This is a genomic window from Kitasatospora sp. CB02891 (assembly GCF_002803145.1).
GTDB classification, from domain to species: Bacteria; Actinomycetota; Actinomycetes; order Streptomycetales; family Streptomycetaceae; genus Kitasatospora; species Kitasatospora griseola.
The window spans coordinates 113,546-170,313 of record NZ_NNBO01000013.1 but is presented as its reverse complement, the minus strand read 5'-3'; the positions used below and the strand labels follow the sequence as shown (position 1 = coordinate 170,313).

Genomic DNA, 56,768 nt, shown 5'->3' with positions numbered 1-56,768 from the left:
GGGCGCGACCTTCCACGTGGCGCACGGGCGGACCAACGCGCTGCTGCTGCCGCACGTGATCCGCTGGAACGGCTCGGCGCCGGCCAAGGTGACCGGCTGGCCGAAGTACCGCAGCTACGTGGCCCCGGAGCGGTACCGGCAGATCGCCCGGATGCTGGGCCTGCCCGCCGACACCCCCGAGCAGGGCGTGGAGTCGCTGGCGCTCGCGGTCGAGGAGCTGCGCGAGCAGGTCGGCATTCCGCGCTCGTTCAAGGAGGCCGGGGTGGACGAGGCGGCGTTCCTGGCGGGGCTGGACCGGCAGGCGATGAACGCGTACGAGGACCAGTGCGCGCCGGCCAATCCGCGGCTGCCGATGCTGCGGGACATGCGGCGGCTGATGACCCTGGCGTACTACGGCGACGACCGGGCGGTGTGAGGCCCCGCCTCGGGTTCGGGAGGCGATCCGGGGACCAAGGTCCCCACTGATCAGGACTTTTCGATCCCATGTGAGTTTGTGAATCGTTTCACAATAGTGCGCGTAGGCGAGAGGCGGGAGCGAGGCAATGAGCACGCAGCACGCGGAGCGCATCCACAGCGGTGCCTGGGACGGTTTCAAGGGCGGCCTGTGGCGGGACGCCGTCGACGTCCGCGACTTCATCCAGCAGAACTACACCCCGTACGAGGGCGACGCCGCCTTCCTGGCCGGGCCGACCGCGCGGACCGCGGCGATCTGGCGGCGGATCACCGACCTGTTCCCCGAGGAGCGGGCCAAGGGCGTCCTGGACGTCTCCTGGGACACGCCGTCCACCATCACCGCGCACGCCCCCGGGTACATCGACCGGGACAACGAGCTGATCGTCGGCCTGCAGACCGACGCCCCGCTGAAGCGGGCGATCATGCCGAACGGCGGCTGGCGGATGGTCGCGGGCGCGCTGGAGACGTACGGCTACCCGGTGGACCCGCAGTGGGAGAAGGTCTTCACCGTCCACCGCAAGACCCACAACGCGGGCGTGTTCGACGCCTACACGCCCGAGATCCGGGCCGCCCGCAAGGCCGGCATCGTCACCGGCCTGCCGGACGCGTACGGGCGGGGCCGGATCATCGGCGACTACCGGCGGGTGGCGCTGTACGGCGTGGACCGGCTGATCGCCGCCAAGCGCGAGGAGAAGACCGGCCTGGACGCCGCGCCGCGCGACCCGCGCGCGCTGGAGGACACCATCCGGGAGCGCGAGGAACTGGCCGAGCAGATCCGCGCGCTGGAGGAGCTCAAGGCGATGGCCGCGAGCTACGGCCAGGACATCTCCGGGCCGGCCGCCACCGCCCAACAGGCGATCCAGTGGCTGTACTTCGCCTACCTGGCGGCCGTGAAGGAGCAGAACGGCGCGGCCATGTCGCTCGGCCGCACCTCGACCTTCCTGGACGTCTACCTGGAACGCGACCTGGCCGAGGGCCGGCTGACGGAGAGCCGGGCGCAGGAGCTGATCGACGACTTCATCGTCAAGCTGCGGATCGTCCGCTTCCTGCGCACCCCCGAGTACGACGAGCTGTTCTCCGGCGACCCGACCTGGGTCACCGAGTCGATCGGCGGCATCGGCGCCGACGGCCGCCCGCTGGTCACCCGCACCTCGTTCCGCTACCTGCAGACCCTGTACAACCTGGGCCCGGCCCCCGAGCCCAACATGACGGTGTTCTGGTCGCCGCAACTCCCGCAGGGCTTCAAGGAGTTCTGCGCGCAGGTGTCCATCGACACCTCCAGCGTGCAGTACGAGTCGGACGAGCTGATGCGCCCGCGCTTCGGCGACGACACCGCGATCGCCTGCTGCGTCTCCGCGATGGAGGTCGGCAAGCAGATGCAGTTCTTCGGCGCCCGGGTCAACCTCGCCAAGACGCTGCTCTACGCGATCAACGGCGGGCGGGACGAGATCACCGGCGAGCAGGTCGGCCCCGAGACCGGCCCGATCGAGGCCGAGGTCCTGGACTACGACGAGGTGGTGGAGCGCTTCGACCGGCAGCTGGAGTGGCTGGCCGAGACGTACGTGCACGCGCTGAACGTCATCCACTACATGCACGACAAGTACGCGTACGAGCGCCTGGAGATGGCCCTGCACGACCGCGCCGTGCGGCGCACCATGGCCTGCGGCATCGCCGGGCTCGCGGTGGCGGCGGACTCGCTGTCGGCGATCCGGTACGCCACGGTGCGGCCGGTGCGCGACGCGTCCGGGCTCGCGGTCGACTACACCGTGGAGGGCGAGTACCCGGCGTACGGCAACAACGACGACCGGGCGGACGGGCTCGCGGTGCGGCTGGTCGAGGAGTTCATGCGCAAGATCCGCAAGCACCCCACCTACCGGGGCGCCGAGCACACCCAGTCGGTGCTGACCATCACCTCGAACGTGGTCTACGGCAAGAAGACCGGCTCCACCCCCGACGGCCGCCGGGCCGGCGAACCGTTCTCCCCGGGCGCCAACCCGATGAACGGCCGCGACACCCACGGCTACGTGGCCAGCTCCATGTCGGTGGCGAAGCTCCCCTACGACGCCGCCGAGGACGGCATCTCGCTGACCAACACCGTCACGCCCGACGCGCTCGGCCGCACCCGCGAGGAGCGGGTGCGCAACCTGGCGGGCGTGCTCGACGGGTACACGGCCGTCGGCGGGTTCCACATGAACGTCAACGTGCTGAACCGGGACACCCTGCTGGACGCCATGGAGCACCCCGAGGAGTACCCGCAGCTGACCATCCGGGTCAGCGGCTACGCGGTCAACTTCGTCCGGCTGACCAGGGAACAGCAGCTGGACGTCGTCAACCGCACCTTCCACGGCTCGCTCTGAGCCCTCGTCGACGGATCCCAGGAGGCACCGCCATGCTCACCACCGTTCTGAAGGCAAGCGGCTCGGTGCACTCCTGGGACCTGTCGACCGGCGTGGACGGCCCCGGCACCCGGTTCGTGGTCTTCCTCGCCGGGTGCCCGCTGAACTGCCTGTACTGTCACAACCCCGACACCATGCGGATGGCGAGCGGCCACCGGACCACGGCCGACGAGGTGGTCGCCGAGGCCGCCAAGTACACCGCCTTCATCCACGCCTCCGGCAGCGGCGGCGCCACCCTCTCGGGCGGCGAACCCCTGCTCCAGCCGGCCTTCACCGGCGAGCTGCTCCACCGCTTCAAGCACGAGCTGGGCCTGCACACCGCCCTCGACACCTCGGGCTTCCTCGGCGCCCGGGCGGACGACGCCCTGCTCGCCGACACCGACCTCGTCCTGCTCGACATCAAGTCCTGGGACCGCGCCCTCTACCGCCGCCTGACCGGCCAACGGCTCGAACCCACCCTCGACTTCGCCCGCCGGCTCGCCGACCTCGGCAAGGAGGTCCACCTGCGCTTCGTCCTGGTCCCCGGCCTCACCGACCCGCCCGAGAACATCGCGGGCGTCGCCGCCTTCGCCGCCACCCTCGGCAACGTCTCCCGGGTCGACGTCCTCCCGTTCCACAAGCTCGGCCGGTCCAAGTGGGCCGCGCTGGGCCGGGAGTTCACCCTCGCCGACACGCCCACCCCGACCGCGGAGCAGGTGCAGGCCGCGCGCGACGTCTTCGCCGCGCACGGCCTGCGTGCGGTGTGACGCCGCGTCAGCCGGAGATCGAGGCGGCGCCGGTCTCCAGGTGGCCGGTGAAGCGCTGCGACCAGCTCGGGTCGCCGCTGACCGTCACCGTGAAGTCGTACCAACCGTTGGTGTAGGCCGCTGCGTTGAACCAGTCACTGGTGCTGGCCCCGGCGGCGACCTGGTAGGTCCAGGGGCCGTCGGTGCGGTAGTTGGTGGAGGTGACGGTGAACGTCACGGGGGCGGTGCCGGTGTTGGCGAGCTTGAACCAGAGGGCGAGCTTGCCGGTGTCGGGGGCGGGCGCGTAGGTCGCGGTGACGGCCGCGTTCTTGCCGGCGGCGGTGGCGTCGCCGGTGAAGCGGCGCAGGAAGCGGTTCGGGCCGACCACCGTCAGGTCGTACTTGCCCGCGCCGTAGCCGGTGCCGCAGTTGAAGAAGTCGCTGGTCGCCGCGCCCGGGTCGACGGTGTACTGCCAGGGGCCGCCGGAGCGGTACGCGTTGGCGTACGCCGCGAAGTGGCTGGTGGCGCTGCCCGCGTTGGACATCGCGATCCAGACCTTCATCACCCCGCCGGAGCCGAACTCCAGGTGGTCCAGGTTCGCCACCGGCTGGTACGGCAGCGCCCGGGCCGGACGGGTGCCGGCCTCCTGCGCGGGCAACTGGTTGTTGACGGGCGCCGGGTTCGGCAGCGGGCCGCAGGCGGCCAGACCGATGGTCCCCGAGGTGTCGGGCAGCGCGGGCATCCCGTACACCGGGTTCGCGAAGTCGAACAGTCCGGTCAGGTCGCCGCACACCCGGCGACGCCAGTCCGAGATGTTCACGCACGTCGCGGGCCGGCCCTGGGCGGCCGTCCACTTCTCCAGGAAGCGCAGCACCGAGGTGTGGTCGAAGGTCTCCGAGGACACCCAGCCGCCGCGGCTCCACGGGGAGACGGCGAGCATCGGGACGCGGAAGCCCAGGCCGATGTTGGTGCCGCTGTAGAACTCCCCGGCGGTGCCGGCGGGTGCGGCCGGCGGCGGGACGTGGTCGAAGAAGCCGTCGTTCTCGTCGTAATTGACGAACAGGATCGAGGAGTTGAAGACGTTCGGGTCGGCGTTCAGGGCGTCCATCACGTTGTGCACGAAGTGCGCGCCGTCGGCCGGCGTGGCGTACGGGTGCTCCGAGGACGCCTGGTCCGGCACGATCCACGACACCTGCGGCAGGGTGCCCGCCAGCACGTCCGCCTTGATCGCCGCCACGATGTCGTCCGGCGTCCGGTTGGTGACCTTCGGGACGGAGCCCATGCCCTTCACCGCGAGGGCGCTGCCCGCCGGGGCCGAGGAGAACTGGGCGAAGTACGCCAGCGCGTTGTCGCCGTAGTTGTCCGACGCGTTCTGGTAGACCTTCCAGCTCACCCCCGCGTTCTCCAGCGCCTCCGCGTACGTCTGCCAGCGCAGCCCCGACTCGTCGCCGCCGTCGTACGCCGGGCCGCCCGCCGCGCCGGACGGGTCGATCTGGCCGGACCAGTGGTAGGTGCGGTTCGGGCCCGTCGCGCTCAGCACCGAGCAGTGGTAGGCGTCGCAGACCGTCCAGTTGTCGGCCAGCGCGTAGTGGAACGGGATGTCCGCCCTGGTCAGGTAGCCCATCGTGCGGACGTTGCCCTTGGCCGCCACCCAGGAGTCCAACTTGCCGCCGTTCCACGCCTTGTGCTGATCGGACCAGGCGTGGCTCAGGTCCCCGTTGCACTGCGCCAGCCGCTCCGGGTCCGCACCGCCGGCCGGCTTGGTGGCGCTGAACTGCCACGGGTACTGACGGCCCAGCAGGTTCGGCTGGTTGAAGACGCTGTAGCCGCCGGATATCTGGATCGCCGAGCGGTCCGCAAAGCCGCGCACGCCCTTGAGCATCCCGAAGTAGTGATCGAAACTCCGGTTCTCCTGCATCAGGACGACGATGTGCTTGGCGTCCGTGATGGTCCCCGTGGTCCCCGCCGGCGCCGCGACCGCCGGGACCGTCCCGCCCGCCACGCCCGACCCGGCGACCGCCGCACCGGCCGCCGCACTCGCCGACAGTGCGATGAACTTCCTACGACTCAGCTCTGCCACTTTGACCCGCCCGTCCCTTCGGCTGCTGCTGATGATGTTGTTCAGACACCTCGTGCCGAACGCCGAGCATCCTCACGCAGCCGGGGCGACATGGCCATGACTTTCCCCGAAGGATTGTTGGACTGTTCACCAGATGAACGGCGGGTACCCAAAGGGCCGTTGACGGCGCCCCGGCCCGGGCGGATGATCTCCCCCGTGATCACGCTGGCCGGCCGACAGACCGAACACCCCGGCGCGCTCCTCATCTTCTGGGGCGTGCTCGTGATCCTGTTCGGCGCCTTCCACGTCTCGAAGTGGTTCGGCCGGCTCCAGAAGTTCCTCATGCAGAGCATCCCCGACCCGAAGCCCCGCCGCCCCGGCGACCGCCCCCTCCTGACCCCCACCAGCGCCCGCATCCTGGGCACCATCGCCATCACCATCGGCCTGACCGCCACCACCATCGGCACGATCACCGCCCTCCGGCAGTAGCCCCCCGGGGCAAGACCCACCGCGAAGCCGACCCACCGCGAAGCCGACCCACCGCGAAGCCGACCCACCGCGAAGCCGACCCACCGCGAAGCCGACCCACCGCGAAGCCGACCCACCGCGAAGCGGACCCACCGCGAAGCGGACCCACCGCGAAGCGGACCCACCGCGAAGCGGACCCACCGCGAAGCGGACCCACCTCCTCTACTCCTTGACGGTGATCCCCAACGCCTGTGCGAACTGCGGCGCGAGGTCCAGCAGTTGGTGCGTCGAGATGATCGCGCCACGCAGCCCGTGGTGGCCGTCCGGCAGGTCGAGGCTGGCGGCTCGGCGGAGGTCCACGCCCTTGAGGGTCGCGCCGCGCAGGCGGACCTCGTTCAGGGTGGAGCCGGGGAACGTCACGTCGGTGAGCTTCGCCTCGGCGAGGTCGACGTCGCGCAGGAGGCAGTCCTCGAAGACCACGTTGCGCAGTGTCGCCCCGCGCAGGTTGACCGCTTCGAGCTTGCACTGCCGGAAGACGGTGCGGCGGATCGCGGAGCTGTGCGCGGAGATGCCGGCCAGCACGGTGGAGTCGATCTCGGTGTCCTGCCACTCGCTCTCGGCGAGGTCGACCCCGACCAGTCGCCCGCCGTGCAGCCACACCTCGTTGAAGCCGGCCCGGCGCAGCTTCGCGCTCTCCGCGCGGATGCCGGTGAACGCGCATTCCAGGAAGGTCGCGCCGCCGAGCTGCCCGGTCAGGTCGAGGTCGTCGAAGTGGACGGTGTCGTAGCGGGTGTCGGCCCGCAGCGGCCCGGTGTGGCGTTGCAGCAGGCGGGCGTAGGGGAGGTCTTCCAGGCGCACGGTTTCGTCAGCTCCGTTTCACGGTCTGCGTGGTCAGGGCGATGCCGATGGCGACGGCGAACGCCACCAGGAGGCCGGCGATGGGCACGCCGGCGTCCCCGGCAAGCGTCGCAGCCAGCACCGACAGCGCGGCGAGCGGCAGGATCGGCTGGGCGGCGCCGCGCTTGTGGTGGCGCACGTGCAGGGCCCAGACGGCGAACAGGAACAGCGCGGTCGGGACGGTGACGGCGGCGGCCGCGGCCCGGTCGGTCAGCTGGGTGGCGCCGACCGCGTGCTGGACGGCGACCACCAGTCCGGCGCCGACGGCGGCCGCGGAGGCGAAGACGACGTAGTGGCCGTAGCCCCAGGGCAGCGCCTGGCGGGCGGAGTTCAGGTAGGGGTGGGCGTCGTCGGCGAAGTAGATCCACCAGGCGCCGAAGCAGATCAGCAGTCCGCCGCCGGCGATCGGCAGCAGTTCGGCGACGGCCTTGTGCTCGTCCAGCGCGGTCTGGATGGCGACGGTGGCGGCGGCGACCGTCTCGCCGAGCACGATGATGGTGAACAGGCCGTACCGCTCGGCGATGTGGTGCCGGTGCCACGGGGTCCGGTTGTGGGTCTCGGCCCAGACGGGGACGGCGAGTTCGGCGATCACACCGACCGCGAACAGCACCGGGCGGGCCGTGTCCGGGACGAACAGCAGCACCACCCAGAACGCCTGGACGACCGTGATGCCGAGGGCGTAGCGCAGCGCGGCGGTCCGGGCGGGCCCGCTCTCGCTGCGGGCGGCGCGCAGCCACTGGGTGACCATGGCGAGGCGCATCAGCAGGTAGCCGACCACCACGAGGTCGAGGTTCTGGTCCCCGAAGAGGCGTGGCACGCCCGCGGCGAGCACCAGCACGCCGGTGATCTGGACGAGCGTGGTGAGCCGGTAGGGGACGTCGTCCACGTCGTACGCGGAGGCGAACCAGGTGAAGTTCATCCACGCCCACCAGATGGCGAAGAAGGACATCAGGTATCCCGGCAGGGCGACCGAGAGGTGTCCGGCGGCCAGCGCGTGGGCGAGTTCGTGGCCGGCCTGGGCGATGGCCACCACGAAGCACAGGTCGAAGAACAGCTCCAGCGGGGTGGAGACGCGATGGGACTCGCCCCGGTCGCGGGCCAGCATCCGGCGGACCGGACGGTAGCGGTCGGGGGCGGCGGTCATCGGCCTGCTTTCACGGCGGGGCCGCGCGGCTGGGAGCGCGCGCGGCCGGGGAGTTGCTCTCCCCACGATCCTTGCATCCGGGGCGCGAGGCCGCACGGACCGTCCCCGAACCGCCGATTGGCCCGGTTCGTCCGGTTCGGCCGTCCGTCAGGCAGAGTTGACGCCGCAGTGCGCGATCCGGGTGACAGCTGGGGCCGTCCGGGGCGTGTGATGCGCAGCTTGTCCCGTCCGCCCCGTTTGGCCCGATAGATTCCTCTGCGGATGGACGGGCGGACGGCCGCTTCACGGGCAACGCGGAAGGTCAAGGAGGAAGGCGCGGACTCTGGGGGCGGACATGCCGCCGCGTCCCTGTTTCCGCCCGCCGGCACTCCTCGCGATCACCGCGCTGTCCGGCGGCGACTGACGGCCGGTCGGACCATCCCCGTTCGCCGGGCCCGGCTCCCCCGTGGCCTGATGGCGGTGTCCGCACAGGTGTCCACCGAGGTCAGTGGGGGTCGTCGTGAACTGGGTCGATGGCGCGATCCTGGTCGGCATGCTGGTGGGCACGGCGGCCTGCATGCTCCTGGTGCAGCGCTACGCCTCCGTCCCGGCCCGGGTGAACTGCAACGACGTGGCGGGCTTCATCTTCGCCGCGGTCGGCGCGTTCTACGCGGTGCTGGTGGCCTTCGTGGTGATCGTGGTGTGGGAGAACACCTCGACCGCGCGGGCGACGACCTTCGAGGAGGCGGACGAGCTCGCCGGGGTCTACTGGATGTCCCGGCAGATGCCGCTGCCGGAGGGCGCCCAGCTGGAGGGGCTGACGCTCAGCTACGCGCACGCGGTGGTGAACACCGAGTGGCAGCAGATGACCGGGCACCACAGCGACCCGGCGGCGACCGCGTTGATGTACCAGGTCCGCGACACCGCGCTGGCCTTCCAGCCCAACGACAACCGCGAGTCGACGATCTACCAGAACCTGGTGCAGCACGTGGACGGCCTGGCCAGCAAGCGCCGCGCTCGACTGAACCTGATCGCGGACTGCGTACCGCCGCTGCTGTGGGCGGCGCTGATCGCCGGCGCGGTCGTCACCATCGCCTTCACCTTCCTGTTCGGCCTGTCCAACACCTGGGCGCACCTGATGATGGTGCTGTCGCTGGCCGGTCTGATCGGGCTGTCGCTGATCGCGATCAAGGAGATGAACTATCCGTTCGACGGGGCGAACTCGGTGAAGTCGACCGCGTTCGAGGTGTTCCTGGCCCGGCTCCCGCCCCCGCGCTGAGCCGCGGGCGACACTGCGTGGCGGCGGCGTCACGATTCGGCGGAACGGCGCCGGGCGTGTAATGTTCTCCAGGTCAGCAGGCGCCGCTAGCTCAGTTGGTTAGAGCAGCTGACTCTTAATCAGCGGGTCCGGGGTTCGAGTCCCTGGCGGCGCACAGACAACCGAAGGCCCCTCGCGAAAGCGGGGGGCCTTCGGCGTTCCCGAGGCCCTGGGCGGCCGCGGGGAACCCGGTTTCACCGCAGGTCGGGAAGCGTGTACTGTTCTCTTCGTCAGCAAGCGCCGCTAGCTCAGTTGGTTAGAGCAGCTGACTCTTAATCAGCGGGTCCGGGGTTCGAGTCCCTGGCGGCGCACAGACAGCCGAAGGCCCCTCGCGAGAGCGAGGGGCCTTCGGCGTTTTTCCGTTCGGCCTGCCGCGGCGCGACTCGATCGTGTGATCGGGCCGACCATGTCCCCGCCCGGGGCCCACTCGTTGTGTGTGAGACGAAGGACACGCAACTAAGAGGGATTTAAAGATCGTCTTAGGAGAAATAGGACATAGGTCCCTAACATCTGACAAGTCGATCGATCAAGCTGGCGAGGTTCATGCCATCGCCCGAGCGAGCAGCCCGTCCGGGGCCTGCGGGAAGGTCTCCGTTGCCTCGAAAGCCCCGTGAACGCACGAAACGAACCGGCTGGCGCCGACTGATACCCACCTGGCGGACCGCACTGGTCGGCCTGGCCGCCTCGATGCTGCTCGGGGTCGGCCTGTTCGCGCTGGGCGTCGCCCTGGTCAAGGTGCCGGACGCGCACGCCGCGGCCACCGCCCAGTCCAACACCTGGCTGTACTCCGACGGGTCGCTGCTGGCCCGGACCGGGCAGACCAACCGGCAGAACGTCCCCCTGGACAAGGTCTCCGCGGACGCGCAGCACGCCGCGCTGGCCGCCGAGGACCGCAACTTCTACTCGGAGGGCGCGGTCAACTTCAAGGGCATGGCCCGCGCCGCCTTCAACACCGCCTCCGGCGGCGCCACCCAGGGCGGCTCGACGATCACCCAGCAGTACGTGAAGAACGCGTACCTGAACCAGAAGCAGACCGTCAGCCGCAAGGTCAAGGAAGTCTTCATCGCGTTCAAGGTGGACGCCACCCAGAACAAGGACGAGATCCTCTCCTCCTACCTGAACACCTCGTACTACGGGCGCGGCGCGTACGGCATCCAGGCCGCCTCGCAGGCCTACTTCGGGATCGACGCCAGCCAGTTGAACGCCGCCCAGGGCGCGTACCTGGCGACCCTGCTGAACGCGCCCAGCGCGTTCGACGTGTCCTCGGCGACCGAGGCCGGCAAGGAGAAGGCGGTGGCGCGCTGGAACTACGTGCTCGACGGCATGGTGGCGGAGAAGTGGCTGGGCGCCGACGAGCGCAAGCAGCTGGCCTTCCCCGAGGTGCAGTCGCCGAAGTCCGCGCCGGGCCTGTCCGGGCAGGCCGGCTACCTGGTGGCCGCCGCCACCTCGTACCTGACCGACAACCACATCGTCAGCGACGCCCAGCTCGCCCAGGGCGGCTACACCATCACGCTGACCGTGGACTCCAAGAAGCAGCAGCAGCTCCAGGACGCGGTGCAGACCCAGCTGACCGACAACCTGAAGCCGGACGCCCGCAAGGTGGACGCGGCCGCGCAGGCCGGCGCGGTGTCGGTCGACCCGAAGACCGGCCAGGTGCTGGCGCTGTACGGCGGCGCCGACGCCACCAAGCACTGGATCGACAACGCCACCCGCACCGACTACCAGGCCGGCTCCACCTTCAAGGCGATCGCGCTGGCCGCCGCCCTGGACTCCGGGGCCCGCACCCAGTACGGCGACCGGATCAGCGCCGACACCGTCTACGACGGCACCAACCGGCGGGCCGTGCGCGGCGCCAAGGGCGTCCCCTACGCACCGCCGAACGAGGGCGAGCGCTCGTACGGCCAGATAAGCCTCCAGCAGGCCACCGACTGGTCGGTGAACTCGGTGTTCGCGCAGCTCGCCCAGGACACCGGGCTGGAGAAGGTCCGCTCCACCGCGGTCGCGCTCGGCCTGCCCGCCGACACCCCGGGCCTGAAGGCCGTCCCGTCGATCCCGCTGGGCTCGGCCTCGCCGAGCGTGCTGGAACTCGCCGGCGTGTACGCCGCACTGGACAACGACGGCCAGCAGATCACCCCGTGGCTGGTGAAGTCGCTGGAGTCCGGCGGCGAGCAGGTCGCACTGCCCGAGCACAAGGCCACCCAGGCGGTCTCCAAGGACGCCGCCCGCGCCACCACCTCGATCCTCCGCGGCGTCATCGACGACCAGGGCGGCACCGGCTACCGGGCCGCCTCGCTGAACCGCCCGGCGGCCGGCAAGACCGGCACCACCGACGACTCCAAGTCGGTGTGGTTCGCCGGCTACACCCCCGAACTGGTCACCGTGGTCGGCCTGTTCGGTCAGGATCCGGCCACCGGCAAGCAGGTCACGCTGGACGGCGTCGGCGGCATGGGCAGCGCGGCGGGCGGCAGGTTCCCGGCGCAGATCTGGACGGCCTACATGAAGTCGGCGCTGGCCGGTCAGCCGGTCAGCTCCTTCTCCGGCGCGAGCCGGACGCCGGCCACCACCGTGCCGTCCACGCCCACCGAGCCCGCCGCGCCGACCCAGAGCCCGTCCGCGACGGACGGCGCGACCTCCGCGCCGTCCCCGACCGCCGGCAACGGCGGCCGTCCGAGCTCGCGGCCCACCGGCGGCGCGGGCAACGGCAATGGCAATGGGAACGGCAACGGGAACGGCGGTGACGGCGGGCAGACCCGGCCCACCCGCACCCCGTCGGCCACGCCCACCGGGGGCGCCACCACCACGCCGGCGCCGACCCCCACCGCGGGAACCGGCACCGGCGGCGGGCTGCTCGGCACTCAGGACCAATCAGCGGGATAGCGCCTTACGACGGAGGGGTTCGAGCTGACACAATGCGCCGATGCACAGCAGCTCGGACCCCTCCGCCATGTCGCTCGACCCGCGCCCGGCGCCCGATCTCCCCCTGACGCCCCACCGCTCCTCCCCCACCCCGACCCGCCGCACCGCCAAGCTGGGGCTGCTGCTGGCACTGGCCTCCGCGGTCGCCTTCGGCGGGTCCGGGACGGCCGCGAAACCGCTGATCGAAGCCGGGCTCTCCCCCACCCACACCGTCTGGCTGCGGGTGGCCGGCGCGGCGCTGGTGCTGCTGCCGGTCGCCTGGAAGCACCGCGACGCGGTCCTGCGCCGACCCGGCCTGCTGATCGGCTTCGGACTGCTCGCCGTCGCCGGCGTCCAGGCCTGCTACTTCGCGGCGATCTCCCGCATCCCGGTCGGCGTCGCCCTGCTCATCGAGTACCTCGGCCCGCCGCTGCTGCTCGCCTACGTCCGCCTCGTCCAGCGCCGCCCCGTCTCCCGCCGGGCGATGGCCGGCGCGGGCGTCGCGGTGGCCGGCCTCGCCCTCGTCGTCGAGGTCTGGCACGGCCTGTCCTTCGACCCGATCGGCGTCCTGTTCGCCCTCGGCGCGGCCTGCTGCCAGGTCGGCTACTTCGTCCTCGCCGACGCCGGCCGCGAGGGCGAACGCCCCGTCGACCCGCTGGCGGTCTCCGCGTACGGCCTGCTGATCGGCGCGATCCTGCTCACCACCTTCGCCCGCCCGTGGAACGCCGACTGGTCACTGCTCGCCCACTCCGTCACCATGAACGGCCACCACCTCCCCGCCCTGGTCCCCGCCCTGTGGATGATCCTGGTCGCCACCGTCCTCGCCTACCTCACCGGCGTCGTCTCGGTCCAGTACCTCTCCCCACCGGTCGCCGGCGTCGTCGCCAACCTCGAAGCCGTCGTCGCCACCGTCCTCGCCTGGGTCCTCCTCGGCGAACACCTCGGCACCCCCCAACTCGCCGGCGGAGCCCTCGTCCTCGCCGGCGCCTTTGCGGCCCAGTCGGCCGCTGCCACCAAGCACTGAGCCCGGACCGCGACCCCGCGGGCCCCGCCGACGGCCCCTCAGCCGGGGGGAGTCATGCGATGGGGACCCCCGAATCGCCGGAGGCGACCCGCGGCCGGCCGAGGAGCGCCTCAAGCTCCGCAGGGACGCAGCGATTTGTCAGGCGGGGAGATCTACCGGCGAGGGGCGAGGTCGAGGCCCTCTCACCCCACCCCCGAACCGCCGGAGGCGACCTGCGGGCAGCGAGAGGAACGCTCGGCTCCCGCTATCAACTGCCTCATGCGCCGGAGAACCTGCGGGCAGTGGGAAGGAAAAGCTCGACCCCGCCATCAACTGACTCATAAGCCGCAAGGCCGCAAGGCCGCAAGGGAGTATCCCGCCTCGGTGACCAGCGAAACGCCGGGCGACGAGGGGGTCAGCAGTCCAGCTCCATCGACTCCCGGGCCCCGCAGCGCCGCCGGAGGCAACCCGGCCGCGACCGGTCCGCCGCCGCGCGGCGGGCGGAAGGCTCGGCCTCACCTCGTCGGCTCCCCCGAACCCCGGAGGCAGCTCTCGGCTCCGCAGGAGTCGTCGGCGGACCGTCAGGCGGGGAGGGTCTGGCGGTGGGGGGCGAGGTCGGGGCCGGTGGTGGTGGGGAGGAATTCGGTGATGCGGTATTCGGTGGCGCCGGCCTGGGCGAAGGGGTCGGTGGCGGCGAGGGCCTCGATCGCGGATCGGCTCTCGGCGACGGCGATGATGACGCCGCCGTCACGGGGCACCTTGCGGCCGGAGGCGAGGAAGGCGCCGGTCGCGTAGTGCTGCTCCAGCCAGGCGATGTGGGCGGGCAGCAGCGCCTCGATGCGCTCCAGCGGGGCGGTGTAGGTCAGCTCAAGGATGAACACCCGATCATCGTACGTTCTGGCGGCCACCGGGCCGGATCAGGCCCGACTCGTAGGCGGCGATGACCAGTTGGGCCCGGTCGCGGGCGGCGAGCTTCTGCAGCAGCCGGCCGATGTGGGTCTTCGCGGTGGACAGGCTGACGTGCAGGTGGGCGGCGATCTCCTCGTTGGACAGGCCGAGTCCGACCAGCACGAGCACCTCCCGCTCCCGTTCGGTGGTCCCGGCGAGCGCCGCCGGGACCGTCGCGGGCTCGGGCCGCCGGGTGTACTCCTCGATCAGCCGCCGGGTCACCCGGGGCGCCAGCAGCGCCTGTCCGGCCGCCACCACCCGGATCGCCTCCAGGAGTTCGGCGGGGCGGGTGTCCTTGAGCAGGAACCCGGCCGCGCCGGCCCGCAGGGCCGCGAACGCGTAGTCGTCCAGGTCGAAGGTGGTCAGCACCAGGACGCGGACGTCGGTCAGCACCGGGTCCGCGGCCAGCGCGCGGGTGGCCTCGATGCCGTCCAGCCGGGGCATCCGGATGTCCATCAGCACCACGTCCGGCCGTTCCCGGCGGGCGAGTTCGACGGCTTCGACGCCGTCCGCGGCCTCGCCGACGGCCGTCAGGTCGGGCGCGGAGTCCACCAGCAGCCGGAAGCTGCCGCGCACCAGCGCCTGGTCGTCGGCGACCAGCACCCGGATCACCGGGCCACCGCCAGCGGGAACACCGCCGCGACCTCGAAGCCCCGCCCGGCGCGCCGCCCGGCCCGGAGCTCCCCGCCGTGCACGGCAACCCGCTCGCGCATGCCCGCCAGCCCGTGGCCGCCGCCGTCCGGACTGCCGCCGCGGCCCTCGTCGGAGACGGTCAGCGCCAGCGCGTCGGGCCGGTAGTCGACCAGCACCCGGCAGCGGTCGGTGCCCGCGTGCCGCACCACGTTGGTGACGGCCTCCTGCACCACGCGATAGCCGGCGAGTTCCAGCCCGGGCGGCAACTCACGCCGCTCGCCGAGCAGTTCGAGCTCGACCCGGACGCCGGCGGCAGCCGCCCGGCGGATCACCTCGTCGAGTTCGGAGAGTCTCGGCGCGGGCAGCCGGTCGTCGTCCGTGCCGGTGCGCAGCACGCCCAGCAGGGCGCGCATCTCGTCCAGCGCGGTGCGGCTGGTCTCCTCGATGGACGCCAGCGCGAGCCGGGCCTGCTCCGGCTGTTGCTCCGCGACGTGGTTGGCGACCCCGGCCTGGACGGCGATCACGCCGAGGCTGTGCGCCACCACGTCGTGCAGTTCGCGGGCGATCAGCAGGCGTTCCTCGCGCAGCCGGGAGCGTTCGTCCTCGATCCGGCGGCGACGGCGCTGGTCGGCCGCGGATCCGGCGGTCCAGCCGGTGACCAGGATCAGCACGACCGTCAACGCCGCTGCCGGGCCGCCGAGTTCGGGCCGCGCCCAGGGCCAGCGCAGGACACCGGCGCGGCACAGCACGGCGACCGCGAGGGCGGCCGCGAGCAGCGCGCCGGAGACCCGGCCGGGCAGCGCCCGCGGAACGGGGTGGAGCGCGACGGCGACGGCCGCCCACGGCGCGGGCGAGGCCGCCGTCCCCGCGCTCAGCGCGGCCAGCGCGAGCACGGCCGACAGGACGGCGACGGGCCGACGGCGGGCGAGCGGCGCGGCGACGGCGGCCACCGCGACCATCGCCCAGTCCGCCGGGCGCGGGCCGGCGCCGACCGGGGAGGTCGACGGCGTTCCGGCCGGCAGCACGTCCCACGCCGCCAGTGCCGCGAGCCCGGTCAGCGCGGCGGCCGCGGCGGCGTCCACGACGGCCCGCGCCCGGGTGCCGAGCGGTCGGTGCAGATCCATGGGCGTCACGTTAGCCGCGGCCGGCGGCGGGGCGGATCGGACCCGGGGACGACGGCGGCCGTCGTCCCCCGGTGCGACGGGAGCCCGCGCGGAGCCCCGGGACCGGCCTGCGGGACGGGCTCCGTTTCCGGCCCGGGGAACGACGCGGTGCGGGCCCGCCGGGCGGGAGGGTGTGCCGGGTCCGAAGGGCCGTACAGGAGGAGGGGCTTGTGATCGAGGCGCGTGGTGCGGGGCGGCGCTTTCGCGGGAGGTGGGCGCTGCGGGAGTGCACGCTGGAGGTGCCGACCGGGCGGATGGCGGGGCTGGTCGGCCCGAACGGGGCGGGCAAGAGCACACTGTTGCAGCTGACGGTGGGTCTTCTCGCCCCGAGCGAGGGCGAGTTGCGGGTGTTGGGCGGCCCGCCGACCGGCCCGCAGTCGGCCCGGATCGGGTTCGTCGGCCAGGACGCCCCGGTGCACCGGTCGTTGACGGTGGCCGAGCACCTGACGCTCGGCGCGAAGCTGAACCGCCACTGGGACGGCGCGGGCGCGCGGCGCCGGATCGAGGAACTGGGGCTGGAGCCGGGCCGGCGGGCGGGCCGCCTCTCGGGCGGGCAGCGGGCCCAGCTCGCGTTGACGCTGGCGCTGGCCAAGCGCCCGGAGCTGCTGGTGCTGGACGAGCCGGTGGCGGCGCTGGACCCGCTGGCGCGACGGGAGTTCCTGGACGGCCTGGCGCGGGCGCGCGCCGACCACGGGACGACGGTGCTGCTCTCCTCGCACCTGGTCTCCGACCTGTCGCGGGACTGCGACCACCTGATCGTGCTCGGCCGCGGCCGGGTGCGGGCGGCCGGCCCGTCGGCGGAGCTGCTGGGCGGCCGCGACCTGGAGGAGTACGTGCTGGAGCGGCTGGAGGAGGCGCGATGACCTGGTTGACGTGGCGTCAGTACCGGATGCACGGATGGCTGGCGCTGGCCCTGCTCGCCGCGGCCTGCGCCGCCCTGCTGCCGACCGGCGGCCGGCCGGCGGACCTGTACGACTCCAGCGGGCTGCCCGGCTGCGCCCGGACGGGGGCGGGCTGTGCGCAGGCCCAGTCGGCGTTCGCCGCGGCGGTGCGGGCCGACCCGGCCGTCACTTCGCTGTTCTACCTGGGAGTGGTGGTGCTGCTGGTGCTGCCGGCGGTGCTCGGCATGTTCGCGGGGGTGCCGCTGGTGGCCCGCGAACTGGAGTCGGGGGCGTTCCGGCTGACGTGGACGCAGGGCGTGACCCGGACGCGGTGGCTGGTCGTCCGGCTGGTCCTGGTCGGCGGCTCGGTGCTCGCGCTGTCCGGGCTGCTGACCTGGCTGGTGAGCCGGTGGGCGGCGCCGCTGGACCGGGCGGCTGCGCTGCCGGGCGGGGACGGCGGGTCGGCGCTGCCGGGGCGGTTCGGTCCGCTGGTGTTCGCCGCGCACGGCCTGGCGCCGGCGGGGTGGGCGCTGTTCGGCTTCGCGGCGGGGGTGGCGGCGGGGTTGCTGCTGCGCCGCCAGGTCGCGGCGATGGCCGTGGCGGCGGCGGTCGTGGTGGCGGCGCAGGTGCTGGTGCCGCTGGTGGTGCGCCCGCAGCTGGCGGCGCCGGTGCGGGCGGAGAGCGCGGTGGTGCTGGCGCCGGACCGGCCGGGGGTGATCCGGATCGAGGGCGAGCGGCTGTACGTGTCGACTCCGGTGGCGGTGCCCGGCGCCTGGGTGGTGTCGGTGCGGACGCTGGCCGCCGACGGCCGTCCGTTCACTGCGGCCGCCCCCGGGGTGTGCGGGCCGGAGGGCTCGCCCCGGCTGTGCCGGGAGACGATCGACGCGATGCACCTGACGCAGCGCGTCGAGTACCAGCCGGCCGGGCGCTACTGGGCGTTCCAGTGGACGGAGGCCGGGGCGCTGGCGCTGCTCTCGGCGGCTGTCGCGGTGGGGTGCGCGGTGCGGCTGCGGCGGGGCGTGGCGGCCTGACGGGCGGTCAGCGGCCGGTCCAGCCGAACCAGGTGACGTGGCCCAGGGGCCAGACCACGGCGGCGGTCGGGCCGACCACGTTGTCGACGGGGACGGCGCCGCCAGCCGGTCCTTCGCGGTGGTAGCGGGAGTCGGCGGAGTCGCTGCGGTGGTCGCCCTCGACCCAGATGTGGTCGGCGGGGACGGTGACGGGGCCGAAGTCCAGGCCCGCGCAGGAGTCGTCGCCGGGGTGCAGGTAGGGCTCGGCGACGGGCTGGCCGTCGACGGTGAGGGTGGTGCCGCGGCAGGCGACGGTCTGGCCGCCGGTGGCGATGACCCGCTTGACCAGGTAGTCGTCGCCGGGCGGCAACAGGCCGATCGCGCTGAGGCCGGAGTGGATCGCGCCGGTGAAGGCGTTGCTGTCCTTCGGGGTGGGCGGCAGCCAGCCGCCCGGGTCCTTGAACACCACGGGCTCGCCCGGCTCGGGCTTCCAACCGGTCAGCGGGGCGAGCTTGTTGACCGCGACCCGGTCGCCGATCTGCAGGGTGTTCTCCATCGATCCGGACGGGATGGAGAACACCTGGAACAGGCAGGACTTGATCACCACGGCGACCACCAGGCCGACGGCGATCATCACGGGCAGTTCGACGTACCAGGGCCGACGCCTGCGCCAGCCCTGTTCCTGCGTGGTCTCCTCGGTCACCGCAACCGACACCGACACCGCCTCCTCCGAAGGACAGCACGCTAACCCGCCCGCCGGACGGGGCGAAATCCGGCCCTTACGCGGACCGGACAGAGCCGTCAGTTCCCGGGGCGGCCGCTGTCGCCGGCGATCGCCTCGTGATGCCTGATCACCTCGGCGATGATGAAGTTGAGGAATTTCTCCGCGAACACCGGGTCGAGGCGGGCGCTGACGGCCAGTTCGCGCAGCCGGGCGATCTGCCGGCGCTCGCGCTCCGGATCGGCGGGCGGCAGCCGGTGCTCGGCCTTGAGCCGGCCGACCTGCTGGGTGGCCTTGAAGCGCTCGGCGAGCATGTGGACGACGGCGGCGTCGATGTTGTCGATCGACTCGCGCAGGCGGGTCAGCTCGGCCCGCACGGCCTCGTCGATCTGCCCGGGGGAGGTCGCTTCCGGGGCGGGGGTGGGCTGGTCCGTCATGGCGGTGGCTCCGATGCGGGTTCGGGTGGGCGCCGGGTGCGGCGGAGCGCGGCGGACGGGCCGACCCGGGCGCGGGCGAACGGCCAATCTAACAGGGCAAACACGGCGTTCCCGCCCGATCGGGCGACACGTTCCGGGATGTGGGACGGCCGCCGGACGGACGGTCGCGCGCTGATCCGACGAGAACGGTCGGCCAGGCCCTAGGCTGGGCGGGCCGCGGCCGCAAGTGCGGTCGCGGGTGGAGCAGTTCGACCGGCAGTCCCCCCTACAGGAGGTACCTGATCGTGGCTACGACCCGCACCGCGCACACCGAGTGGGAGGGCAACCTGCTCGACGGCAAGGGCCTGGTGACCTTCGACTCCTCGGGCATCGGCGAGTTCCCGGTGTCCTGGCCGTCCCGGGCCGAGGCCGCGAACGGGAAGACCAGCCCGGAGGAGCTGATCGCGGGCGCGCACTCGGCGTGCTTCTCGATGGCGCTGTCGCACGGCCTGGCCGGCGCCGGCACCCCGCCGACCAAGTTGGAGACCAAGGCGGACGTGACCTTCCAGCCGGGCACCGGCATCACCGGCATCCACCTGACCGTGGTCGGCACCGTTCCGGGCCTGGACGAGGCGGGCTTCGTGAAGGCCGCCGAGGACGCGAAGGCGAACTGCCCGGTCAGCCAGGCGCTGACCGGCACCACCATCACGCTCTCCGCGTCGCTGGCCTGACCCGCCCGACCCCGCCCGACCTGCTCACGCTCACGCCCCGCTACGGCGCGTGAGCGTGGGCGTACGCCCCCGGCGTGCACCAAGTCCGGTGCGCGCTGGGGGTCTCGCACGTTTTGTCGAAGGACATCTGCGGACAATCCGCCCGAATCACCCCGGCGGCGGTCGCGCACAGTTACACCGGCGGCCTATGATCGGCGGACGTGGCCCGAGGCCGCCGGCAGCTCCCCGGTCCGACCGGGGACGACCGGACGGAGCGGGACCGCGGGCCGGTCCCCGCCCGCTCGGGTGTCGACCGTGATCAGTGGCAGCAGCGGACGGGAGCGTGCCGTGCCGGGCCGGAACGTCGGGGCCGACGCACACCATCAGGGTGGGCGGCCCGAAACGCCGCGCCCGCAGGACGGGGGGACCGCCTCGAAGGCGACCACCGGCCCGCCCCGGATCTGCACCGTCTGCGGCAGCCTGCTGAGCGCCGACTCCGTGCACCTGGCCGACGCGCTGCGGGCCAGCGAGTCGCGCTTCCGCGCCGCGTTCTCCGACGCCGGCATCGGCATGGCGCTGATCGACACCGACGATCTGGTGATCGAGGGCAACCCGGCGTTCGCCGCCATGCTCGGCCGGGAGACCGCCGAACTCTCCGGCCTGCACATCCACCAGATCATCGATCCGGAGGACCCGTCCCGGCTCCGCTACCGCGAACTGGTGCGCGGCGAGCGCGACCGGATGCGCACCGAGAAGCGGCTCAAGCACCGCGGCGGGCGCGAGGTCTGGGGCCGGGTCACCGTCTCGCTGATCCGCGACGGCGCGGGCCTGCCGTACTACACGCTGGTGATGGTCGAGGACATCACCGAGCAGCGCCAGCTCGGCGACCGGCTCGCCTACCAGGCGCTGCACGACCCGCTGACCAGACTGCCGAACCGGGCGCTGTTCTTCGAGCGCCTGGAGTCCGCGTTCAAGCCGGCCGGTCCGGCCGGGTCGCAGGACGTGGACGGCGAGCCCCGGATCGGGCTGTGCTACGTCGACCTGGACGGCTTCGCGGCCATCAACGAGACCCTCGGCCACCACATCGGCGACCAGCTGCTGGTCGCCGTCGCCGCCCGGCTGGAGCACGGATTCGCCGACGGCGAGGGCCACTTGGTGGCCCGCCTGGGCGGCGACGAGTTCGCCGTGCTGGTCACCGACAGCTCCGGCCACCAGCAGCTCACCCACCTGGCTGCCGGGCTGATGGGCGCCCTGGAGCGGCCCTTCGAGGTGGCCGGGCACCGGCTGACGGTGACCGCCTCGATCGGCGTGGTGGAGCGCCCGGTGCGCGGCTCCACCCCCACCGACCTGATCCGCGACGCCGACTCCACCCTGTACTGGTCGAAGGCCGACGGCCGGGCCCGCTGGACGCTGTACGACCGCGACCGCGGCGCCGACCAGCTGACCCGGCACCTGCTGGCCACCGCGCTGCGCCCGGCCGTGGAGCGCGGCGAGTTCGTCGTCGAGTACCAGCCGCTGGTGGGCCTGGCGGACGGCGCGGTGCACGGCGCCGAGTCGCTGGTGCGCTGGCGCCACCCGCGCTACGGGCTGCTGTCGCCGGACCGTTTCATCCCGCTCGCCGAGGAGTCCGGGGCGATCGTGCCGCTCGGCAAGTGGGTGCTGGAGGAGTCCTGCCGCCAGGCCCGGCGCTGGCTGGACGACTTCCCGGGCTCGGAGACGTTCATCTCGGTCAACCTGGCCGCCCGTCAGATCTGGGACTCCGACGTGGTCGCCGACGTCGCCGAGGTGCTGGAGCGCACCGGGCTGCCGACCCGGCTGCTGCAGCTGGAGATCACCGAGAGCGCGATCCTCGGCCCCAGCGGCCGCCCGCTGCAGGCGCTGCAGGCGCTCGCCGACATGGGCGTGCGGATCGCCATCGACGACTTCGGCACCGGCTACTCGAACCTCGCCTACCTGTCCCGGCTGCCGGTGCACGCGCTGAAGCTGGACGGCACCTTCATCGAGGCGTTCCGGGAGAGCGCGCCCGGCGACGGCGGGCGGCGGCGCGCCGCCGACGAGCAGATCGTCGGCGCCGTCGTGCAGTTGGCGCACGCCCTGGGCCTGACCGTCACCGCCGAGGGCATCGAGAACGCCGCCCAGGCCGAGCGCCTGCGGCAGACCGGCTGCGACTTCGCCCAGGGCTGGCACTTCGCCCGCCCGGGCGCCCCCGACCGGATCGCGGAGATACTGCGGGAGCGCCCTCGCCGGTGAGCCGTCAGCCGGTGAGGCCGTACGCCTCGGCGATCATCCCGTAGGACGTCAGCCGGTTCTGGTGGCCGTGGATGTGCGAGGTCACCATCAACTCGTCCGCGCCGGTGCGCTTGCGCAGCGCCTCCAGGCCGTCGACGACCTCCTCGGGGGTGCCGAGCACCACGTCGGCCAGCCAGGAGTCCACGAAGTCCTCCTCGGCCGACGTGTAGGTGCGCGCGGCGGCCTCCTCCGGGGTGGGGATCGGCCCGGGCCGGCCCAGGCGCAGCCGCAGCATGCCGAGGGCGGCGGAGCGGGCCAGCCACAGCGCCCGCTCGGCGGTCTCGGCGGCGACCGCGTTGACCCCGATCAGCGCGTACGGCTCGGACAGCACCTCGGACGGGCGGAAGTTGTCCCGGTACAGGTCGAGCGCGGGCACCGTGTTGGCGGCGCTGAAGTGGTGCGCGAAGGCGAACGGCAGGCCGAGCCGGGCGGAGAGCTGCGCGGAGAAGCCGGACGAGCCGAGCAGCCAGATCGGCGGGCGGGTCGCGGAGCGCGGCACCGCCACCAGCCGGGCGTACGGGTGGCTGTCGGGGAAGTCGCCGTCCAGGAAGTGGGTGAGCTCGGCGAGCTGGCGCGGGAAGTCCTCGGCGCCGTCGGCCAGGCCGCGGCGCAGGGCCCGGGCGGTGGCCTGGTCGGTGCCGGGGGCGCGGCCGAGGCCGAGGTCGATCCGGCCGGGGTGCAGGGCCTCCAGCAGGCCGAACTGCTCGGCGACGGTGAGCGGGGCGTGGTTGGGGAGCATCACGCCGCCGGAGCCGAGCCGCAGGGTGCTGGTGTGCGCGCCGAGGTGGGCGAGCAGCACGGCGGGCGCCGAGGAGGCGACGCCGGGCATGCCGTGGTGCTCGGCGACCCAGAACCGGTGGAAGCCCCAGCGCTCGGCGCTGCGGGCGAGTTCGGTGGTGGCGGCGAGCGCCTCGCCGGCGCTGTGGCCGGCGCCGATGGTGGCGAGGTCGAGGATCGAGAGCGGGGCGGGGGCGGTGCCGACGGCCCGGCCGCGGATCCTGTCGTCGTCGCCGGGGTGCCGGTCGGTCGGTGCGGTGGTCATGCGGCGCGTCCTCCTGGTGCCCCGGCCCGGTGCCCGGGCGTCCGACGGAGGACAACCCGTCAACCGGCCGGGCTGTTCCCGCCGGCCGGGGCGAATCGCCAACGAGGCACTGCCGCTGGCGAGTTCACGCCACCGCGAGAAGTCGCCAGCGGCGATGGTCGAGCCGGGCCCCGGGGATGCGGCAGGCTGGTGACCGTCGCGGACGACCTACCGGCTCCGCGCACCGCACCGGAGTCGCGGGCTCGACCAGCGCCGCGGATCCCCCGAGCCCCCGCAGCGGCACCCCGCCGGGGGCTCCCAGCCGTGCCCGGACATGTGTGCGGCATCCCACACGGGGGTGCTTCAGGTGATGAAAGGTGTCCGCGCTAGCGTTGACCCTCGTTGCAGCTGCCTCTCCCCCGGGCGGGCTGGAGGGAGAGAACCTTGGACGCCGACGCGGTGATCGCACCTGCGTGGTACTGCGCGCTCGCGCTGGTCGCGGTGCTCGGTGACGCCTTCCTGCCGTTCCTGCCCAGCGGGACGCTGGTGATCCTGGCCGTGCTGAAGACCGGCCAGGTGGGCGGCTCGCCGCTGCCGCTGGCCGCGGGCGTGGCGGTGGCGTCCTTCCTCGGCGATCTGCTGCTGCTCCAGCTGGCCCGCCGCGGCGCGCCCGCGGTGAACCGGCGCCTGGCGCGCCGGCCCCGGCTGGCGGCCAGCGTGGCCCGGGTGCAGCGGGCGCTGACCGGCCGCACCACCAGTCGGACGGCGGCGGCGATCGTGATCGTGGCGCGTTTCGTCCCCGCCGGGCGGACGGTGCTGGACCTGGCGGTCGGTCACTCCCCGAACCGGCCGTGGACCTTCCTGCGCTGGTCGGCGGTGGCCGCGGTGGTGTGGGCGGCGTACATCGTCAGCCTCGGCTGGCTGAATCTGCACTGGTTCGACACCGAGTGGCTGAGCCTGGCGATCTCCTCGGTGGCGGCGACGGCGATCAGCAGCCTGGTGGTCCAGGTGGTGCGCCGACGCCGCCGGCTGGCGGTGCTGGTCGAGGGCGAACCGGTCTAGTACCGCCGCGGCCTCGGGGTTTGTGTCCCAGGACGGCAACAGGACGACCCCGGCGGGAGCCGGACGAAGTCGATTCGCGTGATGACCGGTTGAGGGTGGGCGGCGTTGGACCGCCCGTCCCGGGCATGCCATCCTTGAGTGGCGAAACCGTCAAATTGTCCGAGTTTGCCAGAAGTTGACCATCCGGAGCCGCGGCAGGCGTCCGGATCTTCTTCTGGTCGGGCCCACTGCGGCAGGGGAGACCATGAGCACCATCTCGCGCAGGACAGTGCTGTCCGCCACGGCGGCCACCGCGGCCCTGGGGGCCGTCGCCGCCTGTTCGAGCGGAGGCGGCGCCGGCGGCCGGCCCGGCTCCGACGCGGGCGCCGGCAGCGGCGGCGGCAGCAAGCCCGCCCCCGGCCAGTCCGGCACCAAGGGCACCCCGATCGGCGACGGCTCCAACGCCGACACCGGCCCGCAGCCGAACCAGCCGAAGGCCGAGAAGCTGAAGCCCGGTGAGGCGCCGCCGCAGTTCGTGGTGTTCTCCTGGGACGGCGCGGGCGCCACCGACGACGGCCAGTTCACCCGGTTCCTCAAGCTCGCCGAGGAGCACAAGGCGACCATGACGTTCTTCCTCTCCGGCATCTACACGCTGCCGAAGGAGAAGTCCTCGCTGTACCACCCGCCGAAGCACACCCAGGGCGCCTCCGACATCCCGTTCCTGTCCGAGGGCGCGGTCCGCAACACGCTGAAGCTGATCAGCCAGGCGTGGCTGGCCGGCCACGAGATCGGCACCCACTTCAACGGGCACTTCTGCTCGACCCGCTCGGACGGCAACGGCGTCAACAAGTGGTCGCCGGAGGACTGGGAGAGCGAGATCGAGCAGGCCGTCGGCTTCGTCACCCAGTGGAAGACCAACACCGGGTTCACCGACGTCGACCCGCTGCCCTTCGACTACAAGAAGGAGCTGATCGGCGGCCGCACCCCGTGCCTGGAGGGGCAGAAGACGCTGCTGCCGACCGCCGCCAAGCTCGGCTGGAAGTACGACGCCAGCTCGCCCGGCGGGCAGCAGATCTGGCCGCAGAAGGTCCAGGACGGCAAGATCTGGGACTTCCCGCTGCAGGGCATCCCGTTCCCCGGGCACAACTTCCAGGTGCTGTCGATGGACTACAACATCCTGGCCAACCAGTCCGCCGGCTCCACCAAGGGCGACCCGGCCAAGTACGGCCAGTGGCGCGACCAGGCCCGGGACTCCTACCTGGCGGGCTTCAACCGCGCCTACAGCACCAACCGCGCGCCGTTCTTCGTCGGCAACCACTTCGAGCAGTGGAACGGCGGCATCTACATGGACGCCGTCGAGCAGACCCTCAAGGAGATCGCCGGCAAGCCGGACGTCCGCCTGGTCTCGTTCCGGCAGCTGGTCGAGTGGCTGGAGGCGCAGGATCAGTCCACGCTGCGCAAGCTCCGCACCCTCAACGTCGGCCAGGCCCCGACCGGCGGCTGGCAGACCTTCCTCGGCACTCCCTGACGGTCCGTCGGCTCCGCCGACTCCGCCGCCCCGTCCGCCCCGGCCGCCGCATCGCGCGGCCGGGGCGGACGCTGTGGGTAGCGGGCCCGGACGGCGGCGGCGATCGTTCGGGACGCCTGCCCGTCGCCGTACGGGGACGGCACCTCGGCGAGCCGCGCCGCGGCGCCCGGGTCGGCGAGCAACTCGCGCAGGGCGGCGTCGAGTTCGGGCCCGGGGCGGGCCAGCCGGGCGAACCCGGCCCGGACCGCCTCCGGGCGTTCGGTGGAGTTGCGGACCACCACCAGCGGGCGTTTGAGCACCGTGCACTCTTCCTGGACGCCGCCGGAGTCGGAGACCAGCAGCCGGCAGTGCCGGGCCAGCGCCAGGAACGCGGCGTGGTCGAGCGGTTCGACCGGGCGCAGCCGCCCGCCGCCGGCGAGCAGCCCGGCGCCGGCGGCGGCCGCCCGGGTGCGGGGGTGCAGCGGCAGCAGCACCGGCAGGTCGAGGCCGCCGAGTTGGGCCAGCAGCCGGGCCAGCCGGTCGGGGTCGTCGGTGTTCTCGGGCCGGTGGACGGTGGCCAGCAGGTAGTTCTCGGGGGTGACGCCGTACCGGGCCAGCACGGCGCGGGCGGCGGTTTCGTCGGGCAGGGTGGCGAGGGTGGCCTCGACCACGGTGTTGCCGGTGACCAGGATCTGCCGCGGGTCGATGCCTTCGCGCCGCAGGTGGGCGGCGGCGGTCGCGGTGGGCGCGCAGTGCAGGTCGGCGAGCGGGGCGATGACCCGCCGGTTGGCCTCCTCGGGCATGTCGCGGTCGAAGGACCGCAGGCCCGCTTCGACATGGACGACGGGGACGCCGGCGCAGTGCGCGGCGAGCGCCCCGGCGGCGGCGGTGTTGGTGTCGCCCTGGACGATGGCGGCGGCGGGCGGGTGCTCGGCGAAGTGGCGGCTGAGTTCGCCGATCATCCGGCCGATCTGCCGGCCGCGGGGTTCGCCGCCGACGCCGTCCAGCCGGTGGTGCGGGGCGGGCAGGCCGTAGCCGGTGAAGAAGGCGGTGGTGAGGGCCGGGTCCCAGTGCTGGCCGGTCCACACCACGCGGGCGCGCGCGCCCAACAGCCGGGTGACGGCGGCGAGTTTGACGATCTCCGGTCGGGTTCCGAGGACCAGGGCGAGGTCGCGGGAGGTCATGGTGCTCCGTGAGGGGGACGGGACGACGGACCGAGCGCCGAGGGATCAGCCGGCGGGATTTTCGAATGACGATCACATGGTCGTGACGCTCCGTCGGTGAGCGCCGCGCGCCGCGCCCTTGCCGACCGTCGGGGGTGCGAGGACCACCCGCTCGGCGCAGCCGCCGTCCGCCCGGGCGCCCGCTCGGCCGCCGTGGCACCGACGGCCGATCGCGCCGGGCTCCGGACGTGGGGCGTCCGAGTGGTCTTCCGGCCGATCCGCGCGTCACTGCGGTCTGATGATCGGCCTGGCAGTCACCTTGGGCTCGGCCCGGAAGCCACCTGGCCGAGACGAGAGGAGACGACCGTGTACGGACCCCACGTCGGCGGAATCCCGCCTGTCGCGGCCGGCGGCGGAGTGCTGGCCTCCACCGGTTCGCCCGGACTCGGCCTGGCGGCCGCCGCGGCCACCGGCCTGCTGCTGGTCGGAGTGGTGCTGGTGCGGCGCGGCCGGCTGGCCACCGCCCCGCCCCGGTCCGAGCGGTCCGACCCGGACCGCCGTCCCTGACCTCCCCCGGACCGGGCGGACGACCGCCGGGTCCGGCCCGTCCGCCCCTCCGCGTGGAGCCGCTCATGCCTGCCACCGCACTCTCCGGACTGCCAGCCCGGCCCGCCGCCCGCACCCGCCCCGGCCCGCTCGGCGCGGTGTGCGGCCCGCTCGCCCTCGCCCTGGCCGGCCTGCTGGTCGGCGGCGAACACATGTACCGCAACCTGGAGTTGACCGCCGTCGCCCAGGTGGCGACCCACCTGCTGGGGCTGCGCACCCTGCTGCTGCCGAGCCCGAGCGCGCCGGTGCTGTACGCGGGCGGTCCGGACCACTTCGAGCGCGGCATCGCGCTGACCACCGGCTGCAGCAGCGCCCTGCTGATCGCGCCGTTCGCGCTGGTCCTCGGCCTGCTGCTGCTGTTCGGCCACCGCCGCCCGGGCCGGCTGCTGCTGGCCCTGGCGCTGGCCGGCGCGCTGATCGCCGGCACCAACCTGGGCCGGCTCACCCTGATCGTCGCCATGCAGCACCGCTACGGCAGCGCCGGGTTCGAGTGGACGCACGTCCTGTTCGGCTCGCTGCTGATGATGGCCGCCGCGCTGGCGGCCCTGCTGCTCTGTCTCGCCGTGGTCGCCCGCGGCTCCGCCCCCGCCGAGGACGTCGCCCCGTGAGCCTGCTCGATCTCTCCGTCTGCCTGTCCTTCATCCTCGGCGTCGGCTTCCTCGGCTACGTCGGGGTGATCGTGACGGGCTTCCTGCGCGCCCGGCCGGACACCCCGGGCGACCCGTCCGGCTACCAGTGGCACTTCGTCGTCCCGTGCCGCGACGAGGAGGCGGTGATCGGCCTCACCCTCGACCACCTGCACCGGCGCTTCCCCACCGCCCGCCTGTGGGTGGTGGACGACCACTCGACGGACCGCACCGCGGAGGTGGTCCTCGCCCTCGCCGTCGCCGGGCTGCCCGTCCACCTGGTGCGGCGCCGGCTGCCGCACGCCCGCACCGGCAAGGGCGACGCGCTGAACGCGGCGTACCACGCGCTGGAGGAGTGGCTGCCCGCCGGCGCCGACCCGGACCGGGTGGTGCTCACCGTGGTGGACGCGGACGGCCGGCCCTCGCCCAACCTGCTGCACGTGCTGGCCGGGCCGGCCTCGTTCGGCGACCCGGTGATCGGCGCCGTCCAGGTGGAGGTCCGGATGTCGAACCGGGCGGTGGCCGCGCCGCTGCCGGGCCGGAGCCGCGCCGCCAACGCCCGGGCCCGGCTGCTGGCCCGGCTGCAGGACCTGGAGTTCCGCGGGCCGATCTCCGCGATGCAGATCACCCGGCGCCGCACCGGCACCGTCAACGTCGGGGGCAACGGGCAGGCCAACCGGCTGAGCGCGCTGCGCGCGGTCGCCGCCGAGACCGGCAGCCCCTGGGGGCAGGCCCTGCTGGAGGACTTCGAGCTGGGCCTGCGGATGATGCTGGCCGGCCGCCGCAACGGCTACACCACCACCGCCTGGGTCGAGCAGGAGGCGCTGTGGAGCGTGCGGCAGCTGCTCACCCAGCGGGTCCGCTGGGCGCAGGGCTCGATGCAGTGCGCCCGGTACCTGCCGCGGATCTGGAGCTCCCGGGAGTTCAGCGCGCTCGGCTTCCTGGAGGTGGGCTACTTCATGGCGCAGCCCTGGCTCCAGGTGGTCGGCATGTTCGCCTACCTGCTGCCGATCGGGGTCTTCGGCTACCACTCCTGGGCGTACCCGGAGTTCACCGCGGACTTCCTCGCCCACGGCGGCGCCCTGCTGATCGGCCTGTACCTGCTGATCGGGATCGCCGAGTTCGCCGTCTGGGGGCCGCTGTACCGGCGCCGCTGCGAGCGGGACATCGGCCGCGGCCCGGCACTGGGGTACGGGCTCGCGCTGGCGGTCTACGCGTTCGGGACGTACCTGGTCGCGGTGCGCGCGTTCTGGCGGCTGGTGCGCGGGGAGCAGAGCTGGCACAAGACCGCACGGACAGCCGCGCGTTGACGATCCGTCAGGCAACTACTCCATTCGACCGGATTTCCCGACCGGTCACATAAGCCGCTTGTCGCATCAGGGAATTGATCGACAGCCATCGGAATCGGCACTTCCTCCCCAGAAAGGCGGTCCGTTCGTGACCACCGTCCCCACCCGCACCCGCGTCCTGGCCGGCGCAGCCCTCGCGGCCGGCCTGTTCTGCTCCGCCGCACCGGCGTTCGCCGCGCTCACCTCCCCCGAGGCGACGGCGTACGTGGTCTCCGCCGACGCACTGAACAACAACGTGGCCGTCCCGCCGCAACCGCTGTCCACCTACCCGCCGGGCGGCACCCAGACCCTGGTGGGCCTGACCGTCGGCCCGTTCGCGACCGACGCCACCCTCACCGCCACCACCGCCGGCGACCCGACGCTCGGCACCTCCTCGGCCTCCGCCACCGTCGACCACCTGACCCTGACCCTCGGCCCGGCCCTGGCCGGCGACGTGACCGGCGTCCAGTCCACCTGCAGCGCCGACCCGAACGGGCCCACCGGCAACGGCGTCATCGCGAGCGGCACCCTCACCGTGCTGGGCGTCCCGACCACCCTGCAGGCGAACGCCCCGAAGAACACCAGCGTCACCGTTCCGGGCCTCGGCACCGTGACCCTCAACGAGCAGTCCACCGACGCCAACGACGTGCTCACCGTCAACGCCGTGCACATCGTCCTGCTGCCCACCCTCGGCGGCGCCAACGTGATCATCGGCCACGTCGAGTGCGGCGGCTCCCCGGTGGCCGGGGCCGTGCCGATGATCGACACCCAGGTCGGGGTGATCGGCGGCTCGCTGGCCGCCGCGGCCGTCCTCGGCACCGTGTACTACCGGCGCCGCGCCTGACCGGGCCGGACAGCCGGGTGCCCTCCCGCTCCGGACACGGAGGCGGGAGGGCACCGGAGCGTTCGCGCTCAGACCAGCAGTTCGGCCAGCCGGTCGGCCCAGATGATCGAGTAGTGGCTGGTGCCGGCCAGCAGCTCGGTCGGGACGGTGACCTTCGCCGCCGCCAGCCGGCCCTCGTCGTACAGCGCCTGCGGCTCGTTCAGCAGGCCGCGCTCCGCGTACAGGAACTGCGTCGGAACGGTGAGGCGGTGGATCGCGCCGGCCGCCTCCGGATCGAGCAGCACCTGGGCGCCGTCGGTGGTGATCGCCTCGTGGACGCAGGACGAGACCAGCTCGGGGGCCTCGCCGATCAGGTCGCGCTGGGTGTACGCGTCCATCTCCTCGTTCCACTCGGCGAACGCGGGGTGCGCCTGCCAGAACCCGCGGTAGGCCTCGCGGCTCTCGAAGGTCATCGACAGCCGGGCCAGTGCCGGGCCGAGCACCGCGGCCAGCGCGTCCTCCTCGCGGACGCCCTCGGGCAGCGGGAAGGTCACCGCGCCGTCGACCAGGACCAGGTCGGCGAGCAGCTCGGGGTGCCGGGTGGCGGCGACGGCCGACACCCAGGCGCCCATCGAGTGGCCGACCAGCCGGACCGGGCCGGCGTCCAGGTGGCGGATCAGCGCGGCGACGTCCTCCGCGTGCCGGCCCAGGCCCCACGGGCCGGGCAGGTCGCGGCTGGCGGCCCGGCCGCGCAGGTCGGGGGCGTACAGCGCGACCCGGCCGTCCAGCAGGCGGGCCAGGCCGGCCCAGGCCAGCGCGTTGGCGGTGATGCCGTGCACGGCGACCACCACGGGCGCGCCCGGGTCGGCGGCCGGCCAGTGCAGGACGGCGAGGTCACCGCCGTCGACGGGGACGGTGAGGTGCTGGGGGAGAGTCATGCGGCGCCTTCCGGTACGGCGGTGACGGACACCTTGGCGGCCCTGGCGGCCCGGCCCGCGCGCAGCCGGGCGGGCAGCTTGGCCAGACCGCCGGGCAGCAGGTAGACCACGGCGACGAAGAGCGTACCCAGCAGGAACAGCGGCTGGGAGAGCGGAACCCGCAGCACGGACGGGAGTTCGGCGATGGACGCGGAGTTCGCCAGGTCGCCGAGCCGGTGCGCGGCCCAGGTGTAGAGCACGCCGCCGAGCAGCGGCCCCCACCGGGTGCCGGAGCCGCCGAGCACCACCATCACCAGCAGCGCCAGCGTCGCGTCCGAGCTCGCGGCCTGCGGGGTGGCGCCGCCGGTGAGCAGCAGGTAGACCACGCCGCCCGCGCCGGCCAGGCCGCCGGCCACGGTGAACGCGACCAGCTTGAAGCCGTACGGCCGCAGGCCCAGCACCTCGACCCGGCGCTCGTTCTCCCGGATGCCGGCCCACACCCGCCCGGTCGGCGAGGAGACCGTCCAGTGCACCACGGCGAGCGTGACGACCAGGTACAGCACCGCGATCCAGTACAGGTTGGCGGTGTTCTGAATGCCGATCAGCGCGTCCGGCAGGTGCTCGGCGGGCGCCGAGCGGCCCTCCTCGCCGCCGGTCAGGCCGCCGGGGTTGCGCTGCACCAGGATCGCCCCGGCCTGCGCGAACGCCAGCGTCACCATGGAGAAGCCGATGCCGGTGACCTTCAGCGACACCGAGCCGAGCAGCAGCGCCAGCGCGATCGAGCAGGCGATGCCGAACACCGCGGCCGGGGCGAGGCCCAGGCCGAACTCCAGCATCGCCAGGTCGGTGGCGTACAGGCCGGTGGCGAAGTACAGGGCGTGCCCGAAGGAGAGCAGCCCGGTGCGGCCGAGCAGCAGGTCGTAGCCGGTGGCGAGGCCGCCGTAGACCAGGCACAGCGCGATCAGCTGGAGGCTGCCGGGGCTGCCGAGCGGGCCGTCCAGCAGGCCGGGCAGCGGCAGGGTGCTGTACGGCGCGATCACCAGGACGACCAGCAGGCCGAGCGGCCACCAGCGCTTGAGGTGGGTGGTCATGCGAGTCTCCCGGTGAGTCCGCGCGGCTTGACGAGCAGCAGCACGGCGAGCAGGACGACCACGGAGAGGTCGCCGAGGCCCGCGGCGGTGTAGTAGTTGGCGAACTGCTGGACCAGTCCGACGCCGACCGAGGCGACGGCCGCGCCGGTGACGGAGCCCATGCCGCCCATCACCACGACCACGAAGGCGAAGATCAGCAGTCCGGTGCCCTGGCCGGGGTTGATCGAGCCGAAGTACAGGCCGGCCAGCGCCCCGCCGAGCGAGGCGGCGGCGCCGCCGATCGCGAAGACCAGGGTGAAGGCCTTGCGGACGTCGATGCCGAGCGCGGTGACCATCGCCCGGTCCTCGACGCCGGCCCGGACGATCAGCCCGTAGCGGGTCTTCGCCAGGAACAGCCGCAGCAGCACCAGCACGATCAGCGCGGCGGCCATCAGCACGAAGCGGTTGACGGGCACGGTCGCGCCCAGCAGCCGCACCGTGCCGGACAGCGCCTCGGGCTGCGGGAACGGCCGGGCGTCGGCGCCCCAGATGCCCATGATCAGCGCGGGCAGCGCGAGTCCGACGCCGACGGTGGCGAGGATCTGGTCGCGCGGCCGGGAGTACAGCGGCCGGATCAGCGCGAGTTCGAGCAGCACCGAGGCGGCGGTGCCGACCGCGGTGCCGAACGGGACGGCCAGCCAGAAGCCCATCCCGCCGTCGGTGGCGGCCCACCAGGCGGCGTACGCGCCGATGGACAGCAGCGCGCCGTGCGCGAAGTTGAGCACGTCCATCAGGCCGAAGATCAGCGAGAGGCCGGAGGCGACCAGGAAGTACAGCGCGCCGAGCCCCAGTCCGGTGCAGGCGAGCAGGACGACGGTGTTCATCAGGGAGTCACCTCGGGAGCTGCGGTGGGGCGGTGGCTGCCGACGCCGAGCAGCCGGCGGGCGGCGTCCTCGTCGGCGAGCAGCTCGCGGGCGTCGCCCTGGTGGGCGGTGCGGCCGTCGGCGAGGACGGCGCACTGCCCGGCGACCCGGCGGACCAGGGCCAGGTTCTGCTCGACCAGCAGCACGGGGACGGTCTCGGCGGCCCGGGCGAGCACGTCGGCGACCTCGGTGACGATCTTCGGGGCGAGGCCCTTGGTGGGCTCGTCGGCGATGATCAGCCGGTTGCCGTTGAGCAGCGTGCGGGCGATCGCCACCATCTGCTGCTGGCCGCCCGACAGGGTTCCGGCGGCCTGCCGGTGACGCTGCTTCAGCTCCGGGAACAGCTCGAAGACCAGGTCGTAGGCGGGAGTTCCGTCGCGTTCGGCCAGCCGCAGGTTCTCGGCGACGGTCAGGCCGGCGAAGATGCCGCGGTCCTCGGGCGCGTAGCCGATGCCGTGGCGGACCACCAGGTGGGTGGGCAGCCGGCCGATGTCGGCGCCGTCGAAGACCAGCGAGCCGGTGCGCGGGACGAGTCCCATCACGGCCTTGACGGTGGTGGTCTTGCCGGCGCCGTTGCGGCCGAGCAGTGCGGTGACTCCGGTGGCGGCGACGTCCAGGTCCACCCCGTGCAGGATGTGCAGTCCGTCGATCACCACCCGGAGGTCGCGGACGGCGAGCAGGGTCGTCACAGCGCCTCCCCGAGGTAGGCCCCCTGGACGGTTTCGTCGGCCATCACGGCCTCGGGGGTGTCGAGTGCGAGCAGCGTGCCGTGGTGCATCACGGCGAGCCGGTCGGCCAGGCCCAGCAGCACGTCCATGTGGTGTTCGACCATCAGGACGGTGCGGCCCTGCCGGTGCACGGAGCGGATCAGCTCGACCAGGGCGGGCACCTCCTCGGCGCTCACCCCCGCCATCGGCTCGTCGAGCAGGATCAGCCGGGGGTCGCCCACCAGCAGCACCGCGAGCTCCAACTTCCGCTTGCCGCCGTGCGACAGCGAACCGGCCAGGTCGTCGGCCTGGTCGGCGAGGCCGGTGCGCTCCAGGGTCTCCTCGACCTGCTGCCGGTACCGGTCGGCGCGCCGCCAGATCCGGTACGAGGCGGCCGGCCCGGCCGCGGCCTGCGCGGCCAGCCGGACGTGGTCGGCGACGGTCAGGCCGGGCCACAGCGAGGAGGTCTGGAAGGTCCGGCCGAGACCCCGCCGGGCCCGGGCGGGCACCGGCAGGGCGGTGATGTCGGCGCCGTCCAGCCGGAGGGTGCCGTGGCTGGCCGGGTAGATGCCGGAGATCAGGTTGAACAGGGAGGTCTTGCCCGCCCCGTTCGGGCCGATGAAGGCGACGAACTCGCCCTCGGCGACGTCGAAGGTGACGTCCTGGACGATCGGGACGCCGCGGACGGACCAGCCGAGGCCGTCCAGCCGCAGAACCGGGGCGGGGGTGCTCATTGCGGTCAGCCCGCCATCTTGGCGACCGGCGGGGCGACCTGGTCGGCCGACAGCACCTTCTCCGCGGTGGGCTTGGCGGCGGCGCCGGTGCCGGTCAGCTTCACCTGGAACATCGGCTGCAGCAGCGCGTGGTCCTCGGCGCGGACGGTCAGCTTGCCCTTGACGCCGTCGAAGCTCCAGCCCTCCAGCGACTTCACCAGCGCGTCGGTGTCGGTGTCGGAGCCCTTGTTGGCCTCCAGCGCGTGCACCACCATCTGCGCGGCCGTGAAGCCGTCCGGGGTGAACAGGTCGGACTTGGAGCCGTTCTTGGTGACGAAGTCGTTCATCGCCAGCTCGGCCTCGGTGCCGCCGGCCGCGCCGGAGAAGTAGTGGTTCAGGAAGTCGATCTTCTCGGCGGCGGGGCCGAACAGCGGGTACGAGGCGGCCACGTCGAGGCCGGTGACGACCTTGGTCGAGGAGAACACGTCCTGCTGGTTGAGCGAGGTCCACAGCGCGGAGGCGGTGTCGCCGGCCCACGCCACGAACAGCAGGTCGGGCTTGGCGGCCTTGGCCTGGGTCGCGAACGGCGTCAGGTCGGTGGCGGACGGCGGGGCCAGCACCGCCTCCACGGTGGCGCCCTCGCCGCCGAGGACGTCCTTGACGGCGGCCACGTTGGCCTGGCCGAAGGCGTTGTCCTGCGCGAGGACGGTGACCTTCTTGCCCTTGGCGTCGCCGATGAAGGACGCGGCGGCCTTGGTGTCCTGGTAGGACTGCCGGCCGGAGCGGAAGGTGTACTTGTTCAGGCCGGTGACCTTGTCGGCGGCGGCCGGGCCGCTGATGAACAGCACCTTGTTCTGCGCGGCGATCGGGCCGACCTGCAGGGCCACGCCGGAGGCGGTGGAGCCCGCCAGGATCTTGTAGTTCTTGCCGATCAGGTCCTTCGCCGCGGACACGGCCTTCGCCGGGTCGCCCGCGTCGTCCTGCTCGGCGATCTCCACCGGGTGCCCGCCGACCGCGTTCGTGCCCTTGGTGGCGTACGACAGACCGGCCTTGAAGCCCTCCAGGTACTGCTTGCCGTAGGCCGCCAGCGGACCGGTCTTGGAGTACACCAGGCCGACCTTGACCGGGCTCTTGTCGCCGCCGCCCGCCTCCGCCGAGGTGCCCGCCGTACCGGCCTTGGCGCAGGCGGACGCGAGCAGCACGCAGGCGGCCAGCGCGGCGAGCCTGCGGACGGGGCGTCTGGGGGTGGCGTCGGTGACTGACATGGTGGGGAGCTCCTGACGTACCTGTGCTGGTGGGATGCGGGAACCGTAGGGGGGCCACCCGGAAGACGACATGTGACGGGAGCACGCATCGGCAGCCGCTTCTGTGTGGGCCGGCGACATGTTGCGGCGCCACTCCTCGGGAGGTGTGTGACGGACACATGGATCCGCCCTGCTCCATGGCGTCGCCCGCCATGGAAAGCGCCGGGGCCTGCGACGAGTGTGGTGCGGCAGTCAGCCCTCCCCCTTCGAGAAGGTGGCCCCCTTGGACAAGGTCCTGGACTCCCCCGCCCGCGCGGTCGGGGACATTCCCGACGGCGCGGTGCTCGCGGTCGGCGGCTTCGGCCTGTGCGGCATCCCGTCCACCCTGATCGGCGCGCTCGTCGACGCGGGTACCACCGGCCTGCGCGTCGTCTCCAACAACTGCGGCGTGGACGACTGGGGCCTCGGCCTGCTGCTCCGGGCCGGCCGGATCGCCCGGATGACCTCCAGCTACGTCGGCGAGAACAAGGAGTTCGCCCGCCAGTACCTGAACGGCGAACTGGAGGTCGAACTGACCCCGCAGGGCACCCTCGCGGAACGGCTGCGGGCCGGCGGCGCGGGCATCCCCGCGTTCTACACCCCGGCCGGCGCGGGCACCCAGGTCGAGGAGGGCGGCCTGCCCTGGCGCTACGCCCCGGGCGGCGGCGCCGTCGCGGTGGCCTCCCCGCCGAAGGAGGTCCGCGAGTTCGACGGGCGCTCCTACCTGCTGGAGGAGGCGATCGTCGCGGACTTCGCCCTGGTCCGCGCCGAGATCGCCGACCGCCACGGCAACTGCGTCTTCCACGCCGCCGCCCGCAACTTCAACCCGCTGTGCGCCACCGCCGGCCGGATCACCGTCGTCGAGGCCGACCGGATCGTCGAACCCGGCGAGATCCCGCCGGACGCCGTCCACCTGCCCGGCGTGTACGTCGACCGGGTGGTCGCCGCCGACCCCGCCGACCGCCGGATCGAGCGCCGCACCGTCAGTCTTTCCGCCGCGAAGGAGTCCTGATGACCACCGCGCTCGACCCGCGCGACCTGCTCGCCGCCCGCGCCGCCCGCGAACTCCGCGACGGCCAGTACGTCAACCTCGGCATCGGCCTGCCCACCCTGATCCCCAACCACCTGCCCGCGGGCGTGCACGTCGTCCTGCACTCCGAGAACGGCATCCTCGGCGTCGGCCCCTACCCGATGGACGCCGACGTCCACCCCGACCTGATCAACGCCGGCAAGGAGACCGTCACCGTCAACCCCGGCGCGGCCTACTTCGACTCGGCGTTCTCCTTCGGCATGGTGCGCTCCGGCCGGATCGACGTCTCGGTGCTCGGCGCGATGCAGGTCTCCGCGAGCGGCGACCTCGCCAACTGGATGATCCCCGGCAAGATGGTCAAGGGCATGGGCGGCGCGATGGACCTGGTCCACGGGGCCCGCCGCCTGATCGTGGTGATGGAGCACACCGCGAAGGACGGCACCCCGAAGATCGTCGACGAGCTCACCCTGCCCGCCACCGGCCGCGGCGTCGTCCACCGCATCGTCACCGACCTCGCCGTCCTCGACGTCACCTCGGACGGCCTCCGCCTGGTCGAGCTCGCCGACGGCGTCACGCTCGAACAGCTGCGCGCGGCGACGGAGCCCCCCGTCCTCGCCGGCTGAAAAACCCCCGGGCCCTCAGGGCCCGGGGGTTCCACCGTTTCCGGTCCCCCGCTACTTCACGTTCGGGATGTTCCAGTCGACCGGCTTCTGCCCGAACCCTTCCAGCGCAGCGTTGATCTGCGAGAACGGCTTGGTGCCGAAGAACGTCTTCTGCGACAGCGGCGACGGGTGGCCGCTCTGCACGACCACGTGCTTCTCGGTGTCGATCAGCGACAGCTTCTTCTTCGCGTAGCCGCCCCACAGCACGAACACGCACGGCTCCTCGCGGGCGCTGACCGCGCGGATCACCGCGTCGGTGAACTTCTCCCAGCCCTTGTTCTTGTGCGAGTTGGCCTGGTGCGCCTGCACCGTGAGGACCGCGTTCAGCAGCAGCACGCCCTGCTCGGCCCACGGCATCAGGTAGCCGTTGTCGGGCATCTTGAAGCCGGTGCCGGTGCCGGGCTCCGTGAAGAGGCCGAGGTCGGTGTTGAGCTCCTTGTAGATGTTGCGCAGCGACGGCGGGACCTTGACGCCGGGCAGCACGGAGAAGCTCATGCCGTGGGCCTGCCCGTTGTCGTGGTACGGGTCCTGGCCGAGGATCAGCACCCGGACGTCCTGGTAGGCGGTCACGTCCAGCGCCGAGAACTCCTGCCCGGCGGGCGGGAACACCTCGTGCTCGGCCCGCTCGGCCGCCAGGAACTCCGACAGCTGCGCGAAGTAGGGCTTGCCGGTCTCCTCGGCGAGCACTGCGCGCCAGGACTCCGGCAGCTCCAGCGTGCCGCCCACGGACGCCTCGGCCAGCTCCGTCACGATGTACCTCCCACCGGCCGCGCCGCACGGCGACCGCTCTCGCTCGATCGTTCCCCGGCCCGTTCCGGACCCGTTGCGAAGAACGCTACACAGTCGCGCCGACAGCCCGCTCCGCCCGCCGCACACGAAGCTCTTCCCAGCCGCTCAGCCCGACCAGCACCGCCGCCAGCAGGACCAGCACGGCCAGCGCGGGCAGCCGGTGCAGCGGGGTGAGGAGCAGCAGCGCCAGCAGCGCGGCCACCAGCAGGCCTGCGGTCAGCCGGGTCGGCGAGAGCTTCCCGAACATCATCCACCGGGTGTAGTTGAAGGCCAGCAGGTACAGCGCGCTGCCGCCGTACAGCAGCCCGAGCGCACCGCCGCCGAGCGCCGCCCCGGGCCGGGCCACCGTCTCGGCGAAGCCCACCGCGACGGTGATCACCCCGGCGATCAGCGCCAGGTGCCCGTACGAGAACACCCGGCGCAGCACGTCGCGCCGCGAGAGCGCGGTCTCCAGGGCGTGCCGCATCGCGTCGGCGGCGTACCCGAAGTACTGCCACCACAGCGCGCAGGAGATCACGAACGCCACGGCCACCGAGGCCAGCCGGCCCGCGTGCAGCGGGGCGCCGGCCACCGGGGCGCCGATCCCGACGATCGATTCGCCGAGCGCCACCAGCAGGAACAGCCCGAAGCGCTCGGGCAGGTGGCCCGGGTGGTACTCGACCTTCGCCAGCTGCCGGCGGAACAGCAGCGGCGCCGACAGGTCCGCCGCCGCGGCCAGCGCCCACAGCAACTCCCGTGCGGGGGAAGCCAGCAGGCCGCCGATCACCAGCAGCGGACCGCTGAAGAACGCAGCCACCCCGTACGGACCGGCCCAGACCCGCCGCACCCGGCGGGCCAGCAGCCCGATCAGCAGCAGCCGGGCCGCCCAGTACGCGACGCCGAACAGCACGCCGCGGTCGCCGAACGCCCCCGGCAGGGCGAGCGCCATGAACAGTCCCGCCAGGCCCACCCCGAAGATCCCGATCCGGTCCCGCGGGTTGTCCACGTCCCGGATGTTGGCCTGCACCGTGGTGCCGACCCAGCACCAGTACACCGGCACGAACGCCACCAGGGCCCGCCCGCACCCGGCCCAGTCGTGGTGGTGGTGCAGCAGCGCCGACACCTGCGTCACCGCGAACACGAACACCAGGTCGAAGTACAGCTCCGCCCAGGTGACGCGCTTCTCCCCCATCCGAACTCCCCCGCACCCCATGCCTTTTGACGCCCACTCAGCGAATGGACGACCGGCACAGGCTACCCGGACCGTTATCGCCGCTCCCCTGACGGACCGTCCGTTCGTACCGCTATCTTGAAAGACGGCCAATGCCACCGGCGGGCCACCACGGGGGTGGGTCCGCTCACGGGGGAGGGGATCGGCAATGAGTGACGTCTCCGGCGGGATGTCGGGGTTCGTGTACAACGTGGTCGCCGTCGCGACGACCGCGCAGACGGCGGCCATGGTCGCGCTGGCGAACCAGGTCGGCGGCGGGGCGGTCAAGGTCGAGGTCGAGAACCTGCAGACCTTCAAGAACAAGGTCGACCAGATCCTGCGTGAACTCGACGGCTCGGCCGCGAGTCACGGCGAGGTCTCCCAGCAGACGCTGGCGACCGGTCAGCTCGGCCAGAACTTCGGCCAGGCCGACGACCTGATGACCGCGTACACCACGGTGCACGCCAAGCTGGAAGAGCTCTCGCAGACCCTCGCCGCCCAGATCGCGGCCATGAGTGCGAGCATCGGCAAGGCCTCCGGCAACTACAGCAGCGCGGACGCCGAACAGGAGGCCCGGTTCCGGCCCCTGTACCAACCCGGCACCGTCGACCCGAGGACCGCCTACCGCCCGCAGACTCCGGCCACCGGCACCCAGCAAGGCGCGTACTGACGACGTCTCCGGCGACGGAGAACGGGGGAGACGAGAGATGACAGAGAAGCGCTTCGTGCGGGCGGTCCACGACGGCGGCGGGATCGGCGGCGCCAGCCACGAGCAACTGATGGCGATGGTCCAACACTCGGACCCGATCGCCGTCATGCAGGTGGCCCAGCGACTGCTGCTCGCCTCGCAGAAGTTGGACGAGGTCAGCGAAGAGCTGCACGCGCACATGAGCGGCCTCGACTGGGAGGGCGCCGCAGCCGACAGCTTCAAGTCCTGGGGCAGCGGAGTCTCGAAGACCGCCATGGGCATTGCCGACTATTCGAAAGGTGCCGGCACGTACCTGGCCTCCGCCGGCGAGATGCTCGCCGCGGTCAAGTCGGGCATACCTCCAGTGCCGCACGACGACATGGAAACCGTCAGCCGCTACGACGGACAGCCCAACGGCGCCGTCAACACCGGCGGCGACATCCTGGGCGGCGTGCTCGGCATCGGCGGTTCGGCCGGCCGCTGGGCGGCCGGCGAGGTCGCCGGATTCGTCGACTCCGACTGGGTCACTCCCGCGCAGGCCCAGGCCGCGCAGCAGCGGGTCGACCAGGCCCACAACGAGGCCGTCCAACAGATGACCAAGCTGACCCAGGCATACGAGCAGTCGATCACAGAGCTGAACGCACTGGAGCCCCCGGTGTTTCCGCCACCGCCGGGGGACAAGTTCAACCGCGACGACTCGGTGGACGTCTCGGTCGGCGACGGCAACGGCAGAACCGGCCGGAAGCCCGGCGACGGCGGTCCCGTCATCTGGGAGCCGCCCGGCCCGCCGAAGCCCCCGAAACCGCAACCGCCCGAGCCGCCGGGCCCGGTCCCGCCACCGATTCCGCGGCCCCCGCTGCCGCCGGAACCGCCGGGCCCGGTCCCGCCGCCGACTCCGCATCCGCCGCTGCCGCCGCACCCGCCGGTTCCGGTTCCGCCACCGACTCCGATCCAGGACCCGACCACGCGCATCGACCACACGCCCACGCAGAGTCCCCCTGACCCGACCATTCCGGTCACCGGCGGTGGCGGCGGAGGCGGCGGCACGGGCGGTGGCGGCTACGGCGGTGGCGGCGGCCTCGGCGGCTCCGGTGGAGGCGGCGGCTACCAGGGCGGCCCGATCCCCGGTGGCGGCGGCTACTCGGGCGGCTCGGCCGGGGCCGGCCGGACCGGTGGCACCACCGCGACGCCCACCGGCACGGGCCAGGCAGGTCAAGCCGGCCAATCGGGGCGCGCGGGCGCCTCGGGCATGGGCGGCGGCATGCCGCACGGCGGCGGCGCGGGTGCCGGTGGCGCCCGTGGCGGGGCCGGCGGCGGTGCACGCGGCAGCGGGCTGGTCAACCGGGCCGGCGGCACCGTCGGCGGACGGCGCGGACCGGCCGCGGGCGGCGAGTTCACGCCGGGCGGCACCGGGCTGCGCGCCCGGGGCGAGCGGGGCGCCGACGGCCGGTCCGGCCAGGGCGGCTTCGGCGGCGGCCAGGGCGGTGCGAACCGCAAGGGCAAGCCGCAGGGCAAGCGTCCCGACTACCTGATCGAGGACGAGGACACCTGGACGTCCGGCATGGGCCCGGCCAACCCGGGTGTGATCGAGTAACGGCCGCACCTGCTGCCCGGCCGCAGGGGAATACCGCTCCTGCGGCCGGGCAGCCTCGTGCGGTCGGAGGCAAGCCACTCGCCGAACACGTCGGCGTGCGAAGGAGTTCGGGATGCGGCAGACGGGCAGGGCAGGACGGGGGCGGCAGCTCGCCGCAGCAGTGGCGGTCACCGGTGTCCTGTGGGGGTGGACGGCGGGACCCGCGCTCGCGGTGGACTCGATCCGCGCGCAGCAGTGGCACCTGGACGCGATGCACGCCGAGGAGATGTGGCGGACCAGCACCGGATCCGGCGTCACCGTGGCCGTGATCGACTCCGGTGTGAAGGCCGACGCACCCGACCTGGCCGGGCAGTTGGTGGCCGGCACCGACTTCAGCACCAAGCCCGGCGGAGAACTCTCGCCGAGCGACGGCCACGGAACGGAGATGGCCAGCACCATCGCCGGCACCGGCAAGGGTCTGGGCGGCAAGGGCGCGTACGGCCTCGCCCCCGGAGCGAAGATCCTCCCGATCAAGATCGACATGGAGGGGGGCCTGGGCTCCGACAGCAGGGGCATGGCTCAGGTCGCCCAGGCCATCACCTACGCGGTCGACCACAACGCGAAGATCGTCAACATGTCACTGGGCATGGCCGCAGCCTCCGTGCAGCCCGCCGACGTCGACAAGCTCAAGGCGGCGGTCGATCACGCGGCGGCCAAGGGCGTCCTGCTGTTCGCCGCGGTCGGCAACACCGGCGACACCGACAACCGCCTGGAGTACCCCGCCTCGATGAGCGGCGTGGTCGGCGTCGCCGCCACCGACCAGGACGGAAAGGTCACCGCGGAGTCGGAGCACGGCCCGCAGGTCGCCCTCGCCGCTCCGGGCCAGGACCTCTACGAGGCGTGCACCGGCTCGTCCGGCTACTGCAAGGGGCACGGGACCTCCGGCGCCACCGCGCTGGTCTCCGCCTCGGCGGCGCTGATCTGGTCGGCGCACCCGGACTGGTCGGGCAACCAGGTGCTGCGGGTGCTGATCAACACCGCGAGCAACCCGCAGCAGCGCAGCGACTACCTCGGCTACGGCACCGTCCGGCCGCGGATCGCGCTGACCGACCCCGGCGACCCGGGCCCGGCGAACGTCAGCCCGCTGCCCGCCGCGGCCTCGCCCGCGCCCGGGAAGACCGGGAAGTCCGCCGAAGCGGCGCAGCCGAGCGGGGCCGCGAGCGCGCCCGCCGACTCCGGGCCGGGGCAGGACCCGGCGACGCAGCCGTCCGCTGCACCGGAGAAGTCCTCGAACGTCGTGCCGCTGGCGATCGGCGGTGCGGTGGCCGTCGTGGTGCTGCTGGTCGTGGTGGTGCTGATCGTCCGCCGGAACCGCGGCGCCTCGGCCGCCCCGGTCCCGCCGCCCCCGCTGCCGCTCCCGGGTCAGCAGCCGCCTTACGGTCAGGCTCCCCCGCCGCCGCCCTACGGTCAGCAGTCGCAGCAGCCCTACGGACAGCAGCCCCCGTACGCACAGCAGCCCCCGTACGGACAGCAGCCTCCCTACGGCCAGCAGCCCTACGGACAGCAGCCGCCGCCCGGCGGCAACCCCTACGCGGGCTGAGGGCCCGGCCGCCCCTGTGGTCGGCCGGCGGGGCGCACTAGGCTGGCCTGCGTTGGGGCAGCCAGTGGCGCCCGGCCGGCCAGCGGTGTCCGGTCGGAGCGATGCACATCGATCGTTCGACCGTCGCAAGACCTAGGAGAGACCCACCGTGGCAGACCGCAAGCCCATCGAGACCTGGCTGACCGACATGGACGGAGTCCTCATCCACGAGGGCGTGCCGATCCCGGGGGCCGACGCCTTCATCAAGCGGCTGCGTGAGTCCGGAAAGCCGTTCCTGGTGCTCACCAACAACTCCATCTACACCCAGCGCGACCTGCACGCCCGGCTGTCCCGGATGGGCCTGGACGTGCCGGCCGAGCACATCTGGACGTCCGCGCTGGCGACCGCGAAGTTCCTCTCCGACCAGCGCCCGAACGGCACCGCGTACGTGATCGGCGAGGCCGGTCTGACCACCGCGCTGCACGACGTCGGCTACGTGCTGACCGACACCGACCCGGACTTCGTGGTGCTCGGCGAGACCCGCACCTACTCGTTCGAGGCGATGACCAAGGCGGTCCGGCTGATCGACGCGGGCGCCCGGTTCATCGCCACCAACCCGGACGAGACCGGCCCGTCCGCCGAGGGTGCGCTGCCGGCGACCGGCGCGGTCGCGGCGCTGATCACCAAGGCCACCGGCGTGGAGCCGTACTTCGTCGGCAAGCCGAACCCGCTGATGATGCGGGCCGGCCTGAACGCGATCGGCGCGCACTCGGAGAACAGCGCGATGATCGGCGACCGGATGGACACCGACATCGTCTCCGGCATGGAGGCCGGCATGTCGACCTTCCTGGTGCTGACCGGCCTCACCCAGGCCGGCGACGTGGACCGCTTCCCGTACCGCCCGACCCAGGTGGTGGAGTCCATCGCGGACCTGGTCGAGCTGATCTGACGGAAGCCCGGGGCGGCACGGCACGACGTCGGCCGGGCCGCCCCCGGTGGTGCCGGGCCCGCTCAGGCCAGGTCGCGGGCGTCGGTCTCCGGGAGCCAGTCGCGGCCGGGGCGGTACTCCAGCCAGCGGCGGTCGCGGCCGCGGTCGGCGAAGGCCCGCAGCAGGGCGGGGATCGCGGGGTGCGGGCGTTCGCGGTGCCAGACCAGTGACCAGGCGTACAGCGGGACGGGGTCGGCGAGCGGGCGGACGACCAGGCCCGGCGGGACGGCGAGCGGCAGTTCGGCGGGCAGCAGGGTGCAGCCGTCGGGGACGGTGCGGACGCGTTCGAGCAGGTGGTCGAGGCCGAGGTTGGCGTCGCCGGGGAGCAGCGGAACGCCGAAGCGTTCGGCGAACCGGGTGAGGAAGTCCAGCCGGGCGGGGTCGGCGGGCAGCACCAGCCGCAGCACGGCGAGGTCGGCGGGGCGCAGGGCCTCGGCGCGGGCCAGCGGGTGGGCGGCGGGCAGCACCGCGTCGACGGGCTCCAGCCGGACCAGTCGGTGCGCCAACTGCCCGTCGGGGCCGGTGTGGTGGCGTCCGAAGCCGGCGGCGCTCTCGCCCCGGTCGAGCGCGGCGGCCACTGCGGCGAGATCCCGGGCCGGGCCGACCTCGATGGTCAACTCCGTTGCCGCGGCGAGGACTTCACGGACGGTGCGGAGCGGCTCGAACAGGTGGCCCCAGACGTCCAGCCGGGCCGGTTCGGCGGGCCGGCGGACGGCGGCGAGGGCGGCCTGTCCGGCGGCCAGCGCGGTCCGCGCCGGGTCGAGCAGGCGCTCCCCGGCGGCGGTGAGGCGGACGGCGGCGGGGCCGCGGTCGAGCAGCCGGGTGTCGAGTTCCTGCTCCAGTCGGGCGATCCGCTTCGACAGTGCCTGCTGGCTGATCGCCAACTGCTGGGCGGCGCGCCCGAAGTGCCGCTGGTCGGCGACCGTGACGAAGGCGCGCAGCTGTCCGAGGTCCGGGTCCATCCGGCCATCATCGCCGACAACCATCGGTTGTCGTCGGCGTGTTCGGGTTGTTGGACCGGGGTGCGGCCGCGGCCGTGTACTGGGCGTGTTCCCGCCGGGCCGCCCGCAGCGGCCCGCCCCCGCCGATCGAAGGACACACCCATGAAGGCCCTGATCCCCGCCCGCGGCACGGTCGAGTTCACCGAGCTGCCGCAGCCCGAGCCGCGCCCGGACGAGGTGCTGGTGAAGGTCGACGCGTTCTCGGTGAACCGCGGCGAGACCTTCGCGCTGGAGGACCCGCCGGCGGGCTGGCGGCCCGGCAAGGACGTCGCGGGGCTGGTCGTGCAGGCCGCCGCCGACGGCAGCGGGCCCGCCGTCGGGCAGCGGGTGGTCGCCCACCCGCCGGCCGCGGGCTGGGCCGAGTACGCGGCGGTGCGCACCGACGCCCTGGCGGTGCTGCCGGAGCAGCTGGACACCCGTACCGCCGCCACCCTCCCGCTGGCGGGGCTGACCGCGCTGCGGCTGCTGCGCGCGGCGGGCGCCGTCACTGGCCGGCGGCTGCTGCTGACCGGCGCGTCCGGCGGCGTCGGCCACTACCTGACGGAGCTCGCCGCGGCCGCCGGGGCGGAGCTGACCGCCGTCACCGCGAGCCCCGAACGCGGGGCGCGGCTGAGGGAGTTGGGCGCGGCGGAGGTGGTCCACACGCTCGCCGACGCACGCGGGCCGTACGACCTGGTGCTGGAGTCCACCGGCGGCACGGCGCTGCCGCAGGCGCTGGCGCTGCTCGCCCCGCGCGGTCGGCTGATCTGGTTCGGGCAGGCCTCCCGGGAGCCGGTCCGGCTGGACTTCTTCGCCCTGCTGAACGGCCCGGCCTCCGCCACCGTCCAGCACTTCTCCTACGCCGACGTGGACCACCCCGACGGCCCGGACCTGCACACCCTGGTCCGGCTGACCGCCGAGGGCCGGCTGCACCCGGAACTCGGCCTGGTCGACGACTGGCACCGCACCGCCGACGCGATCGACGCGCTGCGCGACCGACAGGTCCGCGGCAACACCGTCCTCACCCTCGACCGCCCCGCCGAAGGAGACCTCTCGTGAGCACCGACCCGCGCACCGTCGTGGCCGACTACATCGCCGCCGTCGCCCGCGGCGACCAGGACGCGATCCGGGACGCCTTCACCGAGGACGTCGTCTGGCACTACCCCGGCGACCTGCCGCTGAGCGGCGAGTGGCGCGGCCGGCAGGCCGTCGTCGAGGAGTTCCTCGGCTCGATCGGCGGCCTGATCGCGCCCGGCACCGCCATCCGCGTCGAGCCGATCGGCGCCCCGGTCGTCGAGGGCGACCGGGTGGTCGCCGAGTGGGCCTCGCACTGCACCACCGTGCACGGCCTGCGGTACGACAACCGCAACCTGGGGATCTTCACCGTCCGCGACGGCCGGATCGCCGAGGTGCGCGAGTACACCGACACGCAGCGCGCCGCCGCCGTCCTGTTCGCCGACGGCGCGTGACCGCCCGGCCCCGGCCCGTCGCGACAGGCCGGGGCCGCCTCAAGACAGCCTTAAGCCGCGCCTAACCGTTCCGACGCATCATCAGTTCTCGCTCCCGGTGCGGCTAGCGTCCCGGACACACCCTCCGTCCGACGCAAGGAGCCCCGCCCGTGGCCTCCGTCCGCCGCACCGCCGTCCTGCTGGCCGCCGCCGTCCTGCTCGGCGGCGCCGCCGCGCCCGCCACCGCCGACGCCCTCGCCGACGGCGGCGCCGACCGCGGCGTGCTGCTGTCGCTCGGCTCGGCGGTGCTGCTCACCGGCGCTGCCGCCGCCACCGCGCGCCGCCGCACCAAGCCCGCCGGACCGTCCCGACCTGGGCGGACGGACCGGGTGGCGTCCGCCGCTCCGGGGGACGGGGATGGTTGAGTGGGGGTCATGAGCACGCCCCCTGCCCCCTTCCGCGTCGGCCTGATCGGCTACGGCCTGGCCGGCTCGGCCTTCCACGCCCCGCTGATCGCCACCACCCCCGGACTCCGGCTGGACGCGGTGGTCACCGCCAACCCCGAGCGCCGCGCCCAGCTCCACCGCGACCACCCCGACGCCCGCGCCCTCGACACCCCCGACCAGCTGTTCGAGGACGCCGACCGCTACGACCTGGTGGTGATCGCCTCCCCGAACCGCACCCACGTCCCGCTCGCCCGCACCTCCCTGCTGGCCGGCCTGGCCACCGTCGTCGACAAACCGCTCGCCGCGACCAGCGCCGAGGCCCGCGACCTGTGCGAGTTCGCCGAGAAGTCCGGCCTGCTGCTGTCGGTGTTCCAGAACCGCCGCTGGGACGGCGACTTCCGCACCGCCCGCCGCCTGGTCGAGGAGGGCCGGCTCGGCCGGGTGCACCGCTTCGAGTCCCGCTTCGAGCGCTTCCGCCCCAAGCCCAAGGCCGGCTGGCGCGAACTCGCCGACCCCGCCGAGGTCGGCGGCACCCTGTACGACCTGGGCAGCCACCTGGTCGACCAGGCCCTCGCCCTGTTCGGGCCGGTCGAGACGGTGTACGCCGAGATCGACGTCCTCCGGGACGGCGCGGTGGTCGACGACGACGCCTTCCTCGCCCTCACCCACACCGGCGGCGTCCGCTCCCAGCTGTGGACCAGCGCCCTCACCCCGCTCGCCGGACCCCGCCTGCGGGTCCTCGGCGACAGCGCCGGCTACGTCAAGTTCGGCATGGACCCGCAGGAGGCCGCCCTCCGGGCCGGCCACCGTCCCGGACCCGGCCGCCACTGGGGCGACGACGACCCCGCCGCGTACGGCCTGCTCGGCACCGACGGCGACGCCGAACCCGTCCCCACCGACCCCGGTGACTACCCGGCCTTCTACGCGGGCATCGCCGCCTCGCTCACCGACCGCACCCCGCCGCCGGTCGACCCCCGCGACGCCGTCGCCACCCTCACCGTCCTGGAGGCCGCCCGCGCCTCCGCGGCCACGGCGAGCGTCGTCCGCCTCCCCTGACCGCACCGCCGCCGGCGGGACGGACCAACTGCTGTCCCCCGCCCCGCCGGTGACGTAGCATCGGGTTCGGACCCGAACCGAGGAGGTGCGCACCGTGCTCGTCACTCCGCTCCTGCTCGCGCTGCTCCGGGTCCTCACCGGAGACCTGCCGACCGGCCCGGGCGCCGTCACCACGGCCGCACTCCTCGTCCTGACCTGCGCCGTCACCCTGGCCCTCACCCCGGCCCGCCTCCCGATCGCCGGCACCCCCGCCGCGGTCCACGCCGCCGCGCTGCGCCGCCGCGCCTACCGCACGGCCTACCTCCCCCCGCGCGACCCCGCCGCCCCGGGCCGCCCCCGCCCCCGAGCCCCAGGCCGCCGGCCTGCGGCCGCCGTCTGAGGGGCACTTCTCTCCTCGCGCATCTCCGAGTCTCCGCACCCCGCCAGGGGCTGTGGGCACTGAACTCCCACGCACCGTCAGGGGCTGTAGGCACTGAGCCTCCGTGCCCCGTCAGGGGCGCATGGGGGCACCTCCCGGCCCGCCAGGGCTGGGGAGAACTGCGCGAGCAACCCACCACTGCCGTCGACTTCCGCTGCGCCCGCCGCGCCCCGTGGCTCCCGCGGAAGAGGCCCCCTCTGTCGCGTCCGCCCTCCGTGCACCGTCCCGTCCGCACACACCCGGAGAGCCGACCCATGTCGATCCTGAGCGTCCTCGACCCCGCAGTCCGTCTCGCCCACGCCGCCGTCGCAACCCTCGCAGGCGTCATCCCCACCGCAGCGGCGATCGTCGTCTTCACCCTCGCCGTCCGCGCCGCCCTGCACCCGCTCGCCCGCTCCGCGGCCCGCGCCGAACGCGCCCGTACCCGCATCGCGCCCCAGGTCGCGAAACTGAAGAAGCGTCACGCGAAGGACCGTGACCGCCTGGCCCGCGAGCTCCTGGCGCTGAACCGCGCCGAGGGCGTCTCCCCGTTCGCCGGTCTGCTGCCGGCCCTGTTGCAGGCGCCGTTCTTCTCGGTGATGTACCGCCTGTTCACCACCGCCCCGGGCAACCTGCTGGACGCCACCCTCGCGGGCGTCCCGCTCGGTACGCACCCGGCGGCCGCCCACGCCCCGGCCCAGTTCGCCGTGTTCGCGGTCCTCGAGGCGGCGCTCCTCGCACTGGCCTGGTGGAGCGTCCACCGCGCCGAGCAGGCCCCGGCGCCCGACGGGGCTCCCGCCGGTCTCGGGCTGCTGCGCTGGCTGGCGTTCGGCACTCCGCTGTTCGCCCTGCTGCTGCCGCTGGCCGGCGGTCTCTACCTGTTGACGAGCACCGCCTGGACGGCGGCCGAGCGCTGGTTCCTCACCCGCCCGACCGACCGTCCGGCGCGGGCTCAGGCGGTGGCGCCCCAGCCCGCCAGGTAGGCGTCGATCTCGCCGGTCAGCCGTCGCTTGCCCGCCAGGTCCAGGAAGGAGGCTTCCACCGCGTTGCGGGCGAGCGCGGCGATCCCGGTCTCGTCCAGGCCGAGCAGCTTCGCGGCGACGGCGTACTCGGTGTTGAGGTCGGTGCCGAACATCGGCGGGTCGTCGCTGTTGACGGTGACCAGCAGCCCGGCGTCGACCATCTGCCGGATCGGGTGGTCCTCGATCCGCTCGACCACCCGGGTGGCCAGGTTGGAGGTCGGGCAGACCTCCAACGGGATCCGGTGTTCGCCGAGGTGGTCGACGAGCGCCGGGTCCTTGACGGACTGGGTGCCGTGGCCGATGCGTTCCGCGCCGAGCACCCAGATCGCGTCCCAGACGGTCTCCGGCCCGGTGGACTCGCCGGCGTGCGGCACGCTGTGCAGACCGGCCGCCCGGGCCCGGTCGAAGTACGGCTTGAACTGCGGGCGGGGCACGCCGATCTCGGGGCCGCCGAGGCCGAAGGAGACCAGTCCGGCGGGCGCCAGGTCGAGGGCGAGCCGGGCGGTCTCCTCGGCGGAGGTCAGTCCGGCCTCGCCGGGGATGTCGAAGCACCAGCGCAGGACGACGCCGAGTTCCCTCTCGGCGGCCAGCCGGGCGTCCTCGATCGCCTCCATGAAGGCGACGTCGGGGATGCCCCGGCGGGTCGACGAGTAGGGCGTGACGGTCAGTTCGGCGTAGCGGATGTTCTGCCGGGCCATGTCCTCGGCGACGCCGTAGGTGAGGGAGCGGACGTCCTCGGCGTCGCGAATCAGGTCGACGACGCTCAGGTAGACCTCGATGAAGTGCGCGAAGTCGGTGAACGTGAAGTACTTCGCGAGCGCCTCCGGGTCCGCCGGGACCTCGGTGCGCCCGGCGTACCGGGCGGCGAGTTCGGCGACCACCCGGGGCGAGGCCGAGCCGACGTGGTGCACGTGCAGCTCCGCCTTCGGCATTCCGGCGATGAACGCCTCGATCCCCTGGACTCCCTCGGCCATGGCACGCTCCCGTCTACTCACCCGGATCCGGACAGACCTCGCATGCTAACCCGCCGGAGTGGACGGCGGTGTCACCACTTGGCGGTGATCTTCTGGAGCAGCGCCCGCGCCTGGGCGCGGCCTTCGAAGACCTGCTGGTCGGGGGCGAGGTCGACGAACACCCACACGGTGAGCGCCCCCTTGCGCGCGGTGATGGAGGAGTACGGCCGCGGCGGGGTCGTGGTGCCGTCGTCGTCGTGGTAGACGGCCAGGCCCTCCTCCGAGAACACCTCGTCGGCGCCGGGCACCTTGGGCGACTCGATGTCGTGCGCGGAGGTGGTCTGGGTGCCGCTGTCGTCCTTGTAGTCGGGGCAGCGCCTGATGTCGGCCGCCCACTTCGCCATCTCCTGGTGCGCGGCGTCGGCGGTGGTGGCCTGCGAGGCGCCGCTGGTGCCCCAGAGCTGGCTGCCGTCGGGGCGCTGCACCCGCACGAACCGGTTGGTGTAGGCGACCAGCGTCTTGTCCGGGCCGTCCTCCTTGTACAGGCAGGACTTGTCCATCGTGAACTTGGCCAGGCTGGTGTCGTCGTCGATGCGGGTCTCGAACCCGGCGCCCCAGTCCGCGGGGGTCAGCGCGAGCTTGTCGGTCCTGGCCCGGGCGGCCGCGTCGCCCCCGGTGACGGCGCTGCTGCTGGGCTTTCCGCTCGCCTTGCCGCTGGGCTTCGCGGACGTCGTGGCCGACGCGGACGCCGTCGGCGACGCGCTCTGGCCGGTCGCCCCCGTGGCGGCCTCGTCGTCGTTGCAGGCCGTCAGTACCAGTCCGGCCGCGGCCAGTGCGGCGATGCGCAGTCCGAGCGTGCGTGCGTGAACCGTCTTCACGGTCAACTCCCCCATGGAATACCCGGCTTCGGCCCCCCTGGCCGCGCCGACCGGTCGATCACCCTACCGAAAGGGTCGGACACCGACCCGCCGGGGGCGGACCGGACGGTTCGTCAGCCGCCGAGCGCCGTGCTGACGGTGTGGATGAGCAGGCCGGCCAGCGCGCCGACCACGGTGCCGTTGATCCGGATGAACTGGAGGTCGCGGCCGACGTTGGCCTCGATCTTGCGGGAGGCGTCGTCGGCGTCCCAGCCGGCCACCGTCTCGGAGATCAGCGAGGTGATCTCCTGCCGGTAGGTGGAGACCACGTACTCGGCGGCGTCCAGCAGCCAGCCGTCGGTCTTCGCCTGGAGTTTGGCGTCGGTGGCGAGGCGGCGGCCGAGCGAGCGCAGGCCCGAGGTGATCCGGCGGCGCAGCTCGCTGTCCTGGTCCTCGGCGGCGTTCATCACCAGGGTGCGCACCGCCGACCAGGAGGAGGCGATCAGGTCCTGCACCTCGGGGCGGGCCAGCAGGTCGGACTTGGCGCGTTCGACCCGGGCGATGGTCTCCGGGTCGTGCTGGAGTTCCTGCGCGAAGTCGGCGAGGAAGTTGTCGAGGGCGCCGCGCGCGGGGTGCTCCGGGTCGTCGCGGACGTCGGTGACGAAGCGCAGCAGTTCCTTGTAGACGCGTTCGCCGACCTGGTGGTCGATGAACCTGGGCGTCCAGCCGGGGGTCTTGGCGGTGACCCGGTTGACCACGTCGACGTGGTGCTCGACCAGCCAGTCGCGGGCCCGCACCGCGACCAGGTCGACCACGCCCTTGTGCCCGCCGTCGGCGACGATCCTGCCGAGCAGCCGGCCGGCGGGTTCGGCGACCGAGGTGGCGGCGGCCCGCCGGGTGATCGCCTCGGCGACCACGGCCTGCACGTCCTCGTCGCGCAGCACCGCGAGGACGCCCCGCAGCGCGGCGGCCGCCTCGTGGGTGACGCGTTCGGCGCTGCCGGGCGCGGACAGCCACTCGCCGAGCCGCCGGGCCACCCCGATCCGGCCGAGCCGGGCCCGGACCACCGGCGCGGACAGGAAGTTGTCGCCGACGAAGTCGCCGAGCGAGCGCCCGAACGCGTCCTTCTTGGTCGGGATGATCGCGGTGTGCGGGATCGGCAGCCCGAACGGGCGGCGGAACAGCGCGGTGACGGCGAACCAGTCGGCGAGCGCGCCGACCATGCCGGCCTCGGCGGCGGCCGCCACGTAGCCGGCCCAGCTGCCCGCGCCGGCCGCGCCCGCCCAGGTGGCGAGCGCGAAGACGACCGTGGCCAGGCCCAGCAGGCCGGTGGCGATGGTCTTCATCCGCCGTACGCCCTGCCGCTTGGCCTCGTCGGCGGCGGTGAAGCTGACTCCGGGTGCCGTCTCGTCCACACTCACCCCGCCAGATTCGCACACGAGTCGCAGGAAACGACTGCCGCCCCGCAAATCCGCCCGGGCCGTCAGGCCGCGCCGGCTCCGCCCCCGCCTCCGCCCCCGCCTCCGCCTCCGCCGAGGACGATCCGCCGGACGCCCTCCCAGCGCGCCGGGTCGGTGACCCGCCGGCCGTCGAGCAGCACCTGCACGCCCGGGAAGTCGACGGCGCCGAGGTCCCGGTACTCGGGGTGGTCGGCCTGCACGACCAGCGCGGCGGCGGGCTTGCCGTCGTCGGGCGGCAGGCCGAGCGCGGCGAGCTCCTCCGGCGTGTACAGCGGGTCGCTGACGCCGACCACGGCGCCCGCCGCCCGCAGCGCCTCGACCAGCGGGAACACCCCGGAGACGGCGGTCTCCTTGACCCCGCCCCGGTAGGACGCGCCGAGCACGGTGACGGCCACCCCGTCCAGCGGGCCGAGCGCGCCCGCCAGCAGGCCGACCGCGTACGCCGGGACCTGCTCGTTGGCCTCCCGGGCGGCGCGCACCACGGTCGCCTCCGGGTCGTTCCACAGGTACAGCCGCGGGTAGACCGGGATGCAGTGCCCGCCGACCGCGATGCCGGGCCGGTGCAGGTGGCTGTAGGGCTGCGAGTTGCAGGCGTCGATCACCTCGACGAGGTCGACGCCGATCCGGTCGGCGAGCCGGGCGAACTGGTTGACCAGCGCGATGTTGACGTCCCGGTAGGTGGTCTCGGCGAGCTTCGCGAACTCGGCGGCCTCCGCCCCGCTCAGCGGCCACACGCCGTTGCCGCGCGGCAGGTCGGGGCGCGGGTCGAAGTCCAGCACCGCCCGGTAGAACTCCACGCCGCGCCGCGTCGACTCCTCGTCGATGCCGCCGACCAGCTTGGGGTAGCGCCGCAGGTCGGCGAAGACCCGCCCGGTGCGGACCCGTTCGGGGCTGAACACCAGCGCGAAGTCCCGGCCGGCGGTCAGCCCCGAGCCGGCCTCCAGCCGCCGGGCGAACCGGCCGCGCACGGTGCCCACCGGCAGCGTGGTCTCGTAGCTGATCAGCGTGCCGGGCCGGAGCCCCGCGGCGACGGCGTCGGTGGCGGCGTCCAGCAGCGCGAAGTCGGGCCGGCCGGCGGCGTCGGTGAGCAGCGGGACGACGATCACCACCGCGTCGGCCACGGCGGTGGCGGCCACGGTGTCGGTGGTGGCGTGCAGCCGCCCGGCGGCGACGGTCTCGGCGAGCAGCTCGTCGAGGCGGGCCTCGCGGGGGAACGGCGGCCGCCCGGCGGTGACGGCGGCGACCACCGCGGGCGCGATGTCGGCGCCGGTGACCCGGTGGCCCTTGGCGGCGAACTGGACGGCCAGCGGCAGGCCGATCTTGCCCAGTCCGACCACGCAGATGTGCAGCGCCGTCACTCGGTCGCCTTCCTCTTCGGCAAAGGGTCGTGTCGCTGCGTCACCGGGCGGCCCGCAGCGTTCCGGGGCGGCCGCGCAGCACCCGCCGGGTGCGGCGCAGGACGCGGCGCACCGGGGCGGGGACCAGCCGCCGCCAGCCGGTGGGTCCGGGGGCGCGGCCGGTGTCGAACAGGGTGTCGGGCAGGCCGAGCCGCCGGTCGCGGTACATCGGGTAGCGGGCGTACAGCCGGCCGCCGCGGCGTTCGACGGGGGCGGGGCCGTGCTGCCGCTCCCAGTCGATCAGCTCGCACAGGGTGGCGAGTTCGCCGCGCCGGGCGAGTGCGAGGCGCAGCCGGGCGGGCACCGGCACGGCGCCGAACACGCCGGGCGAGCAGTGCCGGTCCAGCAGCCGGCCGATCTCGCCGAGGATGCGCCGCTGCATGGCGGGCGGCTCGGCGAGGAACTGCTCCTGCAGCAACTGCGGGACGTCCCAGCTGAAGTAGCGCTCCCGGACGGCGTCGCGGACCGGCCCGGGCCGGGTGCCCCGCTCCAGCACCTCCTGGACGGCGTCCATGGCGCGCAGCCGGTCGATCGGCCCGGCCCGGTGGGTGACGTTCGAGCGGTCCTGCCGCAGCACCAGGTGGTAGTAGTCGTAGTCGGCGAGCACGGACACCTTCCGGGCGTTCAGCAGCGCGCCGAGGGTGAACGGCTGGTCGGAGCAGACCGGCAGGTCCTCGCGGCGGCGCAGGCCGTGGCTGAGCACCAGGGAGCGGCGGAACATCTTGGTGTCGGCGAGCGCCCAGGCGAGCGCGGAGTCGGTGAAGCCGACCTGTTCGACGGTGCGCTCGAAGATGCCCTGCGGGACGACCCGGCCGTTCTCACCGACGAGCTTGGGGATCAGCACGTCGGACTGCCAGCGGTCGGCGGTGTCGACCATCCGCTCCAGCGCCTCGGGGCCGAGCCAGTCGTCGGCCCCGAGGTACATCAGGTAGCGGCCGCGGGCCAGGTCGGTGCCGCGGTTGGTGGGCTTGGCGGGCCCGCCGGACGCGGGCTGCCGCACGGTGCGCAGCAGTCCGGGGTGGGCGGCGGCGAACCGGGCGAGCTCCTCGGTGCTGCCGTCGCTCGACCCGTCGTCGACGGCGACCACTTCCATCCGGGCCTCGCCGATGGTCTGTTCGACCAGCGAGGTCAGGCAGTCGGTGAGGTAGGGCATGGTGTCGTGGACGGCGATCACCACACTGACGTCCGGTTCGTGCTCGGTCACGAGATACCAACTCCCGTACCGACCGTTCGGTCACCTCCCCCAACCCGATCGAGTGAGCGGGTCAGGCCACCGGTTCGCCCGCGGCGCCGGCGTAGATCCGGGCGATCACGTCCTCGATGGCGGGTTCGCGCACCGACAGGTCGACCAGCGGGTAGCGCTCGGCGACGGCGGCGACCAGCGGCGCGGCGCTCTGCCGGGCCGGGAACGCCAGCCACTGCCGCGGACCCTCCACCTTGACGGTGCGCACCCCGGGCAGCTCGATCGGCGGGTGCGGGCCGGCCAGGTCGACCACCAGGGTGCGTTCGCTCCCGCCGGCCGCGTGCAGTTCCTCCAGCGGGCCGTCCAGCACCAGCCGGCCGTGGTCGATCACCATCACCCGGCCGCACAGCTGCTCGATGTCGGTGAGGTCGTGGGTGGTGAGCAGCACGGTGGTGCGCTGCTCCCGGTTGGTCTCGCGGAGGAACTCGCGGACCTTGGTCTTGCTGATCACGTCGAGCCCGATGGTCGGCTCGTCCAGGTACAGCACGCTCGGGTCGTGCAGCAGCGCGGCGGCGAGGTCGCCGCGCATCCGCTGGCCGAGCGAGAGCTGTCGCACCGGGGTGTCCAACAGCGCGCCCAGGTCGAGCAGTTCGACGCACCGGTCGAGGTTGGTCCGGTAGCGGGCGTCGGGGATCCGGTAGATCCGCCGGGCCAGTTCGTAGCTGTCGCGCAGCGGCAGGTCCCACCACAGGGTGGTGCGCTGGCCGAACACCACGCCGATCCGCCGGGCCAGCGCGGCCCGCCTGGCCGCGGGGTCGACCCCGGCGACCCGCAGCCGCCCGCCGCTGGGCACCAGGATGCCGGTCAGCATCTTCACCGTCGTCGACTTGCCCGCCCCGTTCGGCCCGACATAGCCGACGCACTCCCCCTCCTCGACCTGGAAGGTCAGCCCGTCCACGGCCCGCACCTCACGCTTCTCGCGCCGCCAGCGGCCGTTCCTGGTACGGACGGTGAACGTCCGCCGGACGTCCTCCACCTCGATCACCGCCACGGTCCTCTCCCTCTCTCAGCTTCCGGTGGAGCGGTACGCGCGCAGCCCGGCCCGCCAGGCCAGTCCCGCGGCCAGCACGCACAGCGCGGCCGCGACCGGCGACGCGAACCGGAACGCGACGGGCAGCCCGAGCGGGTCGGGCCGGTCCAGGATGTGCAGCGCGGGCAGCCAGTTGACGAACGCC

At 73.5% G+C, this 56,768-nt stretch carries 55 protein-coding genes and 2 tRNA genes (2 of these 57 running past the window's edge); 31 read left to right on the top strand and 26 right to left on the bottom strand.

What is annotated here, in order from left to right; genetic code table 11:
* The 3 genes from adhE to pflA form a co-directional block, all read left to right on the top strand.
* Positions 1-415: the 3' portion of a bifunctional acetaldehyde-CoA/alcohol dehydrogenase gene (gene adhE / locus CG736_RS26450; RefSeq protein WP_100588669.1), read on the top strand. The gene continues 2,216 nt to the left of window position 1, outside the view; only the last 415 of its 2,631 coding nucleotides appear in the window; the start codon falls outside the window, past its left edge; it ends in the stop codon at positions 413-415.
* 127 nt (positions 416-542) lie between these two features.
* The gene (gene pflB, locus CG736_RS26445) at positions 543-2,810 is read left to right on the top strand and encodes a formate C-acetyltransferase (protein WP_100588668.1); all 2,268 of its coding nucleotides are present in this window, start codon (positions 543-545) and stop codon (positions 2,808-2,810) included.
* A gap of 32 nt (positions 2,811-2,842) precedes the next feature.
* A complete protein-coding gene (pflA, locus tag CG736_RS26440) occupies positions 2,843-3,595 on the top strand; it encodes a pyruvate formate-lyase-activating protein (RefSeq protein WP_100588667.1) in 753 nt (250 codons plus the stop codon).
* A gap of 7 nt (positions 3,596-3,602) precedes the next feature.
* Here pflA and CG736_RS26435 read toward each other — a convergent pair whose 3' ends face one another.
* Positions 3,603-5,654 carry a phosphocholine-specific phospholipase C gene (locus CG736_RS26435; RefSeq protein WP_100588666.1) on the bottom strand — a complete coding sequence of 684 codons (2,052 nt, stop codon included), beginning with the start codon at positions 5,652-5,654 and terminating at the stop codon, positions 3,603-3,605.
* Between the two features lie 195 nt (positions 5,655-5,849).
* Between CG736_RS26435 and CG736_RS26430 the strand changes: the two genes are divergently transcribed.
* A complete protein-coding gene (locus tag CG736_RS26430; protein ID WP_100588665.1) occupies positions 5,850-6,122 on the top strand; it encodes a hypothetical protein in 273 nt (90 codons plus the stop codon).
* 201 nt (positions 6,123-6,323) lie between these two features.
* Here the strand turns inward: CG736_RS26430 and CG736_RS26425 are convergent, their stop codons facing one another.
* Both CG736_RS26425 and CG736_RS26420 read right to left on the bottom strand, forming a co-directional pair.
* Complete coding sequence (locus tag CG736_RS26425) at positions 6,324-6,959, bottom strand: pentapeptide repeat-containing protein (RefSeq protein WP_100588664.1); 636 nt, start codon at positions 6,957-6,959, stop codon at positions 6,324-6,326.
* Between the two features lie 7 nt (positions 6,960-6,966).
* Positions 6,967-8,142, bottom strand: coding sequence for a low temperature requirement protein A (locus CG736_RS26420; RefSeq protein ID WP_232734187.1), 1,176 nt, complete (start codon positions 8,140-8,142; stop codon positions 6,967-6,969).
* A gap of 499 nt (positions 8,143-8,641) precedes the next feature.
* Between CG736_RS26420 and CG736_RS26415 the strand changes: the two genes are divergently transcribed.
* The 5 genes from CG736_RS26415 (at position 8,642) to CG736_RS26395 (ending at position 13,358) form a co-directional block, all read left to right on the top strand.
* Complete coding sequence (locus tag CG736_RS26415; protein WP_232734186.1) at positions 8,642-9,400, top strand: DUF4239 domain-containing protein; 759 nt, start codon at positions 8,642-8,644, stop codon at positions 9,398-9,400.
* A gap of 80 nt (positions 9,401-9,480) precedes the next feature.
* Positions 9,481-9,554 (top strand) — tRNA-Lys (locus CG736_RS26410).
* Positions 9,555-9,676: 122 nt separating this feature from the next.
* Positions 9,677-9,750: transfer RNA gene (locus CG736_RS26405), tRNA-Lys, on the top strand.
* A 283-nt stretch (positions 9,751-10,033) separates the two neighbouring features.
* A complete protein-coding gene (locus CG736_RS26400) occupies positions 10,034-12,316 on the top strand; it encodes a transglycosylase domain-containing protein (protein WP_198520618.1) in 2,283 nt (760 codons plus the stop codon).
* Positions 12,317-12,356: 40 nt separating this feature from the next.
* Positions 12,357-13,358 carry a DMT family transporter gene (locus tag CG736_RS26395; RefSeq protein WP_100588662.1) on the top strand — a complete coding sequence of 334 codons (1,002 nt, stop codon included), beginning with the start codon at positions 12,357-12,359 and terminating at the stop codon, positions 13,356-13,358.
* A 560-nt stretch (positions 13,359-13,918) separates the two neighbouring features.
* Here the strand turns inward: CG736_RS26395 and CG736_RS26390 are convergent.
* The 3 genes from CG736_RS26390 to CG736_RS26380 are packed head-to-tail and all read right to left on the bottom strand — an operon-like array spanning position 13,919 to position 16,042.
* Positions 13,919-14,218, bottom strand: coding sequence for a YciI family protein (locus CG736_RS26390; protein WP_100588661.1), 300 nt, complete (start codon positions 14,216-14,218; stop codon positions 13,919-13,921).
* 4 nt (positions 14,219-14,222) lie between these two features.
* Positions 14,223-14,897, bottom strand: coding sequence for a response regulator transcription factor (locus CG736_RS26385; protein ID WP_100588660.1), 675 nt, complete (start codon positions 14,895-14,897; stop codon positions 14,223-14,225).
* Positions 14,894-16,042, bottom strand: a complete 1,149-nt coding sequence (locus CG736_RS26380; protein WP_100588659.1) for a sensor histidine kinase — start codon at positions 16,040-16,042, stop codon at positions 14,894-14,896. The genes CG736_RS26385 and CG736_RS26380 overlap by 4 nt, the downstream gene beginning before the upstream one ends.
* Positions 16,043-16,251: 209 nt before the next feature.
* Between CG736_RS26380 and CG736_RS26375 the strand changes: the two genes are divergently transcribed.
* Both CG736_RS26375 and CG736_RS26370 read left to right on the top strand, forming a co-directional pair.
* Positions 16,252-16,944: an ABC transporter ATP-binding protein gene (locus CG736_RS26375; protein WP_100588658.1), complete on the top strand. Its 693-nt coding sequence runs from the start codon at positions 16,252-16,254 to the stop codon at positions 16,942-16,944.
* Positions 16,941-17,993, top strand: a complete 1,053-nt coding sequence (locus CG736_RS26370) for an ABC transporter permease subunit (RefSeq protein WP_100588657.1) — start codon at positions 16,941-16,943, stop codon at positions 17,991-17,993. Before CG736_RS26375 ends, CG736_RS26370 begins: the two co-directional genes overlap by 4 nt.
* Before the next feature lie 7 nt (positions 17,994-18,000).
* Here CG736_RS26370 and lepB read toward each other — a convergent pair whose 3' ends face one another.
* Both lepB and CG736_RS26360 read right to left on the bottom strand, forming a co-directional pair.
* Positions 18,001-18,687 carry a signal peptidase I gene (lepB, locus tag CG736_RS26365; RefSeq protein ID WP_157815747.1) on the bottom strand — a complete coding sequence of 229 codons (687 nt, stop codon included), beginning with the start codon at positions 18,685-18,687 and terminating at the stop codon, positions 18,001-18,003.
* Positions 18,688-18,773: 86 nt separating this feature from the next.
* On the bottom strand, positions 18,774-19,130 hold the full coding sequence (locus CG736_RS26360; RefSeq protein WP_100588655.1) for a chorismate mutase: 357 nt from the start codon (positions 19,128-19,130) through the stop codon (positions 18,774-18,776).
* 284 nt (positions 19,131-19,414) lie between these two features.
* Between CG736_RS26360 and CG736_RS26355 the strand changes: the two genes are divergently transcribed.
* Positions 19,415-19,840: an OsmC family protein gene (locus CG736_RS26355; RefSeq protein WP_043916387.1), complete on the top strand. Its 426-nt coding sequence runs from the start codon at positions 19,415-19,417 to the stop codon at positions 19,838-19,840.
* Between the two features lie 327 nt (positions 19,841-20,167).
* Positions 20,168-22,069, top strand: a complete 1,902-nt coding sequence (locus CG736_RS26350; RefSeq protein ID WP_100588730.1) for a bifunctional diguanylate cyclase/phosphodiesterase — start codon at positions 20,168-20,170, stop codon at positions 22,067-22,069.
* Between the two features lie 4 nt (positions 22,070-22,073).
* Here the strand turns inward: CG736_RS26350 and CG736_RS26345 are convergent, their stop codons facing one another.
* Positions 22,074-23,150: an LLM class flavin-dependent oxidoreductase gene (locus CG736_RS26345; RefSeq protein ID WP_100588654.1), complete on the bottom strand. Its 1,077-nt coding sequence runs from the start codon at positions 23,148-23,150 to the stop codon at positions 22,074-22,076.
* Between the two features lie 423 nt (positions 23,151-23,573).
* Between CG736_RS26345 and CG736_RS26340 the strand changes: the two genes are divergently transcribed.
* Together CG736_RS26340 and CG736_RS26335 are read left to right on the top strand one after the other, a co-directional pair.
* Positions 23,574-24,191, top strand: coding sequence for a hypothetical protein (locus CG736_RS26340; RefSeq protein ID WP_100588653.1), 618 nt, complete (start codon positions 23,574-23,576; stop codon positions 24,189-24,191).
* 244 nt (positions 24,192-24,435) lie between these two features.
* The gene (locus CG736_RS26335) at positions 24,436-25,698 is read left to right on the top strand and encodes a hypothetical protein (protein WP_100588652.1); all 1,263 of its coding nucleotides are present in this window, start codon (positions 24,436-24,438) and stop codon (positions 25,696-25,698) included.
* Here CG736_RS26335 and wecB read toward each other — a convergent pair.
* Complete coding sequence (wecB, locus tag CG736_RS26330; RefSeq protein ID WP_100588651.1) at positions 25,614-26,861, bottom strand: non-hydrolyzing UDP-N-acetylglucosamine 2-epimerase; 1,248 nt, start codon at positions 26,859-26,861, stop codon at positions 25,614-25,616. The two genes, CG736_RS26335 and wecB, sit on opposite strands and share 85 nt — an antisense overlap.
* 345 nt (positions 26,862-27,206) lie before the next feature.
* Between wecB and CG736_RS26325 the strand changes: the two genes are divergently transcribed.
* From CG736_RS26325 to CG736_RS26310, 4 genes are all read left to right on the top strand, one after another.
* Positions 27,207-27,407, top strand: a complete 201-nt coding sequence (locus CG736_RS26325) for a hypothetical protein (RefSeq protein WP_100588650.1) — start codon at positions 27,207-27,209, stop codon at positions 27,405-27,407.
* Between the two features lie 65 nt (positions 27,408-27,472).
* On the top strand, positions 27,473-28,054 hold the full coding sequence (locus tag CG736_RS26320; protein ID WP_100588649.1) for an archaeosortase/exosortase family protein: 582 nt from the start codon (positions 27,473-27,475) through the stop codon (positions 28,052-28,054).
* A complete protein-coding gene (locus tag CG736_RS26315) occupies positions 28,051-29,382 on the top strand; it encodes a glycosyltransferase (protein WP_100588648.1) in 1,332 nt (443 codons plus the stop codon). The genes CG736_RS26320 and CG736_RS26315 overlap by 4 nt, the downstream gene beginning before the upstream one ends.
* 127 nt (positions 29,383-29,509) lie before the next feature.
* Positions 29,510-30,244 (top strand): choice-of-anchor P family protein, encoded by a 735-nt coding sequence (locus CG736_RS26310; RefSeq protein ID WP_100588647.1) that lies wholly within the window; start codon positions 29,510-29,512, stop codon positions 30,242-30,244.
* A gap of 68 nt (positions 30,245-30,312) precedes the next feature.
* Here CG736_RS26310 and CG736_RS26305 read toward each other — a convergent pair whose 3' ends face one another.
* The 6 genes from CG736_RS26305 to CG736_RS26280 are packed head-to-tail and all read right to left on the bottom strand — an operon-like array spanning position 30,313 to position 35,818.
* Complete coding sequence (locus CG736_RS26305) at positions 30,313-31,161, bottom strand: alpha/beta fold hydrolase (protein ID WP_100588646.1); 849 nt, start codon at positions 31,159-31,161, stop codon at positions 30,313-30,315.
* Positions 31,158-32,231, bottom strand: coding sequence for a branched-chain amino acid ABC transporter permease (locus CG736_RS26300; protein WP_100588645.1), 1,074 nt, complete (start codon positions 32,229-32,231; stop codon positions 31,158-31,160). Before CG736_RS26300 ends, CG736_RS26305 begins: the two co-directional genes overlap by 4 nt.
* The gene (locus tag CG736_RS26295; protein ID WP_100588644.1) at positions 32,228-33,094 is read right to left on the bottom strand and encodes a branched-chain amino acid ABC transporter permease; all 867 of its coding nucleotides are present in this window, start codon (positions 33,092-33,094) and stop codon (positions 32,228-32,230) included. The genes CG736_RS26300 and CG736_RS26295 overlap by 4 nt, the downstream gene beginning before the upstream one ends.
* Complete coding sequence (locus CG736_RS26290; protein ID WP_043914109.1) at positions 33,094-33,822, bottom strand: ABC transporter ATP-binding protein; 729 nt, start codon at positions 33,820-33,822, stop codon at positions 33,094-33,096. Before CG736_RS26290 ends, CG736_RS26295 begins: the two co-directional genes overlap by 1 nt.
* Positions 33,819-34,574, bottom strand: coding sequence for an ABC transporter ATP-binding protein (locus tag CG736_RS26285; RefSeq protein WP_043914110.1), 756 nt, complete (start codon positions 34,572-34,574; stop codon positions 33,819-33,821). The genes CG736_RS26290 and CG736_RS26285 overlap by 4 nt, the downstream gene beginning before the upstream one ends.
* 5 nt (positions 34,575-34,579) lie before the next feature.
* Positions 34,580-35,818: a substrate-binding domain-containing protein gene (locus CG736_RS26280; protein ID WP_100588643.1), complete on the bottom strand. Its 1,239-nt coding sequence runs from the start codon at positions 35,816-35,818 to the stop codon at positions 34,580-34,582.
* Between the two features lie 262 nt (positions 35,819-36,080).
* Between CG736_RS26280 and CG736_RS26275 the strand changes: the two genes are divergently transcribed.
* Entirely contained in the window at positions 36,081-36,848 is a 768-nt protein-coding gene (locus CG736_RS26275) for a CoA transferase subunit A (RefSeq protein ID WP_100588642.1), read from the top strand.
* A complete protein-coding gene (locus CG736_RS26270) occupies positions 36,848-37,489 on the top strand; it encodes a 3-oxoacid CoA-transferase subunit B (protein WP_100588641.1) in 642 nt (213 codons plus the stop codon). Before CG736_RS26275 ends, CG736_RS26270 begins: the two co-directional genes overlap by 1 nt.
* A 51-nt stretch (positions 37,490-37,540) precedes the next feature.
* Here CG736_RS26270 and CG736_RS26265 read toward each other — a convergent pair whose 3' ends face one another.
* Together CG736_RS26265 and CG736_RS26260 are read right to left on the bottom strand one after the other, a co-directional pair.
* Positions 37,541-38,278 (bottom strand): uracil-DNA glycosylase, encoded by a 738-nt coding sequence (locus CG736_RS26265; protein WP_198520617.1) that lies wholly within the window; start codon positions 38,276-38,278, stop codon positions 37,541-37,543.
* An 85-nt stretch (positions 38,279-38,363) separates the two neighbouring features.
* On the bottom strand, positions 38,364-39,488 hold the full coding sequence (locus CG736_RS26260) for a low temperature requirement protein A (RefSeq protein ID WP_100588640.1): 1,125 nt from the start codon (positions 39,486-39,488) through the stop codon (positions 38,364-38,366).
* A gap of 187 nt (positions 39,489-39,675) precedes the next feature.
* Between CG736_RS26260 and CG736_RS26255 the strand changes: the two genes are divergently transcribed.
* From CG736_RS26255 to CG736_RS26240, 4 genes are all read left to right on the top strand, one after another.
* A complete protein-coding gene (locus CG736_RS26255; protein ID WP_100588639.1) occupies positions 39,676-40,176 on the top strand; it encodes a hypothetical protein in 501 nt (166 codons plus the stop codon).
* Positions 40,177-40,213: 37 nt separating this feature from the next.
* On the top strand, positions 40,214-41,788 hold the full coding sequence (locus tag CG736_RS26250) for a WXG100 family type VII secretion target (protein WP_100588638.1): 1,575 nt from the start codon (positions 40,214-40,216) through the stop codon (positions 41,786-41,788).
* A 112-nt stretch (positions 41,789-41,900) separates the two neighbouring features.
* The gene (gene mycP / locus CG736_RS26245; RefSeq protein ID WP_100588637.1) at positions 41,901-43,367 is read left to right on the top strand and encodes a type VII secretion-associated serine protease mycosin; all 1,467 of its coding nucleotides are present in this window, start codon (positions 41,901-41,903) and stop codon (positions 43,365-43,367) included.
* Between the two features lie 148 nt (positions 43,368-43,515).
* Entirely contained in the window at positions 43,516-44,295 is a 780-nt protein-coding gene (locus CG736_RS26240; RefSeq protein ID WP_043914117.1) for an HAD-IIA family hydrolase, read from the top strand.
* Positions 44,296-44,357: 62 nt separating this feature from the next.
* Here CG736_RS26240 and CG736_RS26235 read toward each other — a convergent pair whose 3' ends face one another.
* Positions 44,358-45,296 (bottom strand): LysR family transcriptional regulator, encoded by a 939-nt coding sequence (locus CG736_RS26235; protein ID WP_100588636.1) that lies wholly within the window; start codon positions 45,294-45,296, stop codon positions 44,358-44,360.
* A gap of 141 nt (positions 45,297-45,437) precedes the next feature.
* On the opposite strand from CG736_RS26235, the gene CG736_RS26230 reads away from it, so the two are divergent.
* The 6 genes from CG736_RS26230 to yidC all read left to right on the top strand — a co-directional run bounded on the left by CG736_RS26230 (position 45,438) and on the right by yidC (position 49,644).
* Positions 45,438-46,373, top strand: a complete 936-nt coding sequence (locus CG736_RS26230) for a zinc-binding dehydrogenase (RefSeq protein ID WP_100588635.1) — start codon at positions 45,438-45,440, stop codon at positions 46,371-46,373.
* Positions 46,370-46,783, top strand: a complete 414-nt coding sequence (locus CG736_RS26225) for a nuclear transport factor 2 family protein (protein WP_100588634.1) — start codon at positions 46,370-46,372, stop codon at positions 46,781-46,783. The genes CG736_RS26230 and CG736_RS26225 overlap by 4 nt, the downstream gene beginning before the upstream one ends.
* Positions 46,784-46,932: 149 nt before the next feature.
* Positions 46,933-47,187 carry a hypothetical protein gene (locus tag CG736_RS26220; protein WP_100588633.1) on the top strand — a complete coding sequence of 85 codons (255 nt, stop codon included), beginning with the start codon at positions 46,933-46,935 and terminating at the stop codon, positions 47,185-47,187.
* A gap of 9 nt (positions 47,188-47,196) precedes the next feature.
* Positions 47,197-48,264, top strand: coding sequence for a Gfo/Idh/MocA family oxidoreductase (locus CG736_RS26215; protein WP_100588728.1), 1,068 nt, complete (start codon positions 47,197-47,199; stop codon positions 48,262-48,264).
* A gap of 94 nt (positions 48,265-48,358) precedes the next feature.
* On the top strand, positions 48,359-48,643 hold the full coding sequence (locus CG736_RS26210) for a DUF6412 domain-containing protein (RefSeq protein ID WP_100588727.1): 285 nt from the start codon (positions 48,359-48,361) through the stop codon (positions 48,641-48,643).
* Between the two features lie 293 nt (positions 48,644-48,936).
* Positions 48,937-49,644, top strand: a complete 708-nt coding sequence (gene yidC / locus CG736_RS26205; protein WP_100588632.1) for a membrane protein insertase YidC — start codon at positions 48,937-48,939, stop codon at positions 49,642-49,644.
* Here yidC and CG736_RS26200 read toward each other — a convergent pair.
* From CG736_RS26200 to CG736_RS26170, 7 genes are all read right to left on the bottom strand, one after another.
* Positions 49,614-50,657, bottom strand: coding sequence for an adenosine deaminase (locus CG736_RS26200; protein WP_100588631.1), 1,044 nt, complete (start codon positions 50,655-50,657; stop codon positions 49,614-49,616). The two genes, yidC and CG736_RS26200, sit on opposite strands and share 31 nt — an antisense overlap.
* Before the next feature lie 71 nt (positions 50,658-50,728).
* Positions 50,729-51,514 carry a hypothetical protein gene (locus tag CG736_RS26195; RefSeq protein WP_100588630.1) on the bottom strand — a complete coding sequence of 262 codons (786 nt, stop codon included), beginning with the start codon at positions 51,512-51,514 and terminating at the stop codon, positions 50,729-50,731.
* A 113-nt stretch (positions 51,515-51,627) separates the two neighbouring features.
* The gene (locus CG736_RS26190; RefSeq protein WP_198520623.1) at positions 51,628-52,908 is read right to left on the bottom strand and encodes a DUF445 domain-containing protein; all 1,281 of its coding nucleotides are present in this window, start codon (positions 52,906-52,908) and stop codon (positions 51,628-51,630) included.
* Between the two features lie 68 nt (positions 52,909-52,976).
* A complete protein-coding gene (locus tag CG736_RS26185; protein WP_100588725.1) occupies positions 52,977-54,302 on the bottom strand; it encodes a nucleotide sugar dehydrogenase in 1,326 nt (441 codons plus the stop codon).
* A gap of 49 nt (positions 54,303-54,351) precedes the next feature.
* Positions 54,352-55,554 carry a glycosyltransferase family A protein gene (locus tag CG736_RS26180; protein WP_100588629.1) on the bottom strand — a complete coding sequence of 401 codons (1,203 nt, stop codon included), beginning with the start codon at positions 55,552-55,554 and terminating at the stop codon, positions 54,352-54,354.
* A 61-nt stretch (positions 55,555-55,615) separates the two neighbouring features.
* Positions 55,616-56,584, bottom strand: coding sequence for an ATP-binding cassette domain-containing protein (locus CG736_RS26175; RefSeq protein WP_100588628.1), 969 nt, complete (start codon positions 56,582-56,584; stop codon positions 55,616-55,618).
* Between the two features lie 15 nt (positions 56,585-56,599).
* Positions 56,600-56,768, bottom strand: the 3' end of a protein-coding gene (locus CG736_RS26170) for an ABC transporter permease (protein ID WP_369880498.1). The gene runs 665 nt beyond the window's last position; only the last 169 of its 834 coding nucleotides appear in the window; its start codon lies beyond the right edge, outside the window — the gene reads right to left on this strand; it ends in the stop codon at positions 56,600-56,602.

Excerpts from the sequence above, each read along its gene's own strand:
- CG736_RS26345 (WP_100588654.1), bottom strand. The coding sequence starts at position 23,150 with ATGACCACCGCACCGACCGACCGGCACCCCGGCGACGACGACAGGATC.
- CG736_RS26305 (WP_100588646.1), bottom strand. The coding sequence starts at position 31,161 with ATGACTCTCCCCCAGCACCTCACCGTCCCCGTCGACGGCGGTGACCTC.
- wecB (WP_100588651.1), bottom strand. The coding sequence starts at position 26,861 with ATGACCTCCCGCGACCTCGCCCTGGTCCTCGGAACCCGACCGGAGATC.
- CG736_RS26420 (WP_232734187.1), bottom strand. The coding sequence starts at position 8,142 with ATGACCGCCGCCCCCGACCGCTACCGTCCGGTCCGCCGGATGCTGGCC.
- CG736_RS26285 (WP_043914110.1), bottom strand. The coding sequence starts at position 34,574 with ATGAGCACCCCCGCCCCGGTTCTGCGGCTGGACGGCCTCGGCTGGTCC.
- CG736_RS26320 (WP_100588649.1), top strand. The coding sequence starts at position 27,473 with ATGCCTGCCACCGCACTCTCCGGACTGCCAGCCCGGCCCGCCGCCCGC.
- yidC (WP_100588632.1), top strand. The coding sequence starts at position 48,937 with ATGTCGATCCTGAGCGTCCTCGACCCCGCAGTCCGTCTCGCCCACGCC.
- CG736_RS26280 (WP_100588643.1), bottom strand. The coding sequence starts at position 35,818 with ATGTCAGTCACCGACGCCACCCCCAGACGCCCCGTCCGCAGGCTCGCC.
- pflB (WP_100588668.1), top strand. The coding sequence starts at position 543 with ATGAGCACGCAGCACGCGGAGCGCATCCACAGCGGTGCCTGGGACGGT.
- pflA (WP_100588667.1), top strand. The coding sequence starts at position 2,843 with ATGCTCACCACCGTTCTGAAGGCAAGCGGCTCGGTGCACTCCTGGGAC.
- CG736_RS26270 (WP_100588641.1), top strand. The coding sequence starts at position 36,848 with ATGACCACCGCGCTCGACCCGCGCGACCTGCTCGCCGCCCGCGCCGCC.
- mycP (WP_100588637.1), top strand. The coding sequence starts at position 41,901 with ATGCGGCAGACGGGCAGGGCAGGACGGGGGCGGCAGCTCGCCGCAGCA.
- CG736_RS26370 (WP_100588657.1), top strand. The coding sequence starts at position 16,941 with ATGACCTGGTTGACGTGGCGTCAGTACCGGATGCACGGATGGCTGGCG.
- CG736_RS26335 (WP_100588652.1), top strand. The coding sequence starts at position 24,436 with ATGAGCACCATCTCGCGCAGGACAGTGCTGTCCGCCACGGCGGCCACC.
- CG736_RS26295 (WP_100588644.1), bottom strand. The coding sequence starts at position 33,094 with ATGAACACCGTCGTCCTGCTCGCCTGCACCGGACTGGGGCTCGGCGCG.
- CG736_RS26230 (WP_100588635.1), top strand. The coding sequence starts at position 45,438 with ATGAAGGCCCTGATCCCCGCCCGCGGCACGGTCGAGTTCACCGAGCTG.
- CG736_RS26300 (WP_100588645.1), bottom strand. The coding sequence starts at position 32,231 with ATGACCACCCACCTCAAGCGCTGGTGGCCGCTCGGCCTGCTGGTCGTC.
- CG736_RS26360 (WP_100588655.1), bottom strand. The coding sequence starts at position 19,130 with ATGACGGACCAGCCCACCCCCGCCCCGGAAGCGACCTCCCCCGGGCAG.
- CG736_RS26250 (WP_100588638.1), top strand. The coding sequence starts at position 40,214 with ATGACAGAGAAGCGCTTCGTGCGGGCGGTCCACGACGGCGGCGGGATC.
- CG736_RS26260 (WP_100588640.1), bottom strand. The coding sequence starts at position 39,488 with ATGGGGGAGAAGCGCGTCACCTGGGCGGAGCTGTACTTCGACCTGGTG.
- CG736_RS26255 (WP_100588639.1), top strand. The coding sequence starts at position 39,676 with ATGAGTGACGTCTCCGGCGGGATGTCGGGGTTCGTGTACAACGTGGTC.
- CG736_RS26200 (WP_100588631.1), bottom strand. The coding sequence starts at position 50,657 with ATGGCCGAGGGAGTCCAGGGGATCGAGGCGTTCATCGCCGGAATGCCG.
- CG736_RS26215 (WP_100588728.1), top strand. The coding sequence starts at position 47,197 with ATGAGCACGCCCCCTGCCCCCTTCCGCGTCGGCCTGATCGGCTACGGC.
- CG736_RS26235 (WP_100588636.1), bottom strand. The coding sequence starts at position 45,296 with ATGGACCCGGACCTCGGACAGCTGCGCGCCTTCGTCACGGTCGCCGAC.
- CG736_RS26380 (WP_100588659.1), bottom strand. The coding sequence starts at position 16,042 with ATGGATCTGCACCGACCGCTCGGCACCCGGGCGCGGGCCGTCGTGGAC.
- CG736_RS26395 (WP_100588662.1), top strand. The coding sequence starts at position 12,357 with ATGCACAGCAGCTCGGACCCCTCCGCCATGTCGCTCGACCCGCGCCCG.